We start from the raw sequence: 56,312 nt of genomic DNA on the forward strand, positions 1-56,312 counted from the left end.
AGGCGTAGAAGTTGAAGACGTCGTCGGTCGTCGTGTCGAAGTCGAACCAGAAGCCGTCGTCTCCGGACGGCACCGTGTTCGCGAGGCCGCTGCTGTCCCAGCTCTCGGTGCCCGCCGCCATGCGCACCCAGTGGTGCGGGTTCGGGGCGAGCTCGGGGAAGCGCACATGGAAGCGCCAGTAGAGCGCGTCGACGCGCTCATGGGTGACCCACGTGGACGACGAGATGTACGTCTCCTCCGCCAGATCGGCGGTCGTCACGGTCGAGCGGAGGTAGGCCTGCCCGGCGTTGGCTGTGGCCGGGTCGGTCTCGATATGAAGGTAGCGCGTGTCGGCCGTTGGCCCGTCCCAGCGCCCCCAGCCCTGCTCGAAGTCGTCGTGGAAGAGCACGGCCGGGTCGCCGGCGAGCCCCACGTCGTCCGGGTAGCGCTCGCTCAGCGTGCCGGACGGCGACGTGTCGCCGCCGCCCCCGCCGCCATCGCTCGTTCCGCCGCCGCCGCCGCCATCGCTCGTTCCGCCGCCGGCGGGGTGCGGCGAGGGCACGTCAGGCCCTGAGCCGCCGTCGCCGCCGTCGCCGCCGGAGCCCGGCGTGGAGTCGCAGGCGGCGAGGAACAGCGCGATCACCAGGGGAAATTGCAGAGGATTCTTCATCCTTCCACGCTATCCGCAGCTCCGCCGCCTGCGCGAGCGTCCGAGGAAAAAATGCGGAAGACCCGGTGGCGGGCGGTGTAGGTTCGCTGTCCGGCGAGCCGCGCTCAGGAGCAGGCCGCCCGTGCTGCGATCGGAGAAACTCCGGATCTTGCAGGCCTGTGTTCGCGCTGAATGCGCTTGACAGAACGAAGGCGGGTTGGTTGACCTTCCGCCAGGAATCGCGACCATGAGGTCAGCGCCAGCCGGGCTGTCGGACTGAGGGCGAGCGCCCAGGCCGGCGCCGCGGCAACATGCTCCGTCTTCGTGACGGCGAAGCGCCGTGATTGAAGCGAGGTGCGTCGATGCCCGTGCCTGGACCGCTCGATCGAATTCCGCTCTGGTTGCTCCTGGGGATCATGATCGTGGTCCTGGTGCTCGCCGTCGAGGGCGGCTATCGGCTGGGAGGATACCGGCTGCGCCGGTCCGAGGGGGAGGCCGGGGCCCACGTGCTCGCCCTGGTCACAACCACGATGGGTCTGCTGGCGCTCGTCCTGGCGTTCACGTTCGGCTTTGCGGCGACCCGCTTCGAGGCGAGGAAACATATGGTCGTCGACGAGGCCAACGCGATCAAGACGACCTACCTGCGCGCCGGCCTGCTCCCCGGCGACCGCGGTGCGAAGGTCCGCGCGCTGCTGCGTGACTACGTGGCGTCGCGTCTGGAGGGGGTGAGGCTCGGCAACGTCGAGCAAGCGGTGCGGCGCTCGGATGAGCTGCACCGGGAGCTCTGGAAAGAGGCGGAGACCGCCGGACGAGACCACCCCAGCTCGCCCGTCGTGGCGCTCTTCATCGAGTCGCTGAACCGGACGATCGAGCTCCACACGACGCGCGTCAACGTGGCCATCCGGAGCGGTATTCCAGGGGTCCTGTGGGCGGCGCTCTTCGCGGTCGCGATCCTGAACCTGATGGCCGTCGGTTATCACGCCGGTCTGGTCAAGACGCGCCGGTCCCCCACGGTCGCGACGCTGGTCATGAGCCTCTCGGTCGTCATGCTGTTGACCGCCGACCTCGACCGCCCGCAGGAGGGGGCTCTGCAGGTGAGCCAGCAGGCGATGAACGATTTGCGGCGAACGATGGGCAATTGAGCATCCCTCGTGCGTCTGGCGGACGTGCGAGGAGCTGAACGGCGCGTCCCGCGCGGTCGCGGGACGTTGAACGCCGAGGGAGGGACGGAAGACGGAGATGGTCACACTCGACGGATCATCCACGGTCACGGGGGAGTGGGCGATGCCGCACCTCTCCGCCGAGGAGCATGCGGCTCGCGGCAAGGCGGAGCGCGCGGAGATCCCACGTGCCGCGCATGCGAACTGGGAGGCGCTGCCCAACCGGCCCGATCCGATCGCGCTTCTTGAGGAGCAAGCGAAGACCCGCGTGCCAGAGCTCGTGCCGATCCGCTACGGCCGGATGCTGGTCTCCCCGTTCACGTTCTACCGGGGAGCAGCGTGCGTGATGGCCTCCGATCTGGCCGCCACGACGCGCTCGGGCCTGAGGGTGCAGCTCTGCGGCGACGCGCACCTCTCGAACTTCGGGGTGTTCGGATCCCCCGAGCGCCGCATGGTATTCGACATCAACGACTTCGACGAGACGCTCCCGGGACCGTGGGACTGGGACGTGAAGCGGCTGGCCGCCAGCATGGAGCTCGCCGGGCGCGACAACGGCTTCTCGAAGTCGGCGCGGTCCGACATCGTCCTGACGACGGTCCGCGCGTACCGCGAGGCGATGCGGAGCTTCGCGCCGCTCCGCAACCTCGACGTCTGGTACGCGAGCCTCGACATCCAGCAGATCCTCGACCGGTTCCGCTCGCAGGTGGGCCGCGATCGCCTGAACGTCACCGAGCGCAACGTCGCGAAGGCGCGGACGAAGGACAGCCTTCAGGCCTACGAGAAGCTGACGCGCGAGGTGGGCGGCCGGCGGCGAATCATCAGCGATCCTCCCCTGATCGTCCCGATGGAGGATTTCGTGAAGGGCGTGGACCGCGAGCAGCTCGAGCAGCAGGTGCGCGAGATCCTGCGCGGCTATCGCGCTACGCTCCAGCCCGATCGGCGGCACGTGCTGGAGGGGTACAACTTCGCGGACATGGCCCACAAGGTCGTCGGGGTCGGGAGCGTCGGCGCGCGCGCCTGGATCATCCTGCTGTTCGGCCGTGACGAGGAGGACCCTCTCTTCCTGCAGGCGAAGGAGGCGCAAGCGTCGGTCCTCGAGCGGTTCCTTGGCAAGAGCGCGTACCCCAACAGCGGCCAGCGCGTGGTGGCGGGCCAGCGGCTGATGCAGGCCGCGAGCGACATCTTCCTCGGCTGGCAGCGCGTGAAGGGCGTTGACGGGATCGAGCGCGACTTCTACGTGCGCCAGCTGCGCGACTGGAAGTTCTCGGTGGACATCGCCGCGCTGGATCGGGTCCTCCTGACGACGTACGGCGGCCTCTGCGGCTGGACTCTGGCGCGCGCACACGCGCGCTCGGGCGATCGGATCGCGATCGCGGCCTACCTCGGGAAGGCGGACACCTTCGACAAGGCGGTCGCCGCATTCGCGATCGCCTATGCCGACCAGACCGAGCGCGACCACCAGGCGCTGGCGGCCGCGGTGAAGAGCGGGCGCATCCAGGCCGAGCGTGAGTGATCCGTCCGCCTCCTGGAGCGCCGAGCCGCTCTGGTCGACAAGCCGTTGAAATTGGGAGTTCCCGCGAAGAGTCTATCCAGAAGAGGTGCTCAGCCCTCGAGCTCACGTTGGGCCAGGTCTACTTTTATCATGAACGGCAACCAGAATAGCGGACCGAGGACCAGCCCGACGTACGGTATGACCTGCACGATGCAAGCGACCATCGCAAGGGTCGAGGGCGCACGACGCGCGAGGTATTGTCGGCGGGCGTGGTTCTCGATGGCGCCGCACAAGCCGACGTTCGCGACGAATATCCAATAGTAGCCGTACAACGGAATGAACAATTTCACGACGGCGTCTCCCGGCTCGACGTGCCTTCCGTCGTAGGTCTGGCGCGCGGGAGCTGGCACTCGCGCCCACGCCTTATAAAGCCAGGTCAGCCCCACGATGATCCCGGCGACGAACAGCGAGCCTGGGATCCAAGTGGCTGCATCGAGCGCTTGTCGCAGCGGCGCTGGTGCGAGGGCGCTGACAGCGGGCCGCACTACTTGCACGAGAATGATGCCGCCGTACAGCAGCGTCAGCGTTGTCACGCGCCGCGGGTGTGCTGGTCGCCCAGCTGAACGGAGTGAGTTGTCGGTGGGATTCATGGCGAACTTTCATTCGTCGGCCAGGGGCGATCGAGCAGAAGTGTCGGCATGCGTTGGAGGGCATTCGCAGCACATCACTCTTATGCCATTTAACGAGTCGTGGACTGGTCGACCGAAGCCGGCGGACCAGGTCTGTCGATTCGAGCGCCTCTGGTGACCTCTCGCACGGAGGATCTCACCAGCGGCGCTGCACCGCAAGCCCGAGGGCTCTCCAGTGCCGTAGGACGATCCGTTGAACGCAGGCGGCGGTCACAACGTTGCAGCGCGCCTCCGTCGCGGCGCGTCTCGCCCCGCTCTCGCGTCACCGCCGCGTGCTCATCGCGCCGGCGGGCGGGCCCTTTCGGAGCTCTCGGGGAGGGCAGCCGAACCAGCGCCGGAACGCGTGGCTGAACGCGGTCGTGTCGGAGAAGCCGAGCCGGAGCGCCGTCTCGGTCACGCTGCTCCTCGCCAGCATGTCGGCCGCGCGGTCGCGGCGCACCTCCTCGACAAGCTTCCGGAAGCTCGTCCGCTCGCCCTGCAGGCGCCGGCGCAGCGTCCGCTCCGTCGTGCCGAGGGAGCGAGCCACGTCGTCCAGCGTCGGTATCCCGCCCTCGGCGCTCGCGAGCGCGCGGACGAGCTGGTGCCGCACGCCGTCCGCGATCGACGGCGGCGCGAGCTGCTCGCAGAGGGCGCTCACGCTCCGGCACAGGTACTCCCATAACCTCTGGTTCGCGCCCACAGGCACCATGTCGAGGACCTCGCGGCGGAACACCATCCCGTCCCAGGGCGCGTCGAACCGCACGGGGCAACGGAAGAACTCCACGTGCGCAGTCCGGCGCGGCGGGGCCGCGTGGCGGAAGCTCACCTCCAGCGGCGTGAGGTCGTCGCCCGCCATCTGCCGCAGACAGCCGAGGTTCTGTGCCAGCGCTGTCTCGTTGGAGAGGCGGTGCCCCAGCGTGAGCGGCCGCAGGCGATGCCACCGCACCTCGGCGCGCTTCCCGCTCTCGATCGCCTCCCATCGGCCCGAGTCGGTCAGGAGCGCGCTGTACCGCGCCGCGGTGTCGAACGCATGGCGGATGGAGGGCGCGCTCATGATGGCGAAGCCGAGAACATGCAGGTCCTCCACCGTCGCCCGCTGCGCGACGCGGATCGGCAGCGACGGGTCGTCCAGCGTTTGACCCAGATAGGTCCACAGATCGAGCAGCCGGTCGATCTCGATGCGCCGGTCGGGATCGGCGGCGAGCGACGGCAGGCGCGCGGCGCGCTCCATCGCGCCCAGCCGGATGCCGTCGCGGAGCCCGAGGTCGACGACCAGCCTGGCCACGGACGTCATCACGGTGGGCAGCGGGCGGTGCATGCGCCCGCGATTATGCAGGATCCGCACCGGCGGTCGCTCGCCGGTGCTCGCCGCGGCGCGAGAGCGCGGTGGGGCGAGCGCGCTCTGACGCGCCGATCAGGGCGCAGGCACCGCGGGCGTCAGGGGCTGGTGAAGCCGAGGAGCCCGTGGCCGACGAGGATGGTCGTGATGTTCGGAGGCAGGGAGGGGGCGTTCGCGGGGCCCGCCCATCCTTCGCGCATCAGCGCCGTCCGGATGCGCGAGATCGGGGAGACCTTGTGGGCCTCCTGGAGCAGCTTCATCGCCTCGGCCGGGATGGTCAGCGTGCCATCACCTCCCAGCGCGACGCATTGAATCTCGACCTGCTTGCGCGCGGGCGGGGGCATCGCGAACGGCGACGCGCCCTCGACGTCGCCGTCCGTGCTGGTGAGGCGCACGAGCGTGGCCTGCGCCGGCCTGCAGCTGCCCCCCGGGCCGCCGCAGCCGAGCGTCAATGGGCTGCCGTCGAGCGGCACCGCGACGAGGGCGGCCGCCGACGCCGTGTCGGGGGTGAACGCCTCGCCGGCCACGATCGGCGCGCTGTCGGGGAAGTCGAAGGCCATCTCGCCGCCGGGCGAGATGCCCACGACGACCTCGTCGCCGCCCTCGATCGGGTCGACGGGGTTGTTCGGAACGGGCCCCGCCCCGGCGAGCACGGTGTACTCGGCCGCGAAGGCTTCCTCCGCCGCGCCCTGGTTGACCACGATCGCCGTCGTGCTCGACTCCACGGCGACGATGGGGAACGCGCCCTGGTTCTTTGCGTTCGCCGCGCCGGTGACGCGCAGGTAACGGCCGACATCCGCTGCGGAGAAGGTCGCGCCCTCGATCGTGTAGGCCGCGGTCCCCGTCTGCCCCGGAGCGACGCTCGCCTGTCCTGCCCCCGTCGACGTCGGGCACACATAACCCGAGCCAGCAAAGCGGCACGCGAGGGGCCCGCCTTCGAGGCCGGCAATCGTGATCACCCCCTGATCCGTCAGCGCCGGCGGCGGATTGTCCTGCGTGTCGTAGACCCACGCCTTGCACCCTTCGATCTCCCCGGGCACCTGCTCGTAAGCGGGAGGCCTGGAGGGGGTGAACAGGACTTGCACCGTGAGGCCGTGGCCCGCCTGCGGCGCGCCTTGAATCGATACATCCTGGATCGAGATGATCCCGTTGTGCGTCGCGACCGGGCAGCGGACCGAGCCGCCCTCACCGGAGCTCGAGGAGCCGCCCTCGCCGGAGCTCGACGAGCCGCCTTCACCGGCGCTCGACGAGCCGCCCTCGCCGGAGGCCGACGAGCCGCCGTGCCCAGCGCTCGTCGAGCTGCCGCCGGCGCCATCATCATCATCCGACATGGGGCAGCCCGCTGCGACCGCGAGGGTGGTGGCGAGCGCGAGGGCCATTGAGCCCCTCCTTGAATTTCGCGAGAGTTCCATTCGACCGATCATGGCTTTGAGCCTCCACGCGTCCGGCGAGGCGCGACGCGCGCCTCCGCGGCTGGACATGAGGCAGATGTAGCGATTGGCCTCAGGGGCGGCTTGGTCGCGCCGGCCAGCGAGCTGGTCGAATCGGCCATTTCCACCGGCGACTCCGGGTTTGTTCGCGTGCAACGCCTCCTGAACGCCTGGCGCGCGCTGGAGCTCGCGCTCCTCCTCGGGCGCGAGCGCGAGATAGCCGACCTCATCGTCGCCCGCTTCCTCGACCCGGAGCCACCGCTCCTCCAGGGCACCCACATCCGCGTCCCCCTCCGCATGGGAGCCGTCTGCGCCCGCGCCAGCCGGCCGGCGCCGCTTGACGACCGGCGCTCCTGGTTTATAGTGAGCCCCGCTGCTGCGGTGTGCGATCCCCTCGTTCGCGCACCGGGTCCAAATCGGGGGAGAGTGAGCCGCGGCCCCGTCGCGTGATCGCGCCGGCCGCGTGCGTCTTCGTGGATTGGACAGCAGCATGGTTGGCAAATTGCATCTCGATGCGGTGGTGCGTCGCCTGGATGGCGCGACGGCCCGCATCGACAATCCGTTCGGTATTCCGATCACCCTCGTGGCGAGGGAAGATGTCGTCGTCGAGGCCGACGGCATCGAGGAGCTCCTCCGGTTCGCCTCGCTTGAAGGCACGCTCCGCGATCTTCAGACATGGGAAAAGGCCGGCAGGATTGCCCCGTTCTGGGGCGGCTCAGCCGGCGAGATCCGCTCCATCGTGCTCACGCCCGACTTTCACAAGGGCGCGGGCATCCCCGTGGGCACCGTCGTGGATGCCCGCGGGTTCGTGGTGCCGCAGGCCGTCGGCAACGACGTCTGTTGCGGCATGCGCCTGCTCGCGACGGACGTGGACCGGGACGAGCTCGCGCCGCACATCGGCGCCCTGAAGCAGCGGCTCCGCGCGATCTTCTTCCAGGGCCAGCGCGATATCCCCATGTCGCCGCGCCAGCGCGCGGCGATGCTCCGTGATGGCCTGTCCGGGCTGCACGAGACGGCGGCGGACAACGCCCGCACGGGCCTGTGGGCGCACTACGATCCTCGCGCCCAGCGCGCGGATCTCGATCGCGTGCACTTCCACGGCGGGCTCCCCGCGCGTGGGACGTTCGCGTTCGACGCGTACATCCAGGCGTCGGGCCGGGCGGACGGGCGTGACATCCAGATCGGCACGGTCGGCGGCGGCAATCATTTCGTTGAGATACAGGCCGTCGACGAGCTGGTCGACGGCGCGACGGCGCGCTCGTTCGGGCTCTCGAAGAACGCCGTCACGATCATGGCCCATGCGGGCTCCGTCGGGCTCGGACACGCGGTCGGCGGCTATTTCAACGAGCGCGCCCGCGCGCTGTACCCCGCGGGGGTGCCCCATCCGGCGCACGGCTTCTATGTGCTGCCGGCGGTGGGCCCCCACGCCCACGAGGCCTCCGTCTACCTCGACGCGATGCGGAACGCCGCGAACTTCGCGTTCGCGAACCGCCTCTTCCTGGGCCTCATGGTGGTGCGCGCGATGCGGGAGGTCCTTGGCCGCGAGGTCACGAGCACGCTCGTGTACGACGCGCCGCACAACCTCATCTGGGAGCCCGACGGGGCCGAGCCGCGCTACCTGCACCGCAAGGGCGCGACGCCCGCCGGAGGACCGGACGGCGAGGGCGGAGCGTTCTCGTACACCGGTGACCCGGTGATCATCCCCGGCTCGATGGGCGACTCGAGCTGGGTGCTGGCGGGCGCAGGGCACGCGGCGCTGCTCGCGAGCGCGTGCCACGGCGCGGGCCGCAGCCTCACGCGAGGCCGCTCCGCGCACGCGGACGAGGACGTCTACCGGCGCGCGGTCGAGAAGCTGCACATCGTGACGCCGCTCGACCCCGACGCGCCCCACGTGCGGCGGCGGCGCGACATCCTCGCGAAGTACCACCAGCGGATGAAGGAGGAGGCGCCGTACGCCTACAAGCCCATCACGCCGGTGGTGCGCTCCGTCGAGGAGGCGGGCATCGCGCGGCGCGTGGCGCGACTCTGGCCGCTCGTCACGGTCAAGGGATAGGAGCACGACCCGGACGAGCGCTCCTCCCGCGAGCGGGTGCCTGAGCTGCGCGGGCTCCTGGTTCCACCCACCAGGAGTCCGGCCGGTGCTTCGGCGGGTCCATCCGGGCGAAGTTGCCCCTAGAGAACAGGTCGAAGTCGGCCTGCGGCGGGATGAATTCCGACCATCGCGACGCGCACTTGCAGTCGGGATGGAGGCCGGCATGCGCGAGACGTTCGATCGCCGCGCCGAGATCCTCCCCGCGCTGGCTTCCGGTTGATGCGCTACGCCGAGCGCCTCATGAGGCCCCGCACGCTGGTGTGCGGAGGCGCGGCAATGCTTCCAGCTACCACTCTGCGAGCACGCCGGCGCTGACGACGTTGGCGTCCTGCGTCTCACCGCGATGCCAGGTGTGCTTCAGATTCATGCCGTCGATCGAGAACACCACAGGGGTCATATAGTAGGCGATCTTACCGCCGATCCCGCGCACCTCCTTGATCACGCTGATCTTCACCGGGTTCGATGCGGCCTTGTCCCAATCCGTCTCCGTCACGTTGGTGGAGCCATAGGAGACTGCGACCTCGAAATCACCCGCGCGGTAGTTCGCGGCTGCCAGGTAGCCGTGGTGCGTGCGCAGCTCGCCGATGCTGTCGATGGCCGTGTTGCCGAGCGCCCACGCGGTGCCGAGGCCCTGGCCGAGCCAACCCGTGGCGCCGATACCGAAGCCGACATAGCGACCCCAAGCGCCGACGCCGACGCCCCAAACGTTGCGCACCGCGTCCGCCGGAATGCCGGGATCCTGCGTGGCGGGGTCGGACGGTGACGCCGTGGTGCGGCCGACCATCTGCGTCAAGCCGTTGACCCAGGCGTTGACCTCGTCCTTTACGACGGGCTTGTCGTTCAACACCTTGCGAAAGGTGAGCTCGCCCTCGAAGCGCGGCGCGACGGTGCGATTCCAGGAGCTGTCGATCATGGCCGGGTCGAGCGCCGCCAACGAGAGCTGCACGCCGGCGAGCTCCGGCGTGGCGTAGCCGAGCTGCGCGTGACGCGACGGAAACATCGAGCCCACGCCGGTGTGGCCGCAGGTGGCCGCCCCTGACGAGTCCACGTTGCACGGATGACCCACGCCGTGCTGGTGGATCAGAGCCCAGTTCATCCTCATGCCGCCGCGATTGAACAAGCCGAGGCGGCGACCGCCCCACGCTGCGCCCCAGCTGCCGGACAGGTCCACATACTGCTCGCGGAAGTCCACCGAGGCCGCATCGTTGAACTGGCGCACGTTGTTGGTCTGGGCGTTCTGAATGCCGGCCCACAACGCCAGCTTGATGGTGAGCTTCACGTCCGGCGAAACTTGCTTGTAGACGTTGAACGCCAGGATCGTGCTGGCGAAGCCGCCACGAATGCGGAACGTAGTCAGATCCGTGTCGGTGACGGTGTTGCCGACGGCGCCAGCGGGCGTCGGGTTGCCGCGGATGGCGATCTGCGGTCCTACCAAGATGTACCGATCGGTCGAGGCAGGGTCATCGGGGTCGACCTTGTTGCCCAGGTTGTCCGCGTTGATCGTCTCACCACCGATCCAGTTGAGGTAGGCGTCGACGCGGCCGTTGGTCGAGACCTCCCAGTCGTCCACCTTCTCCTTCTTGAGCAGGAAGATCTCGGCTCGCGCCGGCGACGAGGACAGCAGCGCGGCCAGGGCGCCCGCGCAGACCACGAGGGCACGCACGACTCTCTTTGAACGAAGCACGTTTGCCGACCTCCTCTGCCTGGATCTCGAACGAAGGCCGGCCTGGACAGCAAGCCGGCGACGCATGCAGCGATAGGAACAAATAGTCCAAACGAAAAATTTTTGAAATATAAATTCTAAAAGTCCTACCGCACGGTGCTCGGAGCGACGGCGATGCGCTCGGCCAGTTCCCGGAGGCTCCCCTCGCCGTCGGCGTGAGCCTCGACGATTCGCTGGTGCAGGTCGCGGTCATAGGCGGGGCGAGCGCATCAAACCGTGCAAACATGCAGCGTCACTGCAGTCTGACCAGCGTGATCTGCAACAAAGATCAGTAGTATTGTCGGATAGTTAGAGATCCTGATGCGCTCGTCCTGAGGCTGTAGGGCCCTGCGTGCCACCCAAAGCACGTCCTGTGTCACGAGCTCTGTGTGGCGAGCTCGGGCGTTCCAGGCTCGCCTGCGAGCCGCTCTGGAACCGAATTCTATCGGTTGACAAAATGGAACAAATATTCTACGGAGGGGTTTCCTGAGCCAGAGCTGCTGGCGAGAGCGAATCAGAGCGCGTGGAGGCGAAGATCCTGCGATCGGCGCCCTGGTAGGAGTCCATCATGGCAAGGAAGATCGGGTTCATCGGCGTGGGTTTGATGGGGCACGGCATGGCCAAGAACCTCCTGGCCAAAGGCTTCCCCGTCACCGTGATGGCCCACAGGAATCGCAAGCCGATCGAAGACCTGCTCGCGCAAGGCGCGAGCGAAGCCAGGACGCCGCGCGCTATCGCCGAAGCCTCCGACGTCGTCATCCTGTGCGTGACCGGCGCCCCGCAAATCGAACAGGTCGTGTACGGAGACAACGGAATCCTGGGCGCCGTCAAGAAGGGCATGATCTTGCTCGACTGCTCCACGGGCGAGCCGGCCATGAGCGAGCGCGTCGCGAAAGACCTGGCGGCGCTCGGCGCGTCCTACGCCGACGCACCGCTGGCGCGCAGCCCCAAGGACGCCGAGGCGGGCAGGCTGAACACCATGGTCGGCGCCGACGAGCAGACGTTCGGTGAGGTGCGGCCGGTGCTGGAAGCGTTCTGTGAGAACGTCTTCTACATGGGCGGCGTCGGCGCCGGCGCCCGCACCAAGCTCATCTACAACCTCATCACGATGGGGCACGCGGCGCTGATCGCGGAGGCGCTGTGCGCGTGCGCGGCCACCGGCGTCGACCTCGGCAAGTTCGCCAAGGTGGTGGGCGGCGGCGGCGCCAACAGCGGCATCTTCCAGCTCATCGTGCCGAAGATCCTGGAGAGCGGAGACTTCAGCGGGCTCAACTTCACGCTCGCCAACGCCGCGAAAGATCTCCGTTACTACAACCGCATGGTGGCGGACGTGCCGCTCACGGCGCCGATGGGGCCGGCGGTGCTCAACTCGCTCGTGTCCGCGCTCAACTCCGGCTTCTCCGACGGGTTGGTCGGACACATGGTCGCCTCCCACTGCAAGCAAAACGGCATCGAGCTCAGGAAATGACCTCTCGCATCCTGAACCTCGTGGGGGTGGGCGTGCTGTGCGCGCTCGCCGCAGCGTGCGACAAGAAGGCTGGCGCCGCGGGAGCTTCCTCGCAAGCGGAGTCAGGCAAGCCGCCGATCCTGATCGGCATCACGGCCGACGCCAGCGGCCAGTACGCGAACAGCGGCGATTCCGACAAGCGCGGCATCATCATGGCCATCGAAGAGGCCAACGCCAGGGGCGGCGTGCTCGGTCGCCCCGTGAAGTGGGTTCACATGGATACCGAGACGACGCCCGCCACGGGGTCGCGCGTCGCCGAGCGCATGATCAAGCAGGACAAGGTCGCCTTTCTCGTCGGCGGCGTCAGCTCCGGTGTGGCCAACGCCATATCCCAGGTGGCGCAGAAGTACGGTGTCATCTACCTCAACACCAACAGCAGCTCCGCCACGGAAGCCGGCGAGAACTGCCACCGCGTGAAGTTCGTGTGGGACGCCAACGGCAGCAACTTCACCCAGGCTTCCACCAAGGGCGCGATCGAGAAGTTCGGCAAGAAGTGGCTCTTGCTCACCAACGACTACGTGTGGGGTCACGACACCGCCAAGGCTACCAAGAAGGTGGTCATGGACAACGGCGGCGAGATCATCGACGAGATCCTGGTGCCGCAAGGCACGCGTGACTTCAGCGCCATCCTGCTCAAAGTGCAGCAGAAGGCACCGAACGTTATCGCCGCCGCCGTCGGCGGCGACGACTTGAAGGCCCTGCGCGCGCAGGTCGCGCAGATAAAGCTGGGCGACAAGTACGCCTGGATCAACAACCAGCAAGACTGGCCGGACATCTACGGCTTGCCGCGCACGGACCTGTTCGGCGTGTTCGGCACGACCTGGTACCAGGGGCTCGACTTGCCCGGGGTTAAGGAGTTCAACGCCAGGTACGCGAAGGCCAACCCCGACTCCAAGATCAAGACGCCGGGCAACGTGTTCTACAACGGCTACTGGGCGACCCGCTCGCTGCTGGAGGCGGTCGAGCGCGCCAAGACCACCAAGAACCACGCGGTGATCAAGGAGCTGGAAGGCCTGAAAATTCCAGCCAAAGACCGCATGCAGCACCACGACGCCTACATGAACCCGGCGACGCACCAGCTGCAGCAGACCATCTACCTGGCCACCGCCGACCTCGAGTCGCAGAACCCCGACGAGCTGTTCAAGATCCTCAGCCACGCCGACCCCAGCCAGGTCGTCGACAGGGACGCGGACGCCAAGTGCAAGCTGGAGCCGATCGAGTCGACGCCCGTCTACGAGCCGTGAGCCGTGCTGCCCCACCTGATCAACGGCATCTCGCTCGGCATTCTGTTCGGGCTGCTGGCGCTCGGCTTCATGCTCATCGTCGGCGTCATGGAGGTGATCAACCTGGCGCACGGCTCGCTGTTCGCGCTCGGCGCCTACCTGGCGGTGGAGATCATCAATCCCGGGTTCATGGGTGAGGCGGCCAGCACGTACCTGGAGCTGCCGCTGGCGCTCAGGTACGCGCTGGCGCTGATCGTGGCGCCCCTGGTGCTCGGGGTCGTGGGCATGGGCCTCGAGCGCTGCGTCCGCCGCACCTACGGCAAGAAGGCCGAGTACGGCCTCCTGCTCACCTTCGGCGCCTCCCTGGTGCTCGAAGAAGGCATTCGCATCGCGTGGGGCCCGGGCGAGAAGAACCTGCCGGTGCCGGAGGCCGTGAACGGCGCGTTCATGGCCGGTGACCTCATCTATTCCAGGTACCGGTTCTTCGCCGCTTTTCTGGGCATCGTGCTGATGGCGCTGGTGTGGCTCTTCCTGGAGAAGACGCCCTACGGAGCCCGCGTGAAGGCCGGCGCGCACGACGCCGAGATGGTGCGCGCGCTCGGGATCAACATCGGTCGGCTGCGGCTGTTCGTGTTCGCCATCGGCGCCGGCCTGGCGGCGCTGGCCGGCATCATTCTGACGCCGATCTGGGGCCTGCGCCCGCACGTGGGCGTCGACGCGGTGATTCCGTCGTTTCTCATCATCGTGCTGGGCGGGGTCGGCAGCTTCTGGGGCGCCGTGCTCGCCGGGATGCTCGTCGGCATCACGGTCGGCATCACCGGTGGATACGCCGCCGAGTGGTCGGTCATGTCCATGTACCTCTTGCTCATCCTGGTGCTCAGCGTCCGCGCGCGCGGGCTGATGGGTAAGAAGAGCGCGCTCGAGGCCTGATCGATGTCGCTTTACACACCCATCACCGCCAGAGACAGTCAGGCTCGCGGCCAAGCCTGGGTCACGAGGCCCATGCTGATCACGCTGGCCTTGATGGCGAGCTTCCCGCTCTGGGCCGAGCACGTCGGGCTCTATCAGTACCTCGGCATCGAGGTCGCGATCTGGACGCTGTACGCGCTCGGCTACAACTTGCTGATGGGCTACACGGGCCTGCCCGCGTTCGGCCAGGGCGCGTTCCTGGGCGTCGGCGCCTACGTCTACGGCCTGTGTTACCTGAACTGGTCGCAAAATCCGCTGCTTTGCCTGGCGCTCGGCGCGGTCGCGGGCGGCGTCGGCGCCGCGCTGGTCGGGGCGCTCGTGGCGCACCGGCGCGGCATCTACTTTGCCCTCCTCACGATCGCCTGCGGGCAGGTGTTCTGGTTCGTGGCCATGAAGGCGCACTCGATCACGGGCGGGGAAGACGGCTTGCTCAACGTTCGCCGGCCGGCGCTGGCTGGGCTCGATCTGGGGGACAACGTCACGCTCTACTACGTGGTGCTCGCCATCCTGGCGCTCGCGATCGTGGCGCTGTGGCGCCTGGTGCACTCGCCGTTCGGCAAGGCGCTGCAAGCCATCCGCATGAACGAGTCTCGCGCGCGCTTCGTCGGTTACAACGTGTGGCTCACGAAGTGGGCCGTGATAGCGCTGTCCGGCGTGTTCGCTGGGCTGGCCGGCGGGCTCCTGGCCGTGTCACAAGAGAGCGCCTATCCGGACGTGATGAGCGTGCACAGCTCCGGCTTCATCGTCATGGCGGTGCTGATCGGCGGCGGCACCGTGAGCTTCTGGGGGCCGGTGCTGGGCGCGCTGGTGTTCATCGTCGCGCGCGACCTGCTCGGCGCCGCGACCGAGACCTGGCTGCTCTGGTACGGCCTGCTCTTCATGGCGGTGGTGCTGTTCCAGCCCGAAGGCATCGCCGGCGCGTTTCAACATCACCGCGCCAAGCTCTTGGGCCGATCTCGCGCGGCCGGACCCGAGCAGCTGCCTACGGAGGCGGAAAATGGCTCTGTTTGAGGCCATTCACCTGAGCAAGCGCTTCGGCGATCGGGTGGTCCTGGAGGACATCACGCTGTCGTTCGAAGAGGGCCAGCTGTCGGGCATCATGGGCCCGAACGGCGCCGGCAAGTCGACCTGCTTCAACGTGCTCACCGGTCACTTTCCGCCGGATCGCGGGCAGGTGCTGCTGGATGGACAGGACATCACCGGCCTGTCGCCGCGGCAGATCGCGCAGAGGGGTGTGGCGCGCTCGTTCCAGATCATGAGCTTGTTCGACGGGTTCACGGTGCTGGAGAACGTGCTGTTCGCCGTGCCGGAGATGCGCCGCTCCGGCATGAACCCGTTCAAGAGCGTCGCCGCCGACTCCGCCGCCATGGACAAGGCGATCCGCATCGTCGAGCAGGTGGGGCTCGGCCAGCACCTGGACAGCAGATCGATCAACCTGTCCTACGGCCAGCGCCGCGCGCTCGAGATCGCCGTGGCGCTCGCGGCGGAGCCGCGCGTGCTCTTCTTGGACGAGCCCACGCAAGGCATGGGCGCCGAAGGGCGCGACCGGCTGCTGGAGCTGATCCTCACGCTCAAGCGCCGCTTCACCATCGTCATGATCGAGCACGACATGGACTTCTTGTTCCGCCTGGCCGATCGCGTGTCGGTGATCCACTGGGGCCAGGTGATCGCGCAGGGCACGCCGGACGAGCTGCGCTCGGATCCGTGGGTGCGCCGAGCGAAGCTGGGAGCGCCGGCCGATGCTTGAGATCCGGGGGATCGAGACCTTCTACGGCGAGACGCAGGCGCTGTTCGGCGTCGATCTGAGCGTCGGCAAGGGCGAGGCCGTGGCACTCCTGGGACCGAACGGAGCGGGCAAGACGACCGTCTTGCGCTCCATCCTCGGTCTCACGCCGGCTCGCCGCGGGGCCATCCGCTTCCGCGGCAGCGAGATCACGCGCGCGGCCACGAGCGACATCGCCTGCGCCGGCATCGGCTGGGTGCCGGATGATCGCCGCATCTTCCCCGCGCTCAAGGTGAGGACAAACCTTCAGCTGGGCAAGAAGAAGACGGCGTTCCGCAGCTGGAGCGAGAAGGACGTGTTCGGCCTGTTCCCCGCGCTGGAGTACCTTCTCGATCGCGACAGCGAGAACCTCTCCGGCGGCGAGATGCAGATGGTCGCCATCGGCCGGGCGCTGCTGGGCGGTCCCGGCCTGGTGCTGCTGGACGAGCCGTCGCAAGGCCTCGCGCCCAAGCTGGTGCAGGACGTCATGAAGACCATCGCGCGCCTGCGTGACGAGGGCATCAGCGTGCTGGTGGTGGAACAAAACGTGCGCAGCGTGCTGGCGGTGTGCGATCGCGCGTACGTCATCCGCAGCGGCCGGGTCGTGCACCACGGGCCGGCCAGGGCGTTGCTGCAGGACGAACACCTGCTGGGAGAGCTGTCATGACGGCGCCGATCCTCGAGGTGCGGAACCTGAAGAAGACGTACTCGCGCGGCCTGTTCACTAGGAAGCAGACGTTCAGCCTCAGCGCCTCGTTCACCATCGAAGGGCCGGAGATCATAGGCGTGATGGGGCCGAACGGCGCGGGCAAGACGACCTTGTTCGAGATGCTGTCGGGCAGCAACGTGCCGACCAGCGGGCAGATCCTGTGCGGCGGGCGTGACATTCAATCAGTGAAGTACCGCGAGCGTGACCGCATGGTGATTCACTATCACCAGTCGTATCAGGTGCGCTCGGTCAAGAAGACCAAGCCCAATTTCATGCTGCAGCCGGCGGGGTCCGACTACCCGCTGGTGCACATCTTCGACGAGCCGCAGTTCAGCACGCAAGACGGTTACATCGGCTTCATGCTGAGCTTCTTCAAGCAGCTCCGCGCGAGCGGCCGCGTGGTCATGCTGTGCGTTCACCCCTACGAGCCGTTTCACATCGACATCATGCGTGACCACTGCGAGCGCTTCCTGTTCGTGGCCGGTGGTCAGGTCGCGGAGCTGCCGACGTACGGCAGGCTGCTGGACCATACGGGCGTGCGCGACTACCTGGGCGCGCTCGCAGATTGCTGAGCAACGAAAATGACTCCGCCTAGAATCGAAACGAAGAACAAGAGCAACAACCCGAGCCGCGTCGCGATGGTGACGGGCGCCGGCGGCGCCATGGGCGCGGCGATCGCGCGCTTCTTGCACGCCGAAGGCCACCGCGTGGTGCTGGCGGACGCAGATCGCGCGGCGCTCGATGCGGTGACGGCCTCCCTTGGCGAAGGCTCCTACCCGCTCCTGTTCGATCTGAGCGACCCGGCGCAGATCGAGGCCGCGTGCGCCGACGTGCGCGAGCGCGTCGGGGCGGTGGAGATCCTGGTCAACAACGCGGGCGTGCTCTCCAACCACAAGCTGGCGGAGACCACTCCGGCGGAGTGGCGCAAGATCATGGCCGTCAACCTGGACGGACCGTACCACCTGAGCCGCGAGTGGGTGCCTTATATGCGCGAGCGCAAGTGGGGCCGCATCATCAACATGTGCTCGGTGGCCATGAAGACCGGCGGGCTCACGGCCGGCACCGCCTACACGGCGTCCAAAGGCGCGCTCGGCGGGCTCACGTTCTCGCTGGCGCGAGAGCTGGCGCCGCATGGCGTGACCGTGAACGCCATCGCGCCGGCCTACGTGAAGACCAGGATGATCACCGAGCAGCTCACGGAGGAGCAGCGGCAGCAGACGCTGAAGCAGATCCCCGTCGGCCGCTTCTGCGAGCCGGAGGAGATCGCGCACGCCGTGGTGTTCCTGTCCTCGCCCCTGGCCGGCTTCATCACCGGTGAGCTGCTCGACATCAACGGCGGTTTGCACCTGGATTGAGGCCATCATGAGGACCACCGCGCCCAGCATCTCAAGGACCTTGCCCGACAAGGTCGCGTACGTACCGGGCGGCACCGGCGTGCTCGGCGCGGCGATCGCGCGCGGCCTGGGCCAAGCCGGCGCCAAGGTGGTGGTGGGCGGCACCGACGAGCTCAAGCTGCGCGCGGTGACGGACTCGGTGCTCGCTACCGGGGCGGAAGCCAAGGCCGTCGCCTTCGACGCCCGCTCGGTGAAGGACATCGGGCGCTCGGTCGACGCGGTCTGCGACTACTTCGGGCGCTGCGACATCCTCGTCAACGCCGTCGGCATTCATCGCGAGCAGAGCGTGCTCGAGGCGACCGAGGAGAGCTTCGACAGCGTGCTCGACCTCAACCTGAAGGCGGCCATGTTCCTGGGGCAGGCCGTCGCGCGGCGTCAGGTGCAGCAAGGGCAAGGCGGACGCCAGGTGCAGATCCTGTCCGTGCGCGCCTCGCTGGCCCTGCGGGGTAAAGGCTATTCGGCCTACACCTCGAGCAAGGGCGGCCTGGCCATGATCGTCAGACAGCACGCGGTGGAGCTCGCGCCGCATCGCATCAACGTGAACGGCGTGGCGCCGACCTTCGTGCAGAGCGAAATGGCGCAACACGTCCTCAAGAACCCCGAGCAACGAGCCAAGCTGCTCGAGCGCATCCCGCTCGGTCGCGCCGCGGAGCCGGAGGACGTCGTCGGACCGACGCTGTTCTTCTGCGGCCCAGGCAGCGACTTCGTGACCGGGCAAATCCTGTACGTCGACGGAGGCCTGACGGCCTGCCAGTAGCGCGGCCCGAGCCTCGATAGGTAACGAAGACATGATCAAGAAACTGCAGAACCACGTGGGCGGCAAGATGACGGACAGCTCCACTCAGCGCTGGGGCGACGTCTTCAACCCGGCGCTCGGCGCCGTCACGAGCAAGGTGCCGATGTCGACGGCCGCCGAGGTGTCGAGCGCCGTGGCCGTCGCCAAGCAGGCATTCGAGAGCTGGTCGGCGACGCCACCGGTGCGGCGCGCGCGCGTCATGTTCGAGCTCAAGGGCCTGATCGACCAGCACATGGACGAACTGGCGGGGCTCGTCACCGCCGAGCACGGCAAGGTGCTGGAGGACGCGCGCGGCTCCGTGACGCGCGGCATGGAGGTCGTGGAATTCGCCGCCGGTATTCCGCAGCTGCTCAAGGGTGAGTACTCGGAGGGCGTGGCGCGCGGCGTCGACAGCTGGTCCTTTCGCCAGCCGCTCGGCGTTTGCGCCGGCATCGGGCCGTTCAACTTCCCGGCCATGATCCCGCTGTGGATGGCGCCGATCGCTATCGCCTGCGGCAACACCTTCGTCATGAAGCCGTCGGAGAAGGTGCCGTCGCTGTCGCTGCGCCTCGCGGAGCTGTGGGCGCAGGCAGGGCTGCCGCCGGGCGTGTTCAACGTCGTGAGCGGCGACAAGGAAGTCGTCGACGCCTTCATCGAGCATCCAGACGTCGCGGCGATCAGCTTGGTCGGCTCCACGCCCGTGGCCGAGAACGTCTACCAGCGCGCGACGCGAGCCGGTAAGCGGGTGCAGGCTCTGGGCGGCGCCAAGAACCACATGATCGTCATGCCCGACGCCGACCTGAGCCACACGGTCGACGCGCTGATGGGCGCCGCCTACGGCTCGGCCGGTGAGCGCTGCATGGCCATCTCGGTGGCCGTCGCGGTCGGCCCGGAAACGGGCGACCGCCTGGTCGAGGCGCTCATCCCCAGGGTCAAGGCGCTCAAGATCGGGCCCGGCAACCAGCCGGGGATGGACATGGGGCCGCTGGTCACCAAGCAACACCTCGAGAAGGTTTCCGGCTACGTGGACCTCGGCGTCAAGGAAGGCGCCAAGCTGCTGGTCGACGGGCGCGGCCTCAAGATTCCGGGATCTGAAAACGGCTTCTTCCTGGGTGGCTGCCTGTTCGACCACGTCACCTCGGCCATGACGATCTACCAGGAAGAGATCTTCGGCCCGGTGCTCGCCGTCGTCCGCGTGCCGACGCTCGACGCCGCCATCCAGCTGGTGAACGCCCACCGCTATGGCAACGGCGGCGCCATCTTCACCAGCAGCGGCGACGCTGCGGACGAGTTCACCAAGCGCATCCAGATCGGCATGGTGGGCGTGAACGTGCCCATCCCCGTGCCGATGGCGTTCCACAGCTTCGGCGGCTGGAAGGCCTCGCTGTTCGGCGATCACTACATGCACGGTCCGGAAGGCGTCCGCTTCTTCACGCGCATGAAGACCGTCACGTCACGCTGGCCGCGAGGCGCCAGCGTCGGGGCGAGCTTCGCCATGCCGACGGTGAAATAAATGAGACCGCGCGAACCTCCGCATCCGGAGACGTACGATCAGCTGGAAAAAGCGATCATCAAGCAATTTCCCAGCCTGAGCAAGCGTCTCCAGCAGATCGCCAGCCACGCTCTCGACAACCCCAGTGAGCTCGCGCTCGATACCATCGCGCAGGTCTCGCAGCGCGCCGGTGTGCAACCCAGCAGCCTCATCCGCTTCGCCAAGGAATTCGGCTTCTCCGGTTACAGCGACATGCAGCGCGTGTTCCGCACGCGGGTGACCGACGCCATGCCGGACTATAAGGAGCGCCTGCGCTCCCTCAACGGCACCGATGGCGCCCCGAGCGAAGAAGCCAAGGACGACGCCAGCGCGCTGCTCGACCAGTTCATCGAAGCGGACATCGACGGCCTGCGCCGGCTGCAGCAGCAAAAGCGGATGGGGCCGCTGCTGGAGCGAGCCTACCAGCTGATCACGGACTCGGAGATCGTGTACCTGGTGGCGCACCGCCGCTCCTTCCCGATCGCCTGCTACCTGGCCTACGCCTTCAGCCAGATGAACGTGCGAAACGTGCTGGTGGACGGCGTGGGCGGCATGTTCATGCAGCAGGTCGGCCACGCCACGAATCGCGACGTCATCCTCGCCATCAGCTCCAAGGCGTATTCGCCGGACGTGGCGCAGGTCGTGCGTGAAGCCAAGCAGCGTGGCGTCAAGATCATCGCCATGACCGACAGCCCGCTCAGCCCGCTCGCCGAGCACGCCGACGTCAGCCTGGAAGTACAGCAAGCCTCGGTCGGCATGTTCCGCTCGCTCGCCGTCACCATTACGCTGGCCGTCACGCTCATCGTCGGCGTCGGCCGCGCCGTGGAGGCCAAGCGCAGCCACAGTAACGGCAAGAAGTCGAAATGATTGTCCTGAAGGCTTCAGGCGTGGTCAGGCGTCAGGCAAGCGGTCGCGGAGAGGTGCGACAACGCGGGGGCGGGCTGCGACGCGGCAGCCCCCCGGGCCCCAGCCGCCGGCCGGCGCTGGTCAGCTCACTTGTCTGGATTCGGAATACGCAGGTCGCGGATGAAGCTGAGCAGCCCGTAATACGCATCGAGGAAGGCGCGCAGCGCGCGGCGGGTGGCGGCGAAGCCGTCGAACTCGGCCACCTTCATGCCCTTGGGATCGTAGGCGCGCCGGAAGTCCTCGAACTGCTCGGAAAGTTCGGTCATGGCTTGCGGCGGAACCGGGTTGTCGATGCGCGGGATGACCGGGACGGTGGAGGCGTTGAACTTGCGCTGCCACTCCGGAGGAATCGTGAGGATGACGTCCCCGCCGACCAGCTCCGACCAGTGCAGGTGATGGCGGTAGGCGGCGGCGAGCAGGCGCGTGCGGTAACCGGACTGCTTGAAGGTCTTGAGCGCGTTCTTAAACACCGCGACGCCGGCCCAATCCAACGTGCCGGGAGTCGGCACCTTGCCCTGTTGTTCGCACACGACCTTGAGCCAGTCGTCGAGGCGGCCGACCATGATGGTGCAGACCGGGACCATGTTGGCCGTGGAATGACCCGCTGCCTCACGGCGCTTGAGCCCTCGTTCGACGGCTTCGGCGACGGCGACGGCCTGCGGCGCCGTGAACGAGACAGTGGCGTTGACATTGACGCCCTGCGCCGTCACTTCCTCGATAGCCTGGATGCCGGCCGCGGTCGCCGGAATCTTCACCTGCAGGTTGGGGGCGAGCGACGCGAAATGCAGCGCCTGGCTCACGAGCGCATCCGGGCTCTTGTGAAATTCCGCATTGGTCTGGATCGACAACCAGCCCTTCTTGCCTCCCGTCCGCTCGAACACGGGCATGAGCAGGCCGGCAGCCTTCACGGACATCTGTTCCATCAGCTTCCAGGCGATCTGCGCCTCCGTCCACGTGGGCTGCGCTTGAAACAGCTCCTCGACGCGCGCCTTCCAGTCGCCGAACTCGGTCTTGAGAACGCTGGCGATGATGGTGGGATTGCTGGTGGCGCCGACCGCGCCGTGCTCGATGGCATACTTGAGCTCGCCTACCGCGCACGAGTCGCTCCAAAAGTCCGTGGGGGTGGTGGAGGCCATTTCGTGCAGGGGGCTGCGGAATGCGGTGGACATTTTGATATTGGAACATATTTTCTACGCATTGGCAAGACTTGGAATAGGAATTTCGCAGCTCGGTCACCGTGACCGCGGCGCCCGCCCCAGGTTATAACTTCCTCGGATGGAGCGGGACTCGAGCCTCGACGGCCCGTGGTCAGAGCCCAAGAAGGTCGATGTTTTCCCCTACGCGCCGCCCGGCAGCGACATGTCGTACGAGCGAGGGACCGGCTTTGACAACTAGGTCTTCGTCGATCCCGACAGCTGCAAGACTTACATGCTCATCAAAAACGGCCTGTGCAATGGGACATCGACCATCCCAATGATTTCGGCATCAACCTGATCACGGAGATCGATCCGACAAGGGCCGGTCACGTGGTTCCGTCCCCCCCGACGATCCAGGCAATCCGTCGCGCGGGCGCGGACTCTCGTCGCTCGGCACCGCACGCGCCGGCTGCATTGCCTTGCCAGCGGCGCTGGCCAGCCTGAAGGCACGCATCGCGAACGCGATGAGGGGTATGTCATCCCCCGCGGGGCGAGGGCATGCTGGCCCGCGTTGTTGTGCACGGTCACGCCGCCTTCACACGGCATAAGTTCTCGAGAACTCGAACGGTGATTGAGCTTGACGAACAATACGTGAACGTTCACAATCGCTTCTCAATAGGTCACCTCGCGCGTCGGCGCGTCGGCGCGTCCGTGCGTCGGCGAGTCCGTGCGTCGGTGCGTCGGCGAGTCCGTGCGTCGGTGGGGCCGCGCGGCAGCGGGCGGACACTGTCGGCTTCAAGCTACCGCGGGGTGACCATCCGTCGTGATTTCCGCCTACAGAAGAGGATAGGAATGCATTCGAAGACGATAAGGATGCGTTGGGTTGGCTTTCCTTCGTTCGCCGCCCTGCTCGCGGCGTGTTCCGGCGGCGCCGAGCTCGGCTCGACGCCGGAAGATAACGACGGCGGCAGCTCCGGCGTCACCACATCCGTGGTGACGGGCTCTGGCGGCGGGGCGCCGATGCCTGTGACAGGAGCCACGAGCGGCAACTCCAGCTCCAGCTCCAGCTCCACGAGCGGCTCGGGCGGAGGCGCCACGACCGGCAGCGGCGGCTCCGAGCCCATCGGCTCGGAAATGATCACCGCCCCGGAAGGCAAGATCCCAAACATGCCCATGCCGGCGAACAAGATCAACTTGCCGCGCAACAGCTGGCGAGACGGCCTGGTGTCGCCGACGCTCGAGGCGGGCCATCACCAGAACCAGCCGATCGTCATCAACGGCTACGTTCAGGGCGCCGGCAACGCCGAGATCGTCTTCTACGACATCGCCGATCCGACCAACCCGAAGATGCTCTCGCGCATCCAGAGCCCTGGCTTCGATCCCAGGGGAGGGCCCAAGGGCGTCGGCGAGGCGGAGTCGCATCAGACCTCGCTCGGCCGCTATGGCGACAAGTTCTACCAGGTCACCACCTCGGGCACCGGCGTCGACATCTGGGACGTCACCGACGCCCGCGCGCCTCGTCACGTGAGGCTCGTCAAGCTCGACGGCATCAACTACGGGGACTTCACCGACTCCGTCTGGGGCATGTACTGGCAGGGCAGCGTCATCTACGTCGGCGGCACCAACACGGGCCTGCACATCCTGGACGCCGCGGATCCCGAGGACGTGAAGTTCGTCAAGAAGATCCCGATCTCGCAGTTCGGCGGCGTGAGCGCCGGTCCGCTGTGGGCCGTGGGCAACACGCTGGTCATCACGACGCCCAAGGACAACGGCGGCATCGCGACGATGGACATCAGCGATCCGATGAACCCGGTCGCGCTCGACTTCATCACCCCGAGCAAGAGCTACATCTGCGGTCTGTACGGCAAGCACATCTACGTGCAGTCGCCGCTGCGCGTGTGGGACGTGCTGACCGACCCCACCGACATCGGCTCGGCCAATTCACCCATCGCCACGCTGCCCGACTCGGCGTTCAGGGCCATGGGCTACCCCGCCGGGTCCGAGTACATGAGCTTCTCCGACGGCACCCTGTTTCTCGGTCACCTGCGGCCGGACGCCGGCGTCTCCAAGATCGACGTGCGCGACATCCACAAGATGTCGATCAAGAGCCGGGTCTGGGGGCGGCTCGAGTTCACGAACGGCGACGACCAGTTCTCGATCCCGGTCGGCAGCCTGCTGGTGCTGGCCGACGACGAGCTGCCCTACCGCGGCATGGTCATCGCCGCGCACTCGACCGAGCCGGACACCACGCCCCCGGCGGTCGACACGGTGCTTCCGAAGAACGGGGCGACGGGGCTGTCCAGGAAGTCGCGTATCGGCCTCAGCCTCACCGACAACGTCGAGATCGCCACGGTTCACCACGGCAGCTTTATCGTAAGGCCGATGGGCGGGCAGCCGTTGAAGGGGAGCTTCGGCCTGTACATGGGCATCGTCAGCTTCGATCCCGACGAGGACCTGATGCCGAACACGACCTACGAGATCGTCCTGCCGAAGGACGGCATGAAGGATCTCGTCGGCAACGGCATGGCGGCTGAGTTCAAGTCGACGTTCACGACCGGTCCCTGAGCCATGCGCTCGCTCCCGAAGCTCCTCGGCCTGCTCGGAGGCCTCTGCGCGGCGGCGGCCTGGCCGGCCGAGGCGCGCGCCGTCACGGCCAGCGTCCCCGTGCGCGCGCCCTCGCTCGCTGGCGAGGCCGTCACGTTCGACCTGACGATCGGCGACGCGGTCGGCCCCGTTCAGGTGCGCTGGGACATGGGAGACGAGACGCGCACCGAGTTCATGGTCGACGACGTGCAGCAGGTCCACACCTACGCCGCTCCCGGCCACTACCCGGTGCTCGTGACGGTCAAAGACGATGTCGGCTTCACCAGCGTCGCCTTCGTGCACACGGCGCACCGGCCGCTCGTCACGGGCAGCGCTGCGGGCTCGACCGACCTCGTGTACGACCCGCCGAACGCGAAGGTCTACACGGCCAATTACGAGAACGACAGCGTGAGCGTGCTCGACGCGAGCGCGCTGACCAAGGTCGCGGAGGTGCCGGTGGCGCGCGGCCCGGTCGGGCTCGCGCTCACCGCGCAAGGCACGCTGTGGGTGCTGCACCGGGATGCGCACTCCGTCTCCATCCTCGACGCCGCGTCGCTCTCGGTGGAGCGCGAGATCGCGCTGCCGTACGCGTCGCAACCGATGGGCCTCGCGATCAGCCCGCCCGGGGACGCCGCGTACGTGACGCTGATGGCGGTCGGCAAGGTGCTGAAGCTGGACGTGGCGAGCGGCGCCGTCGTGGCCGAGCTTTCGCTCGGCGGTACGCCGCGGGGCGTCTCGGTGTCGCACGACGGCTCGCAGATCTACGTCACGCGCTTCCTCTCCGAGGACAGCCACGGCGAGGTGGCGCGCATCGACGCGGCGACCTTCCAGGTGAGCACGCGCTTCGCGCTCGCCGCGGACACCACGACGGAGGACACGGACCAACAAGGGCGCGGCCTGCCGAACTACCTGTTCTCGGTGGGGCTCTCGCCCGACGGCTCGTTCGCGTGGGTGCCGGGCAAGAAGGACAACATCTTTCGTGGTCCATTTCGCGATGGGCTCGACCTCACCGACGACAACACGGTACGTCCGCTCGTGGCGCTGCTGAACCTCGCGGAGGGCGCCGAAGACGTCGCGCGGCGAATCGATCTGGACGATCGCAACCTGCCGAACCAGGTCGTGTTCACGCCGCTCGGCGACTACGCGTTCATCAGCGTCGCCGGCTCGGCCCTGGTGGAGGTCCGCGACGCCTACACGGGCGAGTTCGTGACCGCGCTGAAAGAGACGGGCTTCGCGCCGCGCGGCCTGGCGCTGACCGAGACCAACAAGCTGTTCGTGCACGCGTCGCTCAGCCGCACGGTGACGGTCTACGACGTCGCCGACATCGTCAGCTCGCACGACCTCATCACCAAGAAGCTGGCCGAGATCCCGACGGTCGCCGTCGAGAAGCTCGACCCGCAGGTCCTGCGCGGCAAGCAGCTGTTCTTCAACTCGGCCGATATCCGCATGAGCGACCAGGGCTACATCAGCTGCGCGTCGTGTCACTTCGACGGCGCGGAGGACGGGCGAGTCTGGGATTTCGGCAGCGCGGGGGAGGGGCTCCGCAACACCATCTCGCTGCTGGGGCGGCGCGGCACGGGCCACGGCAACGTCAACTGGAGCGGCAGCTTCGACGAGATCCAGGACTCGGACGACAACATCCGCCACCTGTTCGGGGGGAAGGGCTTCCTGACCGCCGAGCAGCTCGCCGTGGGGACGGTCGGCACGCCGCGCGGAGACAAGAAGGCCGGCCTGAGCCCCGAGCTCGACGAGCTGGCGGCGTTCCTCGCCTCGCTCGACACGTACCGGCCGAGCCCCTTTCGCAACCCCGACGGCTCGCTCACCCAGGACGGCGTCGCGGGTCGCGCCATCTTCGAGCGCCTGGGTTGCGGCTTCTGCCACACGGGTCCCGACGGGACCGACAGCGTGGGTGGCAAGCTGCACGACGTCGGCACCGTGAAGGCGTCGTCTGGTATGCGCGCGGGTGAGCCGCTGTTCGGCATCGACACGCCGACCTTGAACGGCGTCTGGGAGACGGCGCCGTACCTGCACGACGGCTCCGCGCCGACGCTGCGCGATGTCCTCGTCACGGCCAACCCCGACGATCGCCACGCCTTCATCAGCGGGCTCAGCGAAGCCGAGCTCGGGCAGCTCATCGCCTATGTGCAGCAGCTGGACGGCACCGTCGACGCGGAGCCGCCGAGCGAGGACGATGCGGAGGCGCCGAGCGAGGACGGAGGCTTCTTAGGCTTAGGCTGCAGCGTGACGGGCGGGCCTTCGGACCGTCGCGCGCCGCTCCTGGCGTTCGCGCTCGTGGCCAGTTTGATGACGTTCGGCGCTCGCCGCAGGAAACCGTCATGAAGCACCTTCCGAGCCTGAGCCTGGTTTCGCTGCTCCTACCGGCATGCGTCGTCGGCGATATCGGCGAGGTGATTGCCACGGACGAGGCGACGAACAATTGGGACACGCTGCCGCCCGTGAGCGCTCCCGACCCGGAGCTGTTGGCCCTACCCACGCGCGAGGCGCAGTACAGCGCGTTCTGCGCCTCGCCGCGCGGCGACAGCTTCTTCCAGGCGGTGTGCGCCACGCCGCGACCGAGCATCACCGACGTCGCCAGCTTGCTCAAAGTCGCGAAGCTCGACGAAAATCGCGCCTTCGCGCTCACCGGCAACTCCACCTCGCTCGTGAAGAGGGCCGTCTCCTCCATCAATCCGCGCCTCATCGTCTTTCCGCGCGTGACCGAGATGCGCGAGAGGCCGGCTGAAATGACCGCGCTCGGCTTCGTTCGCGGCGAGCCCTTCGTCGAGATCGTGAGCCGCGACCTCTCGACCGGTGACTACAATTTCTACCTGTTGACCTTCGAGCGACGGTGTGACTACGAAGGCGGCTGCGATCTCGCGAGCCTGCTCACCGAAGAGATAGAGCACGGCTGGACGGCGTTCAGCATTTACGGCGAGGAAGACGTCGAGAACACCTCGTTCGACTGTCGCTCGTGCCACCAGCCCGACGGCTACGGCACGAAGAAGATCTTGCGCATGCAGGAGCTGGAGTTCCCCTGGACGCACTGGTTCCCGCAGCGCTTCGTGCAGCGCACGGACTCCGATCGGGTGCTCACGGCGCAGTTCCTGGAAGCCCACGCGCACGACGCGCAGTACGGCGGCATCCCCATCGCGACCATCCAGAATGCGATCGACGAGGGCAGCGGGGCGCAGCTCGAGGCGTTGCTCGTGGCCGAAGGCCAGGCGGCGCAGCCGAACGCGTTCGACCCGCGCATCGAGGCCGAGGCCAAGGCCGGCCCGTCGAGCCCGATCTGGGAGAAGCAGTTCACCGTGTCGCTGGCGGGTGATTCGATTTCGGTGCCTTACCCGCTCGTGGACGTGACGGATCCCGCGCTCCGTGCGGAGCGGACGAGGTCCTACCTCGACGTGGTGACGGGCGCGGTCCCGCGACAGTCCCTGCTCGATCTGCGCGACCTCTTCTCCGCAGACGCGAAGGTGAAGCTCGGCCTGGTGCCGCCGCCGGGAGCGAGCGGGCGCGCCGTGCTCACACAGCTCTGCTCGCGATGCCATGACGGCCGCTCGAACCCGGCGCTGAGGCGCTCCGCGTTCAACGTGAAGAACCTGGACGCCATGCCGCGAGAAGTGAAGGACGCGGCCATCCTTCGGCTGCAGGAGCCCGCGACCTCGCCGCTGCGCATGCCGCCGTGGCGCGCCGCCGACAGTCTGCCCCCCGCGGAGCTCGCCGCGGCCATCGAAGAGCTGCGCAAGTAGCACTGTCTCCTTCCGATTGACAGGCGCCGTCTGCGCTTCTGGTCGGCGTGGCTCGAGTGCCAGAGCGCCGATTGTGTTGAGTCGACGATCCGCGCGACCTCCGGCTCCAGCGGAATGTGTCAATGTAATTGAGACACCAATCGGTCGAGATTACCGTAGCTCTGACGCCGTCGCGTCGGAGGCGGCGCCCCCGAGCCCCCGCACCTCGGCGCCGTCGCCCGCGCAGGGCGCAGGCGACGTGGCCGAGGACAGTGCAGGCCCGGTGGTCGTAAGCGCCTTGGGACGGTTGCTCCAGACCTCTCGTGGCGGGGTGCGAGGCACGGGCAGGCCTCGCACGAAGCGCTCGGGATGGGCCTCGTAGGCGACCTCGAGGACTGCGGCACGGTGGGCAGTCCGTTCGTCGGCGAGAAGGCTGCCTGATCGGCTACTCCAGCGGCCTCCCCAACAAGGCGGCAATTTTTTTTGAATCTTCACCAGCGCCTCGGTGTGCTCTGCACGCGCGGTGGCCCGGGAGAGCTGGCGCTTGAGATCCTCAATCAGGCGATCGCGCGGATCGGGTAAGGTGGCCTTCGGTCCGCGCTTCTTCGGTTCGAGCGCTTCAAGCGCGCCGCGCTCTTGCTCACGTCGCCAGTGCGTCAGGTGCGACGAGAACAGCCCTCGCGCCGCAAGAGCCCAGCGAGCTCGCCGGTGCGACCGGAAGCTGTACAAGCCGCCGCATCGCGCAGGATCCGCAGCTTGTACTCGGCCGTGAAGCGGCGACGGTGCGGCTTGGCCGATACCTCTGTCGGTCATCCCCGGCTCGATGGGCGACTCGAGCTGGGTGCTGGCGGGCGCAGGGCACGCGGCGCTGCTCGCGAGCGCGTGCCACGGCGCTGGCCGCAGCCTCACGCGCGGCCGCTCCGCGCACGCGGACGAGGACGTCTACCGGCGCGCGGTCGAGAAGCTGCACGTCGTGACGCCGCTCGACCCCGACGCCCCCCACGTGCGGCGGCGGCGCGACATCCTCGCGAAGTACCACCAGCGGATGAAGGAGGAGGCGCCGTATGCCTACAAACCCATCACGCCGGTGGTGCGCTCCGTCGAGGAGGCGGGCATCGCGCGGCGCGTGGCGCGACTCTGGCCGCTCGTCACGGTCAAGGGATAGGGAACACGATCCGACCGTGCTCCGCTCGCCGGGGCAGGCGCCGGCCGTCGCTCGATCCCTCGGGACGGCGCCGGGGCCTGCGTCCCGAACGCGTAGGACAGGCCCACTTCGGCGCGGAAGGGAACGAGCGGGGGTGGCTGTAAGCCGTGGGTGGACCGGTAGCCCGCGCGCAGTCCGATCTCGAAGCTCGACCCGATCGAGAACGCGAACGCGAGGTTCGCGTCGAGGTAGCCCCCCATCGGCGCATAAAAGCCGTCGCGGATCCCGTCGTAGATCGCGCGCGCGCGATCGCTCGCGGCGATGTACGTGCTCAGGATCGCCGTATACTCCACCTCCAGCGCGATGAACCCGCCGCGCTTCCAGTAGCCGCCGGCGAGCCCGGGGTGCGCGCCCATGCTCACGAAGTGAAACGTCTGGTTGTCACCCGCCTGCAGCGGCAGTCCGAGCCGCCCGGCGAGCCCCCAGCCGCCGCGCTGCAAGAGCATCGCGCGCACCGCCGGCTCCAGGCGGAAGGAGTCCAGGTCCTTCACGAGGAAGACCGGCAGCGTCAGTCCGAGCTCGACGTCGAGGCGGCGCACGAAGCGCTCCGTCGGAATCGTTCGTCCGTAGGTGAGCTCCAGATCGGGCGCGGAGTTCCAGCCAATATTGGCGCGCATCGCGTTCTCTTGCTCGCCTTGATACCCGCTGATCGGCGCAGCCGAGGCGACCGCTGGGACCGCCGTGGCGGCGATCGCGGCCGCGATCGCGGCGGCTCTCACCTCGCCCCCTTGTACGCGCCGAGATGAGCGCGAAGAACCTCGATGACACGCTCGGGGTGTCTGTTCACCCAGCCGTGGTCTTCGCCTTCGACGCGGACGAGCTCGACGTCGCAGAAGAGAGGGGCGTGGCGGCTCGCTTGGTGCTCGAACCCGATGACGGTGTTGATCGTGGTCCCGATCAGCGTCACCGGCTCGCAGAAGCGATCGAGGCCGGAAGAGAAATCGAAATTCCACTTTCCGTCCGCCTTCGCCGAGCTCTGCAGATCCCGCATGGCGCGCGCGCCCAGACGGAAGGCCTTGAAGTTGTCGGGGTCGCCCGGATCCTCGTAATAACCTGGCTGCGACCAGCCTTGTCCCAGGGAGAGGAGGAAGTCCGCGCGCGCGTCTCCGTCGGGGCTCATGGCGCCTTCCGACCAACCGAGATCGCTCAGCCCCTCGGCGGTGAGGCCGAACGTGAAGAGCTCGGTCTCGTTCGCGATCGCCGCGTTCAGGAAGCCCGGCTCGCTAAGGACGGCCTCTCCGACGCGGTCGGGATGCCTCTGAATGTAGAGCGCCGCGTACATGGCGCCCCACGAGTGCCCGAACAGCGTGACCGGCGCGTCGGCCGAGAAGCGCTGGACGAGCTCGTGGAGATCCTCCGCGTACGTCTCGACGGTGAAGTCCGATGAGGGGACACGCTCCGAGAGGCCGGTGCCCCGCTGATCCCAGTAGACGACGAAGTACCGCTCGGATAGCGCGCCGAGGCCGAGCATGCCGCGCATGTCGCCGCCAGGGCCGCCGTGCAGCGTGATGAGGGTCGGGTTCTTCGGATCCCCTTGCGTGCGAAGGTGAATGCGGGCGCCGTCGCGGAGGGTGTAGCGAGGCAGCGTGTCGTCCTCCGCGACCGTCTTCGGGACGAGGTTTCCCGGCTCGCTCGGGTCCAGGCAGCCCGAACCGAGCAAGAGGCACGTGAGAAGAGATCGGCGGGCGAAGCAACGCATGCCCGAAGCGTACGGATCCAGGCCGCCCTCGGCATTGTGCCGCCACGCCAATCGATTGTCCGCCGGTGCCCGCGGCTACGACACGGAGCGCTCGCGGAGCTGGCCCGGCGTGCTCCCTGTCCACCGCCGGAACGCCTTGTAGAACGCGCTCACATCAGAGAAGCCCACCAGGGAGCCGACCTCGGCGAGCCCGATGGCGGGATCCTCCAGATAGCGGAGGGCGAGCTCTTCGCGTGTCTTCTCGAGGAGATCTCGAAAGGGGAAGCCGTCCTCCGAAAGCCGCCGTTGCAGCGTGCGCGCGCTCAGCCCGAGGCGCTTCGCGACCGCCGCCAGCTTGGGAGCACCGCCGTGCAGCTCGAGGGCGAGCGCGTGCCGCGTGCGCTCCACGAGGCTCGCCTGGGCGGGGGGGAGTTTTTGCGCGATGAGGGCGGCGTGGCGCTCGAGGACGGCGCAAAGCTCGGGGGCGGCCCCTCTCATCGGCGTCGCGAGCACCGCCCGCGGGAGGACGATCGCGTCGTGGGGCGCTCGAAATCGGATCGGACAGGCGAAGATCCGGGTGTATGCCTCGATCTCAGCGCAGCACGGGTGACGGAACTGGATCGCGGAAGGAGACCACGGTGTGGCGGCGAGCGTGCGGAAGCGAAGGACGATGTTCGCGAAGCCGAACTCCGTCGCGACCCGGTGCGGAGCCGCGCCCGGCACGTGCTCCCGGACGATCCGGGCCTCTTTCTCGTCGACCTGGAGGACATGGCGCACGGCCGTGCTGATGACGGCGAAGTGCCGCGAGAACCTGTGGAAGGCGTCACCCACCGTGTCGCTCGACGCCACGACGTAGTCCATCACATCCCAGTGTCCGATCGTGAGCGCCTCCGCGGCACGGAGCCCGACGCCCGGATCGCCGGCCCTCTCGACGACGTCGTCCCAGAGCGCGATCCACCGGCGATAGGAGAGTCGGAAGTCCGGGTCGCGCAGCTCCTCCGGCGCGAGCCCGTGCGCTTGAGCGAGCGCGCTTGCGTCGAGCCCAACGGCCTCTGCGGCTCCGAGCACACTCCGCAACGCCTTCACGCCGACGCTCAGTGTGCGCTCGCCTTCCGGCTTCACGAGCGTGCCGATCCCCGGACGAGAGCTCACGGGGCGAGGTCTGCGCGACACTGCCGAAGGTCGCACGGCCTGTGAGCGACGTCAACTGCTCGCCCGTGCTGCCCGCTTCCATGTCAGTCCACGTCTGTTTGCGTCCGTTTACGTCCGTTTACGTCCGTTTACTTCAGCCGTCTTCACGCATCGAAGAGCCTGCTCCCGGGACCGATTGCGATCATGGACCGCACCCGCGCGGCGAGGTCCTCGAGGGAGGTGAACGCGGGCTGCGCGCGGTAGAGCTCGAGCGAGCGGCGCACGGCGCGGATCTCGCCGAGGGCCTGCAGCGCCTCGAGAGAGGTCCGCTCCGTGGGCTTCGCGTGAACCGGCGGGGGCGGAGCGCTCTCGTACACCGATGATCGCCCCGCCCTCGATTTTTCCTGGATTTTCGGCCCCGCAGGGGCAAGGCGAAGCGACGGTTATCGCCAACGTGGCAAACGATACCGGCCGTTCGCAGCGATCAGTAACCGGATCGCGAGCGCCTACCGGCGCCGACGCCCAAGAACGAGCGCAGAAGCGGCCAGCCAGAGAGCGGCGGCGAGTCCGCCGCCCCCGGTGCTCGCGCCCGCCCGGCAAGCGCACGAGCCGTCTGAGTCGTCGCCGGTCGCGTCGTTTCCACCGGTGGGTCCGGCGCTGCCGCTGCTGCCCGCGACGGCGGAGCCGGTCGTTCCGCCGGTGCCTGCGGTGACCGAGCCGCCGCTGGCCGAGGTCGTGCCCCCGGCGGCGTCGCTGCCACCGGTGCCCGAGGTCGCGCCCCCGGCGCCGGCGGCATCGCTGCCGCCCGTTCCCGGGTCCGAGCCGCCGGCACCGCCTCCGCCTCCGTCGCCCCCGTCACCCGGCATGGTGGGTCCGGTAAACCGCCACCAGTTGAACTTGAAGAGGTCGCCGCCGCCACCGACGAACTTCAGGAACAGGTCGTGTTTCCCGCTGCCCCCGCTGACCGCGCAGGTCTTTGTGGTCCAGGCCGACGCGCCCGAGACGTCGCACGTCCCGAGGAGCGTGCCGTTCTGACTGTCGAGGTGGAGCTCGATCTTCGCGTCGCCGGCTGCGGACGATACCCGCGCCTCGAAAGAGGTCACGCCGTCCAGGAAATCGACGTCCTTCACCTTGATGTAGTCGCCATTGCTGATGGACGTGACGTTCATGCCGGCGCCGGTGTCGGTGCACACCTCGGTCTTGAGCCCGGACGAGAAGGCGATGGTCTCGGCCTCGACTTGCTCGAACGGATTCAGCGTGTCGACGGCGGACGGTCCGTTCGTGGACATCATGATCTTCGGAATGCTGCCGTCGGCGCCGTAGGTGAACTCCTCCACGCAGACCGAGCGCTTGAAGTCACTGCCGCCCGGCAATGCGCTGTTGTGATAGAAGAAGTACGAGTGCCCCTTGTAGTCGACGATGCCGGCGTGGTTGGTGTAGGTCCGGCCAGCGCCCATGATGTCGCCGCGGACGGTCCAGGGCCCGGTCGGGCTGTTGCTGGTCGCGTAGCTGATCTTCTCGGTCCCGGCGATGGCGGCGTAGACGAGGTAGTACAGCGACCCTCGCTTGTGGAGCCACGGCCCCTCGGTGAAGCCGTTCAACGGCACCTCGGTGATGCTTCCCGAGGTGCTGATCATGTCCGAGTTCAGCTTCACGTGCCGGAGCTTGGCATTCCCCCAGTACATGTGGGCCTGTCCATCGTCGTCGACGAACACCGTCGGGTCGATGTTGCCGCCTCCGGGCGCCACGGCCAGCTCCTTTCCCAGCGGGTCCATGAACGGGCCTGCCACATTGTCCGATACGCCAACGCCGATCTTCGCGCCGCTGTTGTTGTTCAGCGGCACGTACAGATAGTACTTGCCGTTCCTGGCGATACCCTGCGGCGCCCACGCATTGTCGGTTCCCCACTTGAAGCTCTTGTAGCCCGCCACCGAGCCGTGGTCCCTCCAGTTGACCATGTCCGTGGTGGAGTAGAGCCTCCAGTCGTTCATGGTGTAGAAGTTGTTCACCGTGACGTCCTCGTCGTGGGACGTGTAGAGGTACAACCTGCCTTCGTGCACCATGGGCGCGGGGTCGGCCGTGTAGAAGGTCTGTACGATCGGGTTGTCCGCCCGAGCGGGGGAGGGGATCGCGGCGACGAGGCCCAGCGCCATCGCCGACAGGGTCATTCTTCTTGCTCGGTAGAACGTTGTATTTAAGCGCACGTTGAATCCTCTCGCGAGCGAATTGCCGGCGCCCCGCACCCCTGGTGCTGACTCGACGGAGGCGCCATCAATGAGAGGATGGCCCGCGCAAAGGCACGCAGGACGACCCCCCAGGGCAAAGAACAAGTATACCCTTTCGAAATGTGAACGATCACATTCCTGGTGTCAAACCCAATCGACCGGCCCGGCGGCATCCTCGATCCCGAAGGGAGGACATCGCTGGCGGGCTCATCCGGCGCGCCGCGTCACGGGGGGCCGGCGGGCGCCGGACCGCGGTGATCGCAGGCTCGATGCGCTCGATGCCGACCCGCGCACGGACGGCTGGCGCTCGATGGCGGCCTGCGCACGGACGGCCGGCGCTCGATGCCGCAGGCGGTCGGCTCCCTGGGTATCGCCTCTTGTGCGCGACGACTCGAGCGCGCGCTCCGGCCAATCACTGGCGCCATCATCGGCCGATTTGGATTGACGTTGTCGATGTGAACGGTCACATTTCGAGCTGCGATGGGGTTGTCGAGCTTGCCCTTTCACCGGATCAGGAGACGCCAGATGTCGATAAGTAGGAAGCTGATGGGGGCCATGATCATGAGCGTCGGCATCGGCTCTGCCGGCGGTTTTGCGGGCGCGGCATGGGCCGCGGGCGAGAAGGCGGATGTCCCCGCGTCCGTCGCCGAGGGGAAGGATTTCGGCTGCGGCGCAAAAGGACAGAAGGCCTGTCCGATGCAGGGCTGGATGAAGACGGTGATGCAGTCGGCGACCACGAGCGGTGACGGCGCGAAGATCGCGTCGGCGCTGGACTATGTGGCGTCGAAGCCGCCGCCCGGGATGTCGAAGTGGGTCGCGATATCGAAGGAGGGCGCGGAGAAGGCCAAGAAGGGCGATATCGACGGCGCCAAGGCGAGCTGCAAGGTCTGCCATGATCTGTACAAGGCGGAGTACAAGGCGAAGCTCCGTGACGCCGCCTTCTGAGGCGCAGCGCTCTGCTCTCGCCTTTGTCGAGCGACAGCAACACTCGCTCTCCCGCGATCTTGCACCCTGAGCCAGCGCTCGAACGCGCGCAGCACGAGGCGGGCACGCTCGTGCTGACCCTCCGAAGCTCGCGGTCCTTCAAACAACGCGCATGCCGCGGGGCCTGAGCTCGCGACCGCAGCCCGGGACCGGCGGAGCGCCCGCGATGCGCAACCATGCGCGAAAGTGAGCGAGGTTTCGCTCAACTACGCGCGCAGGTGAGCGAGGTTTCGCTCAACATGCCCACGCGCACCTCCGAGGGCCCTCGTATCGTTCCCACGAGGCACCGAAACACTGGCAGGCGTCCGGCGGCCCCGGCCCGCCGGGAATGGCCCGAAGACGCGGGGGGTTGATGCGCGGGCACCGGCCTTGCTCTGAGGGAGCAGCGAACCTTCACAAGGAGCTGCTCAGATGAAGAACACCATTCGCGCCGCGCTCGCCATCCTGTCTCTTGCCTTCGGCCTCCTGGCCGGCTGCGTCGTGGCTCCCGACGAAACGACCACTCCGGATGAGACGACCGCCGTGACAGAGGCGCTCGTGAACAACGGAGGCGGCGCTGGTTCGCTCGGTTGGTGGTGCGGCGACGACGGAACCTGCACGTGCGAGGGGGGAACGCTGTCGTCAGATTGCTGGGGGCTCTCTCAGTACTGCATCGACAGGTTCGAGTGTCGCGTCAATCCGCCGTACCTGTGCTATTGCCACTGGAAGCTCGTGCGGCAACACCCTGGCGTCAAGACGACGACCGGGGTCGTCGGGAGCGGGACGGTCGGGGCGGCGATCAGTCCGTGAGTGCCGTGGGCGCGGTCGTGGCGCAGCGGCGCGCGCGAAAGGCAGGTGCGAGTCGGGTCGCCGATGCGTGCGGGGGCTGATCGTGTCCGGCTCGAGGCGAGCGGCGCGACCACCGGCGGCTGACGACCCACTCAGGGCAAAGCCGGAGGACGAGGCTTGACCGGGGGCGTTCACGCCGGTCCGCCCCTCCGCCGCCGAGATCGGGCCCGGCCAATGGCGAGGCGCCGCTCGAGCGGCGCATCGAGAGAGGCGGGCGCCGGCGCGCGGTCGTGGTGGATGTCGATACCATTCCCCCCGCGCCCGACTAAGCTTGGCCCCGATGGACGAAAACTCTCCTCCCGAGCGGCGCGTCAAGAGAGGCGGGCGCCGGGCCGCGGTCATGGTCGACGTGGCCAAGCTCGCCGGCGTCTCGTACCAGACGGTCTCTCGGGTCCTGCACGACAGCCCCAACGTGCACCGGGACACGCGGGAGCGCGTGCTCGACGCGATCCGCCAGCTCGACTACCGCCCGAGCTCCGTGGCGCAGGCGCTCGTCACCGGGCGCTCGCGGACGTTCGGCGTGGTCAGCTTCAACACGACGCACTACGGCCCGGCGTCGACGCTCCACGGGCTCGAGACGGCGGCGCACGACGCCGGGTACGGCGTCAGCGTCGTCAGCCTGAAATCGCTCAGCCGCGCGCCGGTGGTGGATGCGGTGAAGGGGCTGTGCGATCAGGGTGTCGACGGCATCATGGTCGTCGCCCCGCTGCGGTCGGCGGTGGACGCGCTTCGCCACGTCACCTCCGACGTGCCGGTGGTCGCCGTCGAGGGGGGGCCGGACGATTCGGTCCCGGTGGTCGCCGTCGACCAGCACGGCGGCGCGACGGCCGCGACGCGCCATCTCCTCGACCTGGGTCACCGGACGGTGTGGCACATCGCCGGTGCGATCGAGTCGCTCGAGGCCGAGCAGCGCATCGACGGCTGGCGTTCGACGCTGGAGGCCGCGGGCGTCGAGCCGCCGCCTCTCCTGCGCGGCGACTGGAGCGCACGCTCGGGCTACGAGCTCGCCCCGCAGCTGGCGCGCACGCCAGGCGTCACCGCCCTGTTCGTGGCCAACGACCAGATGGCGCTGGGCGTGCTCCGCTACCTCCACGAGATCGGACGCGCGGTGCCGCGGGACATCAGCATCGTCGGCTTCGACGACATCCCGGAGGCGGCCTACTTCACGCCTCCGCTCACCACCGTCCGCCAGGACTTCTCCGAGCTGGGGCGCAGGTGCCTCCACTTGCTGCTCGGGCAGATCGAGAGCGGCCGCCGCTCCTGCTCGCGCGTCGTTGTCGAGGCCGAGCTGGTCTTGCGCAAGAGCACCGCCGCCGTCGCCCGGAACCGATGAGCGCTCCAGCCTGCAAGCTTCGTCTGCGCGCATCCCCTCACGGATCAGAAACCCGCAATCGATCCGATGAGACAGTGAATATCCACCGCAGCCGTGAGGCGCTTGTCCTCGTGGGGGTATAGAGGGCTTTGGGCCTTGTCGTTGTCCGCCTCGGGAACCCATCCACGTGGCGACGGATTGTCGGCGATGAACCGCGCGGGACAGGTCGCGAGCGCGAGTATCCGGTGAACGCCATCACGCCGCCCCGCGCGACCCGTCGCCGAAGAGCATCGCCCGCAGCGCCTCGGCCTCCCGCTGCGCCCGCGCCACGATGGGCATCAGCCCCACGAGGCAGTCGACCGGCACCTCCCGCACCAGGATCACCCCGTTCTGGCTGCGGAACACGCGCACGCCGCGCGCCCGGAGCCTCGCCGGGCTGATCTCGAGCATCACGTCGACCTTCGCGCGCTTGCCCACCGCGCTGCTCAGCGCGTCGGTGCAGTGGACGTGCGTGCGCGCCGCCGGCCGGATCCCGTCGCGCGCGATGCCCCTCACGGCGTCCACGCTGGTGCCGTGCCAGATCGACGCGTCGCCGTGGACCTCCTCCCACGACGCCTCGAGGCCCGCGAGCGTCACCGGCATCCCGTCGCGCGAGTGCCCTTGCGAGGCGCGCACCCGGTCGCCGCGGATCTCGAGGCGGTTCTTCGTGTTCTTCTCCACCACCTCGTCGAGCACCGGCCGGGAGATCCGGAGCGCCTTGAGGACGTCGTCCACGGCCACCCAGCCGGCGTCGTCCATGGCGACGCCCTGCGAGGGCGCCGCGTGGCGGAGCAGCCAGGAGAGCTTCTTGCTCGTGTCGGTCAAGCGATCGCGGCCCATCGTCAAGCTCCATTCTCGTCTCGTGAGCCGGAGCCGCGGCCCGCGATTCGCGCGGGCACGCAGAGGCGCCTCCGGGAGGTCCCTGGACGGTGCAGGGACCGGGACCGAAACCGTGAAGGGAATCGGCACGAGGAAAGAATAGACGCCCGGCTATCATCCGGAAGAAGTATTTCTGGAGCCGCTATCGCGTTTCGCGATAGCTTGCCGCCATGCTCAACCTCGACTGGCTCGGCGCCTTCGTGGTCTTCACCGAGCACCTCAACTTCACGCGCGCGGCGCGGGCGCTCCACGTCTCGCAGCCGGCGCTCCATGCCCAGATCGGCAAGCTGGGCGAGGCGCTCGGCGTCACGCTCTACAAGCGGCGCGGGCAGCGGCTGGAGCTCACGGCCGACGGCAAGCGCGTCGCCGCGTTCGGGCGCGAGGTCGGCGAGCGGACGCGCTCGTTCCTCGACGTGCTCCGCCACGGCGAGAGCCGGGAGCCGGTGGTGCTCTGCGCCGGGGAGGGCTCGTACCTCTACCTGCTCGGCGAGGGGATCCGCGCCTTCTCCGCGCGCGCCGCCGCCCCGCTCCGGCTGCTCACGCGCGACCGCGAGGGCACGCTCGAGGCCGTCGCGGCGGGCGAGGCGCACCTCGGCGTCGCGCCGCTCGAGGGGGCGCCGGACGGGCTCGCCGCCGATCGCCTCACCGAGGTGGCGCAGGTCCTGGTCGTCCCCGACGGCCACCCGCTCGCCCGGAAGCGCCACATCCGGCTGCGCGACCTCGAGGGGGCGCGGCTGGTCGTCCCCGGCCCGTCGCGGCCCCACCGGGCCCTGCTCGCTCAGGCGCTGCTCTCGGCCGGTGTCCGCTGGGAGCCGGCGGTCGAGGCGAACGGCTGGGAGCTGATGCTCCACTTCGTCCAGCTCGGCGTCGGCATCGCGGTGGTCAACGCCTGCTGTCGCCTCCCCCGCGGCCTCGTCGCGCGCCCGCTGCCCGAGCTGCCGCGCAAGGTCTTCTATCTCGTCCGCCGGCGCGGCGGCGAGCTCCAGGGCGCGGCCGCGGAGCTCCGGGACGCGCTGCTCGCGCACGCCGCGGCGTGGCAGGGAAACCATGCGTTGGGCGCGTCGGGCGCGTCAGGCGCGCCCGACGCCGCCCCGACGGCGCCTGTGCGCCGGCGCTGAGCCCCGCCATCGCTCTTCCTGGAGCCTGCCAGTCTCTGCCGGTCTCCCCCCCGGACTCTGGCTTCCGGGCTCAGGCCGCCTTTCTCGACTTCTGCTTGCCCTGCTTCGCCTTCTTGCCGCCGGCGTCGTCCGGGCGGCTCACCAGCTTCGAGAAGTAGCTCGGCTCGCCGCTGGCCTTGGCCTCCTGGTACACGAAGGCCAGGTTGGACGATTCGAACTTGTCGAAGAAATCGTCCCACGAGATCTCCTCCAGGGTGTCTTCCCCGCTGTACCCGGGGAAGTCGATGCGGAGTACGCCGGGCTCCCCCTCTTTCTCGGTCCGCGCCACCGTCGCCGGGTGGCCGCCGCGCGCCTCGACCCACGCGCGGATCTCGTCATGGTCGGTGGTCATGTGGGACGCGTGATCGCCTTCGGCGCCTCTCGGGCGGGCCTGCTTCCCGCGAGGACGCTGCTCGGCGCCGCCGGGCTCCTCGTCGAGATCGATCTGGACCTCCACCTCGACGTCGAGCTCTTCCTTCTCGCGCTCCTCCTTCGCGCCCCTGGCGCTGCTCGCCTTCTCCGTGCTGCCCTTCGCCGCGCGCGGCGTCGGCTTGCCCTTCTGGACCATGTCGTCCGGGCGGCTCACCAGCTTGGAGAAGTTGCTCGGCTGCCCGTCCGCCGTCTTCTCCTGGTACACGAAGGCGAGGTTCGACTCCTCGAACTTGTCGAAGAAGTCCTCCCACGAGATCTCCTCCAGGGTGTCTTCCCCGCTGTACCCTGGGAAATCGATGCGGAGGATACCAGGCTCGCCGCCCTCCTCGGTGCTCTTCACCGTCGCCGGGCGGCCTCCGCGCGATTCGGCCCACTGGCGGATCTCGTCATGAACGATGGTCGTCTTCGATGAGCTGGCCGACATGGTCTTCCCTCCTGTGCTCGTGCATCGATGGCGCGGGGAACGGCAATCTGCATGCCAGAGGCCGATGAGAAGATCCGGGCACGCGATGGCCGACCTCGGCCATACCGCGGCTCCCTGGGCCGAGCGCGGCGCGCCGCGGAGCCCGTCGCGCTGCCGAACCACCGTGCCTTCGTGCATGCGGCGCGTCGAGGTCACCAGGCCGAGACCGTGGTGAAAGCAGGGGAGCTCTGCTGTGGTCGAGGATGGGCTCGGCGATGCAATTTGCCCGCCTGCGACGAAATGCTGCCGGCTGGCGCAGGCCCTCGTCGGAGATCGCGTTCCCCTCGATCCGTTTGAACCTGAAGCAGACAGGCCGAAAGACTGCCTGCTTGAGTGCTGACAGATAGACTGCCTAACTAACAGAAACAGACCGACACGCGACGCGCGGCGCCCTCATGGAGGCACACGTGTACGCCGTGAGGGCACCCCGGTGGCGCTCGCCACGGAACCAGGCGTCCCCAGTGTAGCTCGCGCTCGATGTAACCCACGTGGGCCGGGCCAACCCGGTTGGGCGGCCGAGAGATCGAGAGAGCGCGTGTCGACGCGGGGGAGCCGGTCGTGCTACCTAGAATCGAGCGCCGCGATGCGCGCGCTGCCGAGGCCGAGGACGTGACCGCCGCGCACCATCTGCTCCTCCGGGTCGCTGTGATCGCCGTCGCCACGGCGACCGCCGCGACGGCGGGTGCGCGCCCGACGCGTCCCGCGCCGGCCGCCCCGCAGGCCCACCCGCCGCGCCCCGCGCCGGCGGCCTCGCCAGTGCGCCCGCCGCGCCGTGCGCCGGCCCCCTCGCCGGGGCGCCCGCCGCGCGCTGCGCCGGCCGCCCCGCAGGCCCTCTTGCCCGCGCCGGCCGCCCCGCAGGCGCCCCCGGCTTCGCCCGCCCCGCCGGCCCTGCCTTCCGCGGCTTCTCCCGAGCCCGCGGCCTGGCGCGCGCTCGTCGTGGGCGGCGGCCCGAGGCCGCCCATGAACCAGGTGGCCATCGAAGGCCACATCCGGTACTTCCAGTCGCTGCTCCCGGCCAGGGCGGAGCGGCGCGTCCTCTTCGCCGACGGGCGCCGGGGCACGCGGAGCGTGCAGTTCCTCGACGGCGACCAGACCCGCTACCGCGCGCCCAGGCTGCCGCGCATCGACGGGGCGACCACCCGCCCCGGGTTCGACGCGATCTGGCGCAGGTTCGTCCACGCGCGCCCCGCCGACCCGTTGCTGCTGTATTTCGCCGGCCATGGGAGCCCGGATCCCGGGAACGACCTCGACAACAACGTATTCGACCTCTGGGGTGGCGGAGCGCTGTCCGTGCGCGACCTCGCTGCCCGCATGAAGGAGCTGCCCGCCGGCACTCCCGTCGTCCTCGTCATGGCCCAGTGCTACTCCGGCTCGTTCGCGAACCTCCTCTTCGAGGGCGGCAGGCCCGACGGCGAGCTGGTCGAGCGCGACATCGTCGGCTTCTTCGCGGCGACCCGGGACCGCCCCGCGTCGGGCTGCACGCCCGAGATCGACGAGGCGGATTACACCGATTTCAGCAGCTTCTTCTTTGCAGCCCTCTCGGGCGTCGATCGCCTCGGGAAGCGCGTCGACGGCGCCGATTACGACCGGAACCAGCTCGTGGGGATGAACGAGGCGTTCGCGTACGCCCTCCTCCACCAGGAGACGGGCGATGTGCCGGTCGCGACGTCCGATGTGTTCCTGCGCCGCTTCGTCAACAAGCCCGATCACGAGACCATGGCGACGCCCTATTCCAGGGTCCTCTCGTGGTCGACCCCGGCGGAGCGGGCCGCGCTCGAGGGGCTCTCGGACGCGCTGGGCCTCCACGGAGAGCACCGCCTCCGGGCCGCCTACGAGCGCGAGTTCGGGCCCCGGGCGGGCAGGAGAGACGTCGAGGACGTGGACTCGGCCCACCGCCTGCGGTTCATCCGGCTCGCCAAGAGCGTTGTGCTCGCGCGGACGCTGCGGCAGAGCGGCAACCGCGCGCGGATCGAGCGCTTCGAGCGGCTGCGCGCCGCGGAGGCGCGCAATCCGCTCGTCGAGGTCAGGGCGGCGAGCCAGGCGCGACAGGACGGCCGGCGGCGCGCCGCCCGGTGATCCCGGGTTGGCCTCGCCCGCCTGCCCACGGTGCTATCGGACCACCGGACAGCCGCGCTCGCCGCGGGGCGAGGCGCGCGTGCGCGTGTCATGACGCGCGGCTCTCGTCCCGCAGCATCGCGATCAGATCGGTCGCGCCAGGGTCGATTCCCATCTGTGTGAGCAGGGTGGTCACCTGACCGCGGTGATGGGTCTGATGATTGAAGAAGTGCCCCACGGACCACCAGAGCGGAGAGGTGTAGACCGTCCCGCTCCGCGTGTACGTCAGATCGCCCGCGAGCGCCCGGTCATCGATCTCGTGCACCCAGGCGAGGATGTCTGCGTCCGTCCTGGCGCGCTCGCGGGAGAGATCGCCGAAGTCCGCGTAGAGCTCCTGCGAGAGCGCGGTGATCTCGATGGCCTTCCCGCTCGGATCACGGGAGGTGAACCGCTCCGCGCCGCCGGTGAAGCGCCCCATCCACGTGCGGTCGGCGAGCAGGATATGGTTCAACGTGCCGTGGATCGACCGGAAGAAGGCCCCGCGATCGCGCTTGCGCTCCACGTCGTCGAGCTTGCCGACCAGCGCAAAGAGCTTGTCGTTCATCCACCGGTTGTAGCGAGCCAAGGCGCGGTACTGGTCGATCCAGCTCATGAGCGACTCCTCGTGGTTCGAGAGCAGGCGCGAACGCTACCACGCCCGCTCCCGACGGCGAAACCCGGCCAGCACCGCCGCTATCCCGCGGCGTCACGGCCGGCGCGCTACCCCCGGGACCGCGCGCCTCGGGCGCATCGCCGCCATCGCGCGCAGCCGTCGAGATCGCGCTTGCTTGGTCCGTTATGGCGGACTATTGTCCTCGATAACAGACGCGTGGTGCTCGGGAGAGACCCTCCAGTCGGACCCGTCTTTCGCCGATCTCCACCTCCTCTCCCAAGGAGCCATGATGGTCAGCCTTTCGCTCGATTCCGCTGTCCTGGCCGAGACGTACGATCGCGTCAGCGATCGGCAGTTCAACCACGGAAAGCTGCTCATCGAAGATCTCCAGATTTCCCCGGGCGAGCGGGTCCTCGACGTCGGGTGTGGGACGGGCCGGCTCGGGGCTTACGTCGCCGATCGGGTCGGCCCCTCCGGCGCGGTGGCCGGCGTCGATCCGCTGCCGCTCCGGGTCGAGCTGGCGAACGGGAAGCGCCGGCCGAACTTCCGCGCCAGCGTCGGCCAGGCCGAAGATCTCTCACAGTTCGCCGCCGGGAGCTTCGATGTCGTGTTCCTGAACAGCGTGCTCCACTGGCTGCCCGAGAAGCTCGGCCCGCTGCGCGAGGCGCGTCGGGTGCTCAGGCGGGGAGGGCGCCTCGGCATCAGCTCGGCCGCCAGGGAGCGCCCGCACGAGTTCGAGCAGGTGATCGAGGGTGTGCTGTCGTCTCTCGGCCTGACCGGCACCGCGGAGACGCTCGGCAGCACGACCTACAAGGTGACCTCGGACGACCTGACGAGCACCCTCCTGCTCGCCGGCTTCGAGGATCCGAGGCTCCAGATCCGCACCTTCACGGACCATTTCGCGGACACGGACGACGTGATCGCGTTCTACCTGGCCAGCTCGTTTGGCAATTTCCTGTCCGACCTCGGTCCGGCGGAGGCCGCGCGGGTCAAGGCGGCGCTCGCGGCCGAGCTCGAGCGCCGCCGCGCGCCGGAGGGGATCCGGCTGCAACGTCACCTGATCTTCGCCGTGGCGCGCGCGAAAGGCTGACTTCGATTGCCGGGCCTGTTCGATGATCTCCTCATCGAGCGCGGCCCACATGCCGATCTCGGCTACATGGATCGCGTCGACACCGGCCGCGCGTAACCGCTCTGCCGCCGAGCGCGGGAGCCCTTGATCCAGGAGCAATCGAATGGCCGGCGTCATGCGCTCCGAGGCAGCTCGATGATCTCATCCCCGATCATGGCGGCGGCGAAGGCCAGGGCCTGCCGGATGTCCTCGTCGTCCAGCTCCGGGTAGTCGCGTCGCAACTCTTCGCGGTCCGGATAGGTCGCCAGCACTTCCAGCACCCGCTTCACCGTCAGGCGAAGGTCCCTGATGCACGGCTGCCCGTTCATGCGGCCAGGGTGCGCGGTGAGCCGGTCAAAATTTCGCATGGTCTGAGGATCTCCCGCGGGAGGATACACCGGCCGGGACGCGCCGTCCTCGCCTGAGCCGGCGGAGGCTGGCAAGCTCGGCAACCAGCGGCCAGAGGCGACGGGCCGGCAGGCGCCAGCTCTCCAGAGCCCTCTCCGAGGTAGCGCACGCCGGTTGCGTGGTCGCGCGCCTCTGCGAGGATACGGCGCCGGCAGGGGAGGGGAGCCCGGTGAGCGACCGCGCGCGCTCGACGAGGACCGATGCGCGCCGAGGAGCGCCGAGGAGCGCCGAGCCCGCCGCTCGGAGGGCAGGTGAGCGAACGACTCGACGTAGAGGTGCTGAGCCGCCGCGAGGAGCTCGAGGCGCTGCGGGAGCCGTGGAGCGCGCTGTGGCAGCGCTGCCCGGCGGCGACGGCGTTCCAGCGGCCGGAGTGGCTGATCCCGTGGTGCCGCGCGCTCGGGCCCGAGGAGGTGCTCGCCCTGGTCTTCCGGTCGGACGAGGTGCTCGTCGGCCTCGCGCCCCTCGCGGTTCACCGCATCGGCGACGAGCGCGTCGTCGCGCTGCTCGGCGCCGGGATCACCGATTACAACGATGTCCTGGCCGCGTCCGGCTACGAGCGCGCGGTCGCGGGCGCGGCGCTCGCTTGCCTCGAAGAGCGCGCCGGCGCGTGGGACGTCGCCGATCTCCACGACCTGCGCGCGTCGTCGCCGCTGCTCCTCGCCGAGGCGCCCCCCGGCTGGTCGGACGAGGTCGAGAAGCACGAGGCGTGTCCGGCGGTGATGATCCCCGAGGGCGCCGGGCCGGACGAGCTGTTTCCGCCGGGGATGCGCGCGCGCGTCGCCCGAGCGCGGAAGCGGCTCGCGCGGGCCGGGGACCTGCGCCTCGACGTGGCCGACGCGGCGAGCGTGGACGAGCTGCTCGACGCGCTGTTCGCGAACCACAAGGCGCGCTGGCGCTCGCGCGGCGAGGGGGGCGTGCTCGACGAGGCGCTCCGGCCGTTCCACCGCGAGGCCGCGCGCGCGCTGTGCGCGCGGGGCGCGCTGCGGCTCTTCGGCCTGCGGCTCGACGGGCGGATCATCGCGTCGCTCTACGGGTTCGCCGAGCGCGGCGGGCTCGCGTCGTACATCACCGGCTTCGATCCGGAGCTCGCGTGGTACAGCCCGGGGCTCGTGATGCTCGCCAGCGCGATCGAGCACGCGGCGCGCGAGGGCGCGCGGACCGTGGACTTCCTCCGCGGCCGCGAGCCGTACAAGTACGACTGGGGCGCCGTCGACCGGTGGACGTTCCGCCGGCGGCTGCGGCGCCGGGGCGCGCGCGGGCCCGGGCGAGAGGTCGGGGAGGGCGAGGGCGCGGTGCAGGCCGTGATGTCCGGCGAGGCGTCGCCGGAGGTCGGCCTGGTGCGGCTGCTCGGCGCCGCGGGGGACCTCGCGGCCGCCGCGCGCGCGATCGACGTCGCGCACGTCGCGCACGTCGCGCACGTCGCGCACGCCGCGCACGCCGCGCGGCCGGCGGCGGGGGAGGGGGAGCGGGCGGCGCGCCTCGAGGCGCTGCGCCGCTGCCTGGACGAGCGGCGCGCCGCGTGCGCGACCGTGGCGGCGATGCTGGGCGCGCACCGGGACGCGCGCCTCGACGGGGAGGACGCGCGGGGGGCCTGCCGCTCCGCCGCGCGGCTGTTCGACGAGCTCTGCGAGCGCTCGGAGGAGGCGAGCGTCGCCGCGTACTCGCTCGGCGATCCGGAGATCCTCGAGCGCGCGACGCGGGAGGTGGTCGAGCTCCTCGAGCGGTGGGGCGCGATCGGGGAGGACCGCGCCATCCTGCAGATCGGCTGCGGGATCGGCCGCTTCGAGGCGGCGCTCGCGCCGAGGGTGCGCGAGGCGTGGGGGCTCGACGTCTCGCCGCGCATGATCGAGGCCGCGCGGCGTCGCTGCGCGGGGCGCTCGAACGTCGTGCTCGCGGTCTCGTCGGGCGTCGATCTGGGCGACGCGCCGTCGGCCCGCTTCGATCTCGTGTACGCGGTCGACTCGTTCCCGTACGTCGTCGCCGCGGGCGCGGAGGTCGTGGATCGGCTCGTCGCGGAGGCGCGCCGGGCGCTGCGGCCGGGAGGGGAGCTCGTCGTCCTCGGCTACTCGTACCGCGGCGACCCCGCGCGCGACGCGGCCGACGTCGCGCGGCTCGGGGCCCGCCACGGGTTCGACGTCCTCGCGAGCGGCGAGCGGGCGTTCTCGCTGTGGGACGCGCGGGCGTACCGGCTGCGGAAGATCGACCACCGGTGAGGCGCGCTCGAACCGCGACGTCACGCGGGAGAGCGACACAAGGCCGACCGAGGACGAGGCCTGTCGGAATCCTGCCGGCCCGGCGGTCCAGCGAGGAAGAAGCGCTCGCGCGCGCACGTAGCAATCGACACAAGGTGCTTGCCATGAAGACATCGATCCACGGTGCGTTTGCTCTCCTCCTGTGTTGCCTGACCCTCCCCGCGTGCGCCGCCGTCGAGCTCAACCCCGGCGCCGAGAAGGTCATCGTCACCAAGCAGTCGGCCCCGCAGGGGTGCCGGTTCCTGGGGACGGTGATCGGCGAGCAGGGCGGCTCCGTGTCTGGAGCGTTCACCAGCAATGCGAACCTGCAGGAGGGCGCGGTCAACGACATGAAGAACAAGGCCCATGACCTGGGCGGCAACTACGTGGTCCTGGAGAACACGAACGCAGGGACCACCCTCTCCGGCGACCGAGACAGCATCTCTGGCCAGCAGACCGACGTCACCCACATGGGCAACGCGTACAGCTGCCCGCCGCAGCTCGTCGGCCTGTAAGGCGCCCCGATCTCGCGAGGTCGCCGCGGCGATGGTCCGCGGCGCGAGGCTCTCGAAGGCGCCGCCGGCGGGGGCCTCATGGCCTCTGGGCCGCGCGGCCCGTCCGGCCGCCGCCGGGGAGGCGCGCTCGACCAGGTGAACCGATCCGGAGCGGCCCGACCGCAACGCGGCGGGCCGGGGCTCATCCAATGTCGACGAAGGGCCGGCGGAGCGTCGCCTCGGCGGGGTGCCCGCCGGTCGACCGTACGGCCTGCGCCAGCCGTCGGGATGGCTCCACGGTAGGGCGCGGCCGCTGCCGCGCGTCGATCCGCGCCGAGGGGGCCTGCCGCAGGGGGAGATGAAGAGATGGAGATGTCGTTGTCCAGGCGTACGGCCGCAGAGTTTCTCGGAACGTTCTGGCTCGTGCTCGGCGGCTGCGGGAGCGCCGTGCTCTCCGCGGCGTATCCCAGGCTGGGGATCGGCTTCCTCGGCGTGGCGCTCGCGTTCGGGCTCTCCGTCCTGACGATGGCCTACGCGGTGGGCCACATCTCGGGCGCGCACTTCAACCCCGCCGTGACGCTCGGCCTGATCGCGGGCGGGCGCTTCCCCGCGCGAGACCTCCTGCCGTACGTCCTCGCCCAGATCGCCGGCGCCATCGTCGCCGCCGGGATCCTCTATGCGATCGCCAGCGGCGCCGCCGGGTTCGCCGTGCACGCAGGCTTCGCGTCGAACGGCTATGGCGGGCGCTCGCCCGGCGGATACTCGCTCTTCGCGAGCCTCCTGACCGAGATCGTCCTCACGTTCGGCTTCGTGATGGTGGTCCTCGGCGCGACCGATCACGGCGCGCCGCGCGGGTTCGCGCCGATCGCCATCGGGCTCGCGCTCACGCTGGTTCACCTCATCGGGATCCCGGTCACGAACATGTCGGTGAACCCGGCGCGCTCCACCGGTCCTGCCCTGTTCGTCGGCGGAGGGGCGCTGTCTCAGCTCTGGCTCTTCTGGCTCGCCCCGCTCGCCGGCGGCGTGCTCGCGGGCGCCCTCTATCCGGTGCTCGTGGGCCCGAGGCCGGGCCGGGCCGTCGTCACGTCGCCGCCGGTAATCTGACGAAGCAGACGAAGCAGACCAGCCAGACGAAGCAGACCAGCCAGACGAAGCAGACCAGCCAGACGAAGCAGACCAGGCAGACGAGGCCGACGAAGGCGCCGGCGGACACGCCGCGCGAGCGAGCGAGCTGCCCCTTGGCGGTGCGCTCGGCCGCGCGGTAGTCTCGCGCCGCCATGTCCGTGCTGGAACGCATCTGGGATCGCGCTGAGGTCACGCTGGCGGCGGTGGTATCGCTGCTGTTCGGGGCCTCGTTCGGGTGGAATTGCGGCGTCAACAATCAGGTCGTGTACATGCTCGGGTCGCTGCGGCTCGTGCACCCCGACATCCTCGCGCGGGACTGGTTTGCGACCAGCACGACCCACTATCACCCCGCGTTCAAGTATCTGGCAGCCGGGCTCCTCGCGCTCAATGAGAAGGGGTGGGGCGTCGGCATCGCCCAGACCGTGGTCATCGGCGTCGGCACGACAGCCGTCTACTTCCTGCTGCGCGCCCTCGTCGATCGCCGCCACGCGCTGCCCAGCTTCCTCCTGCTCGTCGCGTTCGCCACGCTCACCCGCACCTGGGGTCCCTGCGATACCTACGTCTTCGATTTCATCCTCCAGCCCTCGTCGCTGGGCTCCGCGGCGTTCTTGATCTCGGTGCCCCTCTTCGTGCGGGGCCAGTGGCTCGCCTCCGGCATCGCGCTCGCTGCGAGCGGCCTCTTCCACGCCAACTACCTGATCCTCTTCTTCGGCGCCTACGCGCTCGCGCACCTCGGGCTCGGCGTGCGCGACCGGAGAGAGCTCTTTCACCGCGCCTCGCGGCAGCTCCTGCCGCCGCTCGCCGTCCTCGCGCTCTTTGCGCCGATGATCCTCGCCACCGCCGGGGCGAAGGACGCGAGGCTCGCGCAGGAGATCTACACCACCATCCGGGCCCCTCATCATTTCGTCATCCAGGGTCGCGAGCGCGAGTTTTTCAGCTTCATCGCGTGGCACCTGCTCGGGCTGGGCGCGGCCTTGCCGCTCACCAGGAACCGCAAGAGCCCTGCGGCGAGGCTGGTCACCCTGATCCTCGCGCTCGTGCTCGTGATCTGGACGTGCGTCGGCCTCTCGGCCCTCGCGGGGCTGCGCCCCGTCACGCAGCTCTTCGCGTGGCGCGTCGCCCCGCACGCGGAGCTGCTCCTCACGGCGCTGGGGTGCGCGGGAGCCGTGCGCGTCCTCCTGGAGCCCTCCGCCGGGCGTCGCTACGGCGTCACCGCGATGGCCCTGATCGTCGGCGGCCTCGGGGTCCTCGCCCTGTACGGCAGCGTCGAGAAGTCCGCGCGCGTCCCGGCGCTGGCCGTCGGGGTCGTGGCCGCCGCCGCGTTGTCCCGGCTCGCCTCGGAGTCCGCCCGGCGCTTCGCGCCGGAGCCCGGCCTCGCGCGCGCCCGCGCGCTCTGGCAGCGCGGCGGCGCGCTCGTGGGGCTCGCCGCCGCGCTCGCCGTCCTGCTCGTCTTTCTCGTGCCGAAGCTCAAGGAGATCCGCCGGAGCTCCAGCGTCCTCTCCGGCCTGCGCGCCGACGAGCGGTCCCTATACGCCTGGATGCAGGCAAGCACCCCTGTCGACGCGATCTTCCTGACGCCGCCGGAGAGCGAGAAGATGCGCTTCCACGGGCAGCGGCCGATCGTCGTCGACTGGAAGTCGAACCCCATCGTCCCGGCCGACGTGCTCGAGTGGCTCCGCCGGCTCGAGGCCGTCACCGGCCGGAAGGTCCGCGGCCAGAAGGATCTGGACGGCTATGACAGCCTCGACGAGGCCCGCGTCCGGACCCTGCGGGAGCGTTATGGCGTGGATTACGTCGTCTTGCGCCGCGGCCAGAACAAGGCGATAGACCGGTACAAGACCGTCTATTCCAACAGCGGGTTCACCGTGCTCGACGTCCGCGAATAGCGGATCTCGGCCTGGGGTGCCGCGCCCGCCTCGCGCGGCGGCGCCCGGTCCACGCTCTGGTCGATGATCGTGAGCGGGCGCCTGCGCACCTGCTGGTAGATGCGGCCCACGTACTCGCCGATGACCCCCAGGAACAGGGCGTTGATGCTCAGCGAGAGCAGGATGAGCAGCGTCGTCGTCGCGAAGCCAGCAGGCCAGTCCGCGCCATAGATGACCCTGCCGACGGCGTAGCCCGCGATCGCGAGGAGCGTCAGCGCCGAGACCACGAGCCCCGTGTAGGTCGCGACCCGGAGCGGTACCGTCGAGTGGCTGAGGATGCCGTCGAGCGCCAGCCCGACGAGATCCTTCATCCGGAACTTGCTCTCGCCCCGCTCCCGCGCGGCCCGATCGTAGGCGATGCCCGTCTGCTTGAACCCGAGCGTGGCCAGCATCCCGCGCAGGTAGGGCTTCGTGTCGTCGACCTGGCGCAGCACCTCGAGCACCCTGCGATCCACCAGCCGGAAGTCGCCCGCGTCGTGGGGCAGGTGATCCTCGCTGAGGAAATCGATCAGGCGGTAGAACACCCGCCGGAGCAGGGTGATCCGATACCCCTCCTTGCGACTGCGGCGGATCCCGTAAACCACCTGGGCGCCCGCCTCCCATTCCTTCACGAAATCGAGGATGAGCTCCGGCGGGTCCTGCAGGTCGCAGTCGATCTGCACGGCCGCGTCCCCGCGCGCCTTCATGTACCCCGTGTAGATGGAGCGCTGGAAGCCGAAGTTGCGAGAGAAGCGGAAGACGCGGATCCGCTCGTCCCGCGCTGCCAGCTTCACGAGCTCGTCGAAGGTCCCGTCGGTGCTCCGGTTGTCGGTGAAGACGAGCTCGAAGTCGTACCGATCCGCGATGCGGCGCATCACCGCGGCGACCGCCTCGTACAGCGGGGCCACGTTGCGCTCCTCGTTGTAGACCGGCACGACGATCGAGATCAGCCTGCGCCCGCTCTCCGCGTCGCTCACGGCGCCCTCTCTGCATCGGCGGCCTCGATCATGCGCCGCACCCCCTCGTCGAGCGCGATCCGGGGCCGCCACCCGGTCGCCTCCGCGAAGTGGGATGGATCACCGACGATCCACATGGGCTCGCCGTCCCGGTAGGGGAGGCGCCCGAGGCCCAGGTCGTCGCCGGGCCAGCCCGCCGCGCGCGCGACGCGCTCGGCCACCTCGCGGACGCGCACCGGCGCGCCCGAGCACACGTTGTACGCGCGGCCGGACTCGAGGCCTCTCGACGTCGCGGCTGCGATCAGCGCCTCGACCACGTCGTCGACGTAGGTCAGGTCGCGCGCCTGCGCGCCCGGCGTCAGGGCCGGCGCCTCGCCCGCCCGGAAGCGCGCGATGAGGTGAGGGATGAGGCGCGCGGGGCCCTCGCCCGGGCCGTAGACGCCGAAGAGCCGCAGCGCGACGAACGGGATCCGGAGCCGCGCCGCGACGGCCTTGCCGCAGAGGTAGGCGGCCGCCTTGGCCGCGCCGTAGACGCACGCCGGATCGAGCGGGTGATCCTCGCGGAGGCGCGCGGGCTCCTGGGCCGGGGCGTACTCGGAGCACGAGCCCGCGTGGAGGAAGCGCGCCGGCCGGTGCGGCTCGATCTCCGCGAGCGCCGCGAGCAGGCGCGTCGTCAAGCCCACGTTCCCGTCCACAACGAGCTCCGGATCCCGCTCGCTCGGGCTCACCCCGGACGCGGCCAGGTGAAAGACCACCTCGGGCCGGATCGCCGCGACGGCCCGCGCGAGCTCCGGCGTCGAGAACGACGCGACGGGCGTGATCTCCACCCCGGCGATGCCCGCGAGCCGCGCCCGGCGGGGGCTCTCCGCGCGGACGATGCACGCCGTCCGCGCGCCCGTCGCCGCGAGCCGCGCCGCCAGCGCCGCGCCGATGAACCCCGTGGCGCCGGTGACGAGGACCGCGCCGAGCCCGGCGCTCATGCGAGGTCGACCCCGTACGCGCGGATCTGCGCGTCGAGCTCGGCGCGGCTCGACGCGGGGTCGTCGAGGTACGCGCGGTACCAGCCCGCCGTCAGCGCGACGGTCTCGTCGAGCGTGAGCCGGGGCGTCCAGCCGAGCCGGGCGCGCGCCTTGCTGATGTCGAGGTGCAGCAGCTGCGCCTCGTGCGGGCCGGAGCGGTGCTCGGGCGGCACGAGCCTGAGCTCGCCGCGCCCGAGCTGCCGGATGAGCCGCTCGGCGACGCCGCCGACCGCGCACGTGTCGCCGTCGCGCGGCCCGAAGTTCCACCCGCCCTCGTGGGCAGCGGGCGCCTCGCACAGCCGCTGCGCGAGCAGGAGGTAGCCCCCGAGCGGCTCGAGCACGTGCTGCCAGGGCCGGGTCGCGAGCGGGTTGCGGATGACGATCGGCTCCCCGGCGGCGACGCCGCGCACGATGTCGGGCACCAGCCGATCCTCCGAGAAATCGCCCCCGCCGATGACGTTCCCCGCCCGCGCGGACGCCACCGCCGCGCCGCTGCCGGAGAAGAACGAGCGCCGGTAGGCCGCCGTGACGAGCTCCGCGCAGCCCTTGCTGCTGCTGTACGGGTCGTGCCCGCCCATGGGCTCGTCCTCGCGGTAGCCCCAGACCCACTCGCGGTTCTCGTAACACTTGTCCGAGGTCACGACGACGATGGCGCGCGCGGAGCCCACGCGCCGGCACGCCTCGAGCACGTTCACCGTCCCCATCACGTTGGTCGCGAACGTCTCCGCGGGCTCGCGGTACGAGCGCCGGACGAGCGGCTGGGCCGCGAGGTGCAGCACGATCTCCGGCCGGTGCTCCTCGACCACGGAGAGCAGCGCCGGCAGATCCCGCACGTCGCCGGTCACGGACGTGACGTCGCCCGCGATGCCCGCGAGCTCGAACAGGTTCGGCCGCCCCTCCGGCGGCAGCGAGAAGCCCACCACGCGCGCGCCCATGAGCGTCAGCCAGCGCGAGAGCCAGCTGCCCTTGAAGCCCGTGTGCCCGGTGACGAGCACCGCGCGCCCGGCGAAGAACGAGGCGCCTCGGCCGGTCATGCCCTGGTCTTCCAGGGCGCCTTGCCGGACTCCCACAGCGACTCGAGGAGCCGCTTCTCCCGCAGCGTGTCCATCGGCTGCCAGAAGCCGTCGTGCCGGTACGCCGCGAGCTGGCCCTCCGAGGCGAGCCGCTCGAGCGGCTCGCGCTCGAGCACGGTGGTGTCGTCGGTCATGTACTCGAGCGCGCGCCGCTCGAACACGAAGAAGCCGCCGTTGATCCAGCCCTCGCCGGACTGGGGCTTCTCCGAGAACTCGCGGACGAGGTTGCCCTCGAGCGAGAGCCCGCCGAAGCGCGCCGGCGGGCGGACGGCCGTGACCGTCGCGAGCTTGCCGTGGGACTTGTGGAACTCGACGAGGCGGCGGATATCCACGTCGCCCACGCCGTCGCCGTAGGTGCACATGAAGCGCGGGCCGTCGAGCCACGCGTCGAGCCGCCGGAGCCGGCCGCCCGTCATCGTGTTGAGCCCGGTGTCCACGAGGGCCACGGTCCAGTCCGGCGCGGCGCTCCGGACGAAGCGCTGGGCGCCGTCTCGCAGATTCACCACGTAGTCCGCGCTGCGAACGTAGAAGTTGTGGAAGTAATCCTTGATGACCTCGCCCTTGTAGCCACAGGCCACGACGAAATCGTTGAACCCGTGGTCCGCGTAGATCTGCATGATGTGCCAGAGGATCGGATACGGGCCGATCTCGATCATCGGCTTCGGGCGAGCCTCGGTGTGCTCGGCGAGCCGGCTTCCGAAGCCTCCGGCGAGCAGGACGACCTTCATGGGTTCCATGGGGCGCCGGAGGATAGATCAGAACGAAAGAACTTACACGGCGCGAACCGTGCGCGATGGTGCTTCGCTACCTCGGGCAGCGGGGCCGTGGTAGACGCGGCCGCATGAGCATGGCGAAGCCGGCGTCGCTGCGAGGCCTCTTCCGGTCCCGGAGCCTGCAGAGGCATCGCCTCGCGATCGCGGCGTCGCTCCTCGTCGCGCTCGGCTGCGCGTGGGTGCTGCGCGTCGGGGGGCTGCCCGTCGTGCCGGACAGGGCCGCGTTCGCGGGCGTTTCGTGGTGGGCGCTGGCGCTGCACGGCGCGCTCTATGTCGCCGCGCTCTACCTTCGATCCCACCGCTGGACGTGGTTGCTCGCGCCCATCGAGCCCGTGCCGCTCCGGCGCGTCGTCGCCGTCTCCTTCATTGGTTATGGCGCGCTCGTGCTGATGCCGTTCCGCACCGGGGAGGCGGTGCGCCCGCTGCTCATCCGCCGCCGCGGCCTGTCCGCGTGGGCGGCGGCGGGCACGGTGGCCGCCGAGCGGATCATCGACGGCCTGTTCCTCAGCGCGCTGCTCCTCGCCGGGCTCGCGCTCGCGCGCCCCCGCGAGCCGCTCCCGGATCGGATCGGCGATCTCGCCGTCCCCGCCGCCGCCGTCCCGCGCGCCGCCTACCTGGCGCTCGCCGTCTTCGGCGCGGCGTTCGTCGCGATCGGCGTCTTCTATTTCCGCAGGGCCTGGGCGCGGCGCGCGACCGAGCGCGTGGTCGGGCTCGTCTCGCCGAAGCTCGCGGGCCGCCTGGCCGACGCCGTGGAGCGGGTCGCCTCGGGCCTCGGCTTCCTGCCCCGGCTCCGGTACACGGCCCCGTTCCTCCTGGCGACGGCGGGGTACTTCCTCCTGAACGTGTGGGCGATGCAGGTCGTGGCCTTCGGGTGCGGCCTTCTGCCCATCGACTTCCCGCGGGCGGCCGTCCTCGTCGGCGTGCTCCACCTCGGCGTCCTCCTCCCGAACGCGCCGGGGTATTTCGGCACGTTCCAGATGGCGGTCTATGCGGGGCTCTCGCTCTACCTCGCGCCGGAGGTGGTGATGGGCCCCGGCTCGGCGCTCGTCTTCTCGACCTACTCGCTGCAGGTCGGTCTCGTGGTGCTGCTCGCCGCGATCGCGCTCGCGGTGGAGGGGGCGCCGCTGAGCCAGGCGTTCGAGGAAAATCCGGCCGAGGACGTGAGGCCGCAGGGGCTACCCTCGCCGCCGGGCGCGAGCTAGGCTCGCCGCCCTTTCATGGCGCTCTCCTCCCACCTGCTCGATCGCGGCCATGCCGCCCTGTACGTCCTCTCCCAGCGCCTCGTCGGGGCCGACCTGGCCCGGCGCGCGTGCCTCGAGGCGCTCGATCTGCGCCCCGGCGATCGCGTGCTCGATATCGGCTGCGGCCCTGCGTACTACTTCGATCGCCTGCCGGCGGTCGACTACCACGGGTTCGACACCGACCGCCGCCACATCGCGGCGGCCCGC

Annotated in this window: 50 protein-coding genes and 1 pseudogene (2 of these 51 cut by a window edge); 30 read left to right on the forward strand and 21 right to left on the reverse strand. The window is 69.3% G+C overall.

Annotation, left to right across the window (positions count from 1 at the left end):
* Nucleotides 1–649 carry the 5' portion of a hypothetical protein gene (locus tag WME97_RS10495; protein WP_437551665.1) on the reverse strand. The gene continues 512 nt to the left of window position 1, outside the view, so only the first 649 of its 1,161 coding nucleotides appear in the window; the start codon lies at nt 647–649; the stop codon falls past the left edge of the window.
* A 341-nt stretch (nt 650–990) separates the two neighbouring features.
* Between WME97_RS10495 and WME97_RS10500 the strand changes: the two genes are divergently transcribed.
* Complete coding sequence (locus tag WME97_RS10500; RefSeq protein ID WP_437551667.1) at nt 991–1,770, forward strand: hypothetical protein; 780 nt, start codon at nt 991–993, stop codon at nt 1,768–1,770.
* 97 nt (nt 1,771–1,867) lie between these two features.
* Nucleotides 1,868–3,301: a DUF2252 domain-containing protein gene (locus tag WME97_RS10505; RefSeq protein WP_437551669.1), complete on the forward strand. Its 1,434-nt coding sequence runs from the start codon at nt 1,868–1,870 to the stop codon at nt 3,299–3,301.
* Nucleotides 3,302–3,390: 89 nt separating this feature from the next.
* On the opposite strand, the gene WME97_RS10510 is transcribed toward WME97_RS10505, so the two are convergent.
* The 3 genes from WME97_RS10510 to WME97_RS10520 form a co-directional block, all read right to left on the reverse strand.
* Complete coding sequence (locus WME97_RS10510; RefSeq protein WP_437551671.1) at nt 3,391–3,930, reverse strand: hypothetical protein; 540 nt, start codon at nt 3,928–3,930, stop codon at nt 3,391–3,393.
* Between the two features lie 301 nt (nt 3,931–4,231).
* Entirely contained in the window at nt 4,232–5,266 is a 1,035-nt protein-coding gene (locus WME97_RS10515) for an AraC family transcriptional regulator (protein WP_437551672.1), read from the reverse strand.
* Nucleotides 5,267–5,385: 119 nt separating this feature from the next.
* Nucleotides 5,386–6,666 carry a hypothetical protein gene (locus WME97_RS10520; RefSeq protein WP_437551674.1) on the reverse strand — a complete coding sequence of 427 codons (1,281 nt, stop codon included), beginning with the start codon at nt 6,664–6,666 and terminating at the stop codon, nt 5,386–5,388.
* A gap of 541 nt (nt 6,667–7,207) precedes the next feature.
* Between WME97_RS10520 and WME97_RS10525 the strand changes: the two genes are divergently transcribed.
* Complete coding sequence (locus WME97_RS10525) at nt 7,208–8,770, forward strand: RtcB family protein (protein WP_437551676.1); 1,563 nt, start codon at nt 7,208–7,210, stop codon at nt 8,768–8,770.
* Nucleotides 8,771–9,095: 325 nt separating this feature from the next.
* Here WME97_RS10525 and WME97_RS10530 read toward each other — a convergent pair whose 3' ends face one another.
* Nucleotides 9,096–10,472, reverse strand: coding sequence for a porin (locus WME97_RS10530; protein ID WP_437551678.1), 1,377 nt, complete (start codon nt 10,470–10,472; stop codon nt 9,096–9,098).
* Nucleotides 10,473–11,079: 607 nt separating this feature from the next.
* Between WME97_RS10530 and WME97_RS10535 the strand changes: the two genes are divergently transcribed.
* The 11 genes from WME97_RS10535 (at nt 11,080) to WME97_RS10585 (ending at nt 21,248) form a co-directional block, all read left to right on the forward strand.
* Complete coding sequence (locus tag WME97_RS10535; protein WP_437551680.1) at nt 11,080–11,979, forward strand: NAD(P)-dependent oxidoreductase; 900 nt, start codon at nt 11,080–11,082, stop codon at nt 11,977–11,979.
* Complete coding sequence (locus WME97_RS10540; RefSeq protein WP_437551681.1) at nt 11,976–13,262, forward strand: ABC transporter substrate-binding protein; 1,287 nt, start codon at nt 11,976–11,978, stop codon at nt 13,260–13,262. The genes WME97_RS10535 and WME97_RS10540 overlap by 4 nt, the downstream gene beginning before the upstream one ends.
* Nucleotides 13,263–13,265: 3 nt before the next feature.
* Nucleotides 13,266–14,171, forward strand: coding sequence for a branched-chain amino acid ABC transporter permease (locus WME97_RS10545; RefSeq protein WP_437551683.1), 906 nt, complete (start codon nt 13,266–13,268; stop codon nt 14,169–14,171).
* A gap of 72 nt (nt 14,172–14,243) precedes the next feature.
* Entirely contained in the window at nt 14,244–15,221 is a 978-nt protein-coding gene (locus WME97_RS10550; protein ID WP_437551685.1) for a branched-chain amino acid ABC transporter permease, read from the forward strand.
* Nucleotides 15,208–15,957 (forward strand): ABC transporter ATP-binding protein, encoded by a 750-nt coding sequence (locus tag WME97_RS10555; RefSeq protein WP_437551686.1) that lies wholly within the window; start codon nt 15,208–15,210, stop codon nt 15,955–15,957. The genes WME97_RS10550 and WME97_RS10555 overlap by 14 nt, the downstream gene beginning before the upstream one ends.
* On the forward strand, nt 15,950–16,639 hold the full coding sequence (locus tag WME97_RS10560; protein WP_437551688.1) for an ABC transporter ATP-binding protein: 690 nt from the start codon (nt 15,950–15,952) through the stop codon (nt 16,637–16,639). The genes WME97_RS10555 and WME97_RS10560 overlap by 8 nt, the downstream gene beginning before the upstream one ends.
* A complete protein-coding gene (locus tag WME97_RS10565) occupies nt 16,636–17,253 on the forward strand; it encodes an ATP-binding cassette domain-containing protein (RefSeq protein ID WP_437551690.1) in 618 nt (205 codons plus the stop codon). Before WME97_RS10560 ends, WME97_RS10565 begins: the two co-directional genes overlap by 4 nt.
* 9 nt (nt 17,254–17,262) lie before the next feature.
* The gene (locus WME97_RS10570) at nt 17,263–18,036 is read left to right on the forward strand and encodes an SDR family NAD(P)-dependent oxidoreductase (RefSeq protein WP_437551692.1); all 774 of its coding nucleotides are present in this window, start codon (nt 17,263–17,265) and stop codon (nt 18,034–18,036) included.
* Between the two features lie 79 nt (nt 18,037–18,115).
* Nucleotides 18,116–18,832, forward strand: coding sequence for an SDR family NAD(P)-dependent oxidoreductase (locus tag WME97_RS10575; protein ID WP_437551694.1), 717 nt, complete (start codon nt 18,116–18,118; stop codon nt 18,830–18,832).
* A 31-nt stretch (nt 18,833–18,863) separates the two neighbouring features.
* Nucleotides 18,864–20,363 (forward strand): CoA-acylating methylmalonate-semialdehyde dehydrogenase, encoded by a 1,500-nt coding sequence (locus WME97_RS10580; protein WP_437551696.1) that lies wholly within the window; start codon nt 18,864–18,866, stop codon nt 20,361–20,363.
* Nucleotides 20,364–21,248 carry a MurR/RpiR family transcriptional regulator gene (locus WME97_RS10585; protein WP_437551698.1) on the forward strand — a complete coding sequence of 295 codons (885 nt, stop codon included), beginning with the start codon at nt 20,364–20,366 and terminating at the stop codon, nt 21,246–21,248. It abuts the gene before it with no gap.
* 125 nt (nt 21,249–21,373) lie between these two features.
* Here WME97_RS10585 and WME97_RS10590 read toward each other — a convergent pair whose 3' ends face one another.
* Nucleotides 21,374–22,456: a transaldolase family protein gene (locus tag WME97_RS10590; protein ID WP_437551700.1), complete on the reverse strand. Its 1,083-nt coding sequence runs from the start codon at nt 22,454–22,456 to the stop codon at nt 21,374–21,376.
* A gap of 840 nt (nt 22,457–23,296) precedes the next feature.
* Here WME97_RS10590 and WME97_RS10595 point away from each other — a divergent pair.
* From WME97_RS10595 to WME97_RS10610, 4 genes are all read left to right on the forward strand, one after another.
* Nucleotides 23,297–24,988, forward strand: coding sequence for an Ig-like domain-containing protein (locus tag WME97_RS10595; protein WP_437551701.1), 1,692 nt, complete (start codon nt 23,297–23,299; stop codon nt 24,986–24,988).
* Between the two features lie 3 nt (nt 24,989–24,991).
* Entirely contained in the window at nt 24,992–27,346 is a 2,355-nt protein-coding gene (locus tag WME97_RS10600; protein WP_437551703.1) for a PKD domain-containing protein, read from the forward strand.
* Nucleotides 27,343–28,755, forward strand: coding sequence for a c-type cytochrome (locus WME97_RS10605; protein ID WP_437551704.1), 1,413 nt, complete (start codon nt 27,343–27,345; stop codon nt 28,753–28,755). Before WME97_RS10600 ends, WME97_RS10605 begins: the two co-directional genes overlap by 4 nt.
* 802 nt (nt 28,756–29,557) lie before the next feature.
* The gene (locus WME97_RS10610) at nt 29,558–29,899 is read left to right on the forward strand and encodes an RtcB family protein (RefSeq protein WP_437551706.1); all 342 of its coding nucleotides are present in this window, start codon (nt 29,558–29,560) and stop codon (nt 29,897–29,899) included.
* Here the strand turns inward: WME97_RS10610 and WME97_RS10615 are convergent.
* The 5 genes from WME97_RS10615 to WME97_RS10635 form a co-directional block, all read right to left on the reverse strand.
* A complete protein-coding gene (locus WME97_RS10615) occupies nt 29,803–30,657 on the reverse strand; it encodes a hypothetical protein (protein ID WP_437551708.1) in 855 nt (284 codons plus the stop codon). The genes WME97_RS10610 and WME97_RS10615 overlap by 97 nt on opposite strands.
* The gene (locus WME97_RS10620; protein WP_437551709.1) at nt 30,654–31,637 is read right to left on the reverse strand and encodes an alpha/beta fold hydrolase; all 984 of its coding nucleotides are present in this window, start codon (nt 31,635–31,637) and stop codon (nt 30,654–30,656) included. Before WME97_RS10620 ends, WME97_RS10615 begins: the two co-directional genes overlap by 4 nt.
* Nucleotides 31,638–31,712: 75 nt before the next feature.
* On the reverse strand, nt 31,713–32,768 hold the full coding sequence (locus tag WME97_RS10625; protein WP_437551711.1) for an AraC family transcriptional regulator: 1,056 nt from the start codon (nt 32,766–32,768) through the stop codon (nt 31,713–31,715).
* Nucleotides 32,769–32,911: 143 nt separating this feature from the next.
* Nucleotides 32,912–33,124 (reverse strand): hypothetical protein, encoded by a 213-nt coding sequence (locus WME97_RS10630; protein ID WP_437551712.1) that lies wholly within the window; start codon nt 33,122–33,124, stop codon nt 32,912–32,914.
* Between the two features lie 129 nt (nt 33,125–33,253).
* Nucleotides 33,254–34,915, reverse strand: coding sequence for a glycoside hydrolase family 43 protein (locus WME97_RS10635; protein WP_437551714.1), 1,662 nt, complete (start codon nt 34,913–34,915; stop codon nt 33,254–33,256).
* A 582-nt stretch (nt 34,916–35,497) separates the two neighbouring features.
* On the opposite strand from WME97_RS10635, the gene WME97_RS10640 reads away from it, so the two are divergent.
* The 3 genes from WME97_RS10640 (at nt 35,498) to WME97_RS10650 (ending at nt 38,117) form a co-directional block, all read left to right on the forward strand.
* The gene (locus WME97_RS10640) at nt 35,498–35,917 is read left to right on the forward strand and encodes a hypothetical protein (RefSeq protein WP_437551716.1); all 420 of its coding nucleotides are present in this window, start codon (nt 35,498–35,500) and stop codon (nt 35,915–35,917) included.
* Between the two features lie 450 nt (nt 35,918–36,367).
* Nucleotides 36,368–36,745 (forward strand): hypothetical protein, encoded by a 378-nt coding sequence (locus WME97_RS10645; protein WP_437551718.1) that lies wholly within the window; start codon nt 36,368–36,370, stop codon nt 36,743–36,745.
* A gap of 319 nt (nt 36,746–37,064) precedes the next feature.
* Nucleotides 37,065–38,117: a LacI family DNA-binding transcriptional regulator gene (locus WME97_RS10650; RefSeq protein WP_437551719.1), complete on the forward strand. Its 1,053-nt coding sequence runs from the start codon at nt 37,065–37,067 to the stop codon at nt 38,115–38,117.
* 234 nt (nt 38,118–38,351) lie between these two features.
* On the opposite strand, the gene WME97_RS10655 is transcribed toward WME97_RS10650, so the two are convergent.
* Nucleotides 38,352–38,975: an RNA 2'-phosphotransferase gene (locus WME97_RS10655; RefSeq protein ID WP_437551721.1), complete on the reverse strand. Its 624-nt coding sequence runs from the start codon at nt 38,973–38,975 to the stop codon at nt 38,352–38,354.
* Nucleotides 38,976–39,184: 209 nt separating this feature from the next.
* Here WME97_RS10655 and WME97_RS10660 point away from each other — a divergent pair, with 209 nt between their 5' ends.
* Nucleotides 39,185–40,132 carry a LysR family transcriptional regulator gene (locus WME97_RS10660; RefSeq protein WP_437551723.1) on the forward strand — a complete coding sequence of 316 codons (948 nt, stop codon included), beginning with the start codon at nt 39,185–39,187 and terminating at the stop codon, nt 40,130–40,132.
* A 70-nt stretch (nt 40,133–40,202) separates the two neighbouring features.
* Here the strand turns inward: WME97_RS10660 and WME97_RS10665 are convergent, their stop codons facing one another.
* Nucleotides 40,203–41,027, reverse strand: coding sequence for a hypothetical protein (locus WME97_RS10665; protein WP_437551725.1), 825 nt, complete (start codon nt 41,025–41,027; stop codon nt 40,203–40,205).
* Nucleotides 41,028–41,624: 597 nt separating this feature from the next.
* On the opposite strand from WME97_RS10665, the gene WME97_RS10670 reads away from it, so the two are divergent.
* Nucleotides 41,625–43,142 (forward strand): hypothetical protein, encoded by a 1,518-nt coding sequence (locus WME97_RS10670; protein ID WP_437551726.1) that lies wholly within the window; start codon nt 41,625–41,627, stop codon nt 43,140–43,142.
* An 88-nt stretch (nt 43,143–43,230) separates the two neighbouring features.
* Here the strand turns inward: WME97_RS10670 and WME97_RS10675 are convergent, their stop codons facing one another.
* Nucleotides 43,231–43,773, reverse strand: coding sequence for a DinB family protein (locus WME97_RS10675; RefSeq protein WP_437551728.1), 543 nt, complete (start codon nt 43,771–43,773; stop codon nt 43,231–43,233).
* Between the two features lie 286 nt (nt 43,774–44,059).
* Between WME97_RS10675 and WME97_RS10680 the strand changes: the two genes are divergently transcribed.
* Nucleotides 44,060–44,863 (forward strand): class I SAM-dependent methyltransferase, encoded by an 804-nt coding sequence (locus tag WME97_RS10680; RefSeq protein WP_437551730.1) that lies wholly within the window; start codon nt 44,060–44,062, stop codon nt 44,861–44,863.
* Nucleotides 44,864–44,875: 12 nt separating this feature from the next.
* On the opposite strand, the pseudogene WME97_RS10685 reads toward WME97_RS10680, so the two are convergent.
* Nucleotides 44,876–45,019, reverse strand: a pseudogene (locus WME97_RS10685) (DUF5615 family PIN-like protein); the annotation flags it as partial.
* On the reverse strand, nt 45,016–45,249 hold the full coding sequence (locus WME97_RS10690; protein ID WP_437551732.1) for a DUF433 domain-containing protein: 234 nt from the start codon (nt 45,247–45,249) through the stop codon (nt 45,016–45,018). The pseudogene WME97_RS10685 and the gene WME97_RS10690, both read right to left, overlap by 4 nt.
* A gap of 291 nt (nt 45,250–45,540) precedes the next feature.
* Here WME97_RS10690 and WME97_RS10695 point away from each other — a divergent pair, with 291 nt between their 5' ends.
* From WME97_RS10695 to aqpZ, 3 genes are all read left to right on the forward strand, one after another.
* Nucleotides 45,541–47,502 carry a GNAT family N-acetyltransferase gene (locus WME97_RS10695; RefSeq protein ID WP_437551734.1) on the forward strand — a complete coding sequence of 654 codons (1,962 nt, stop codon included), beginning with the start codon at nt 45,541–45,543 and terminating at the stop codon, nt 47,500–47,502.
* A 143-nt stretch (nt 47,503–47,645) separates the two neighbouring features.
* Nucleotides 47,646–48,035, forward strand: coding sequence for a DUF4156 domain-containing protein (locus tag WME97_RS10700; protein WP_437551736.1), 390 nt, complete (start codon nt 47,646–47,648; stop codon nt 48,033–48,035).
* A gap of 351 nt (nt 48,036–48,386) precedes the next feature.
* Nucleotides 48,387–49,118 (forward strand): aquaporin Z, encoded by a 732-nt coding sequence (gene aqpZ / locus WME97_RS10705; protein ID WP_437551738.1) that lies wholly within the window; start codon nt 48,387–48,389, stop codon nt 49,116–49,118.
* Here the strand turns inward: aqpZ and WME97_RS10710 are convergent.
* On the reverse strand, nt 49,096–49,293 hold the full coding sequence (locus WME97_RS10710; RefSeq protein WP_437551740.1) for a hypothetical protein: 198 nt from the start codon (nt 49,291–49,293) through the stop codon (nt 49,096–49,098). The two genes, aqpZ and WME97_RS10710, sit on opposite strands and share 23 nt — an antisense overlap.
* Between WME97_RS10710 and WME97_RS10715 the strand changes: the two genes are divergently transcribed.
* Entirely contained in the window at nt 49,292–51,025 is a 1,734-nt protein-coding gene (locus tag WME97_RS10715) for a DUF6798 domain-containing protein (protein ID WP_437551742.1), read from the forward strand. The genes WME97_RS10710 and WME97_RS10715 overlap by 2 nt on opposite strands.
* Here the strand turns inward: WME97_RS10715 and WME97_RS10720 are convergent.
* From WME97_RS10720 to rfbF, 4 genes are read right to left on the reverse strand one after another with little or no spacing between them, the layout of a single operon-like run.
* Nucleotides 50,983–52,020 carry a glycosyltransferase family 2 protein gene (locus tag WME97_RS10720; RefSeq protein WP_437551744.1) on the reverse strand — a complete coding sequence of 346 codons (1,038 nt, stop codon included), beginning with the start codon at nt 52,018–52,020 and terminating at the stop codon, nt 50,983–50,985. The genes WME97_RS10715 and WME97_RS10720 overlap by 43 nt on opposite strands.
* Nucleotides 52,017–52,979, reverse strand: a complete 963-nt coding sequence (locus WME97_RS10725) for an NAD-dependent epimerase/dehydratase family protein (RefSeq protein ID WP_437551746.1) — start codon at nt 52,977–52,979, stop codon at nt 52,017–52,019. The genes WME97_RS10720 and WME97_RS10725 overlap by 4 nt, the downstream gene beginning before the upstream one ends.
* Complete coding sequence (rfbG, locus tag WME97_RS10730) at nt 52,976–54,052, reverse strand: CDP-glucose 4,6-dehydratase (protein WP_437551748.1); 1,077 nt, start codon at nt 54,050–54,052, stop codon at nt 52,976–52,978. Before rfbG ends, WME97_RS10725 begins: the two co-directional genes overlap by 4 nt.
* Nucleotides 54,049–54,819 (reverse strand): glucose-1-phosphate cytidylyltransferase, encoded by a 771-nt coding sequence (rfbF, locus tag WME97_RS10735; RefSeq protein ID WP_437555356.1) that lies wholly within the window; start codon nt 54,817–54,819, stop codon nt 54,049–54,051. The genes rfbG and rfbF overlap by 4 nt, the downstream gene beginning before the upstream one ends.
* Nucleotides 54,820–54,932: 113 nt before the next feature.
* On the opposite strand from rfbF, the gene WME97_RS10740 reads away from it, so the two are divergent.
* Together WME97_RS10740 and WME97_RS10745 are read left to right on the forward strand one after the other, a co-directional pair.
* The gene (locus WME97_RS10740) at nt 54,933–56,066 is read left to right on the forward strand and encodes a lysylphosphatidylglycerol synthase transmembrane domain-containing protein (RefSeq protein ID WP_437551750.1); all 1,134 of its coding nucleotides are present in this window, start codon (nt 54,933–54,935) and stop codon (nt 56,064–56,066) included.
* 15 nt (nt 56,067–56,081) lie between these two features.
* Nucleotides 56,082–56,312, forward strand: partial view of an SAM-dependent methyltransferase gene (locus WME97_RS10745; protein WP_437551752.1) — the start only. The gene runs 390 nt beyond the window's last position; only the first 231 of its 621 coding nucleotides appear in the window; its start codon is at nt 56,082–56,084; its stop codon lies off the right edge, out of view.

It is taken from the genome of Sorangium sp. So ce367, assembly GCF_051520455.1.
Lineage (GTDB): Bacteria > Myxococcota_A > Polyangia > Polyangiales > Polyangiaceae > Sorangium > Sorangium cellulosum_B.

What these genes read in the sequence shown, in the direction of transcription:
- WME97_RS10580 (WP_437551696.1), top strand. Translation starts at nt 18,864, where the DNA reads ATGATCAAGAAACTGCAGAACCACGTGGGCGGCAAGATGACGGACAGC.
- WME97_RS10560 (WP_437551688.1), top strand. Translation starts at nt 15,950, where the DNA reads ATGCTTGAGATCCGGGGGATCGAGACCTTCTACGGCGAGACGCAGGCG.
- WME97_RS10570 (WP_437551692.1), top strand. Translation starts at nt 17,263, where the DNA reads ATGACTCCGCCTAGAATCGAAACGAAGAACAAGAGCAACAACCCGAGC.
- WME97_RS10555 (WP_437551686.1), top strand. Translation starts at nt 15,208, where the DNA reads ATGGCTCTGTTTGAGGCCATTCACCTGAGCAAGCGCTTCGGCGATCGG.
- WME97_RS10590 (WP_437551700.1), bottom strand. Translation starts at nt 22,456, where the DNA reads ATGTCCACCGCATTCCGCAGCCCCCTGCACGAAATGGCCTCCACCACC.
- WME97_RS10605 (WP_437551704.1), top strand. Translation starts at nt 27,343, where the DNA reads ATGAAGCACCTTCCGAGCCTGAGCCTGGTTTCGCTGCTCCTACCGGCA.
- WME97_RS10725 (WP_437551746.1), bottom strand. Translation starts at nt 52,979, where the DNA reads ATGAGCGCCGGGCTCGGCGCGGTCCTCGTCACCGGCGCCACGGGGTTC.
- WME97_RS10500 (WP_437551667.1), top strand. Translation starts at nt 991, where the DNA reads ATGCCCGTGCCTGGACCGCTCGATCGAATTCCGCTCTGGTTGCTCCTG.
- WME97_RS10650 (WP_437551719.1), top strand. Translation starts at nt 37,065, where the DNA reads ATGGACGAAAACTCTCCTCCCGAGCGGCGCGTCAAGAGAGGCGGGCGC.
- WME97_RS10675 (WP_437551728.1), bottom strand. Translation starts at nt 43,773, where the DNA reads ATGAGCTGGATCGACCAGTACCGCGCCTTGGCTCGCTACAACCGGTGG.
- WME97_RS10715 (WP_437551742.1), top strand. Translation starts at nt 49,292, where the DNA reads ATGTCCGTGCTGGAACGCATCTGGGATCGCGCTGAGGTCACGCTGGCG.
- WME97_RS10690 (WP_437551732.1), bottom strand. Translation starts at nt 45,249, where the DNA reads ATGCGAAATTTTGACCGGCTCACCGCGCACCCTGGCCGCATGAACGGG.
- WME97_RS10550 (WP_437551685.1), top strand. Translation starts at nt 14,244, where the DNA reads ATGCTGATCACGCTGGCCTTGATGGCGAGCTTCCCGCTCTGGGCCGAG.
- WME97_RS10635 (WP_437551714.1), bottom strand. Translation starts at nt 34,915, where the DNA reads ATGACCCTGTCGGCGATGGCGCTGGGCCTCGTCGCCGCGATCCCCTCC.
- WME97_RS10680 (WP_437551730.1), top strand. Translation starts at nt 44,060, where the DNA reads ATGATGGTCAGCCTTTCGCTCGATTCCGCTGTCCTGGCCGAGACGTAC.
- WME97_RS10700 (WP_437551736.1), top strand. Translation starts at nt 47,646, where the DNA reads ATGAAGACATCGATCCACGGTGCGTTTGCTCTCCTCCTGTGTTGCCTG.
- WME97_RS10620 (WP_437551709.1), bottom strand. Translation starts at nt 31,637, where the DNA reads ATGCGTTGCTTCGCCCGCCGATCTCTTCTCACGTGCCTCTTGCTCGGT.
- WME97_RS10600 (WP_437551703.1), top strand. Translation starts at nt 24,992, where the DNA reads ATGCGCTCGCTCCCGAAGCTCCTCGGCCTGCTCGGAGGCCTCTGCGCG.
- WME97_RS10585 (WP_437551698.1), top strand. Translation starts at nt 20,364, where the DNA reads ATGAGACCGCGCGAACCTCCGCATCCGGAGACGTACGATCAGCTGGAA.
- rfbG (WP_437551748.1), bottom strand. Translation starts at nt 54,052, where the DNA reads ATGACCGGCCGAGGCGCCTCGTTCTTCGCCGGGCGCGCGGTGCTCGTC.
- aqpZ (WP_437551738.1), top strand. Translation starts at nt 48,387, where the DNA reads ATGTCGTTGTCCAGGCGTACGGCCGCAGAGTTTCTCGGAACGTTCTGG.
- WME97_RS10660 (WP_437551723.1), top strand. Translation starts at nt 39,185, where the DNA reads ATGCTCAACCTCGACTGGCTCGGCGCCTTCGTGGTCTTCACCGAGCAC.
- WME97_RS10505 (WP_437551669.1), top strand. Translation starts at nt 1,868, where the DNA reads ATGGTCACACTCGACGGATCATCCACGGTCACGGGGGAGTGGGCGATG.
- WME97_RS10540 (WP_437551681.1), top strand. Translation starts at nt 11,976, where the DNA reads ATGACCTCTCGCATCCTGAACCTCGTGGGGGTGGGCGTGCTGTGCGCG.
- rfbF (WP_437555356.1), bottom strand. Translation starts at nt 54,819, where the DNA reads ATGAAGGTCGTCCTGCTCGCCGGAGGCTTCGGAAGCCGGCTCGCCGAG.
- WME97_RS10640 (WP_437551716.1), top strand. Translation starts at nt 35,498, where the DNA reads ATGTCGATAAGTAGGAAGCTGATGGGGGCCATGATCATGAGCGTCGGC.
- WME97_RS10520 (WP_437551674.1), bottom strand. Translation starts at nt 6,666, where the DNA reads ATGGCCCTCGCGCTCGCCACCACCCTCGCGGTCGCAGCGGGCTGCCCC.
- WME97_RS10710 (WP_437551740.1), bottom strand. Translation starts at nt 49,293, where the DNA reads ATGGCGGCGCGAGACTACCGCGCGGCCGAGCGCACCGCCAAGGGGCAG.
- WME97_RS10740 (WP_437551750.1), top strand. Translation starts at nt 54,933, where the DNA reads ATGAGCATGGCGAAGCCGGCGTCGCTGCGAGGCCTCTTCCGGTCCCGG.
- WME97_RS10595 (WP_437551701.1), top strand. Translation starts at nt 23,297, where the DNA reads ATGCGTTGGGTTGGCTTTCCTTCGTTCGCCGCCCTGCTCGCGGCGTGT.
- WME97_RS10515 (WP_437551672.1), bottom strand. Translation starts at nt 5,266, where the DNA reads ATGCACCGCCCGCTGCCCACCGTGATGACGTCCGTGGCCAGGCTGGTC.
- WME97_RS10510 (WP_437551671.1), bottom strand. Translation starts at nt 3,930, where the DNA reads ATGAATCCCACCGACAACTCACTCCGTTCAGCTGGGCGACCAGCACAC.
- WME97_RS10565 (WP_437551690.1), top strand. Translation starts at nt 16,636, where the DNA reads ATGACGGCGCCGATCCTCGAGGTGCGGAACCTGAAGAAGACGTACTCG.
- WME97_RS10610 (WP_437551706.1), top strand. Translation starts at nt 29,558, where the DNA reads ATGGGCGACTCGAGCTGGGTGCTGGCGGGCGCAGGGCACGCGGCGCTG.
- WME97_RS10645 (WP_437551718.1), top strand. Translation starts at nt 36,368, where the DNA reads ATGAAGAACACCATTCGCGCCGCGCTCGCCATCCTGTCTCTTGCCTTC.
- WME97_RS10525 (WP_437551676.1), top strand. Translation starts at nt 7,208, where the DNA reads ATGGTTGGCAAATTGCATCTCGATGCGGTGGTGCGTCGCCTGGATGGC.
- WME97_RS10535 (WP_437551680.1), top strand. Translation starts at nt 11,080, where the DNA reads ATGGCAAGGAAGATCGGGTTCATCGGCGTGGGTTTGATGGGGCACGGC.
- WME97_RS10655 (WP_437551721.1), bottom strand. Translation starts at nt 38,975, where the DNA reads ATGGGCCGCGATCGCTTGACCGACACGAGCAAGAAGCTCTCCTGGCTG.
- WME97_RS10665 (WP_437551725.1), bottom strand. Translation starts at nt 41,027, where the DNA reads ATGTCGGCCAGCTCATCGAAGACGACCATCGTTCATGACGAGATCCGC.